We start from the raw sequence: 56,889 nt of genomic DNA on the forward strand, positions 1-56,889 counted from the left end.
CTTCGCGCTGGAAGACCAGAAGGAAGGCATGGCCGCCTTTGCCGAAAAGCGCAAACCGACTTTCAAGAACCGCTGAGGCCCGCATGTACGAAACTCTGGAAATTGAACGGGCCGGCAAGGTCGCGACCATCTGGATGAGCCGTCCGGCCGTCTTCAATGCCTTCGATGAGCAATTGATCGCCGAACTGGCGGCCGCCTGCAAGGAACTCGATGCCGACAGCAGCGTACGCGTCGTCGTGCTCGGCGGGCGTGGCAAGCATTTTTCGGCAGGTGCCGATCTCAACTGGATGAAGCGTGCGTCGCAATTCACCCACGAACAGAATGTCGAGGATGCCCGCAAGTTTGCCGGCATGCTGCGCACCCTGGCCCAGATGAGCAAACCGACCATCGCCCGCGTCCAGGGCGCCGCCCTGGGGGGCGGCACCGGACTGACCGCCGCCTGCGACATGGCGGTGGCCAGCGACGATGCGGCGTTCTCCACGTCCGAGGTCAAGTTCGGCATCATCCCCTCGGCCATCAGCCCCTACGTGCTGCGCGCCATCGGGCCTCGCCATGCCTTGCGCTATTTCCAGAGCGCCGAGCGCATCAGCGCCCAGCGCGCGCTGGCCATCGGGCTGGTCGGTGATGTGGTGCCCCGCGACGCGCTGGATGCCTGCGTCGGCGCCTTGGTCGATGCCTTGCTCCAGTGCGGCCCGCAAGCGCAGAAGGCTGCCAAGGACCTGATCGCAGCCGTTCACGGACAGCCGATCGACGAGGTCATCAGTGAGGAAACGGCGCAGCGCATTGCCCGCCAGCGGGCAACCGACGAAGCGAAGGACGGCATTGCCGCCTTCCTCGACAAGCGGGCGCCGGCCTGGCTGTAGGAGCGTAGGCGGCAGTCGCCGCTTGCCTTCGCTCGACACGCCCGACGATTGGACCGAAAATCGGGGTTCTCCGTCCGGAAAACTACCGATGGTCCGTCGTCTCCTGATTTTTTTGCTTGCTTGTTTTGCTCTGGCAAACCTCGCGTTTGCCCAGTCGCCGGTCTATCGTTTTTCTCCGGTCAATCAGTGGGACATCAACAAAACAGCCGCCTACTGGAATCCGATCATCCGCTACGTCAGCGAAAAGAGCGGCGTGCGTCTTGAATTGAAGATCGGTCGTACCTCGGCCGATACGACGGCCTATGTGTTGGCCCAGGAGGTGGAGTTCGTGTTCTCCAATCACCTGTTCAGCCCGGAGCGCGATCAATTGGGCTGGAAGGTGTTCGGGCGGCGCTGGACGCCGCCGTTGCAGGGACAGATCGCAGTGCCGGCCGATTCATCGATTACCCGCATCGAGGACTTGAAGGGGCAGGAGGTCGTCTTCGCCGGACCGGAGGCCTTTATCGGCTACAAGGTGCCACACGCTCATCTCCAGGCGAAGGGGATCGACGTCAAGGTGGTCTTCGCCGGCAACCAGAATGCGGCATTCGCCCAGTTGTTCGCGGGCAAGGCCAAGGCTGTCGGTAGCAACTCGGCCCTGATCGACGGGTACGCGATGCGCGAAGGACGCAAATTCCGGGTGCTGTGGACCTCGGATAGTTTTCACGATCTGGCGCTGATGGCTTCCGGCAAGGTTCCCGAGAAGGACGTCAAGGCAGTCGCCTCGGCGTTCATCAACATGCACCGCGATCCGGTTGGCAAGACCATTCTGGTCAAGGCGTCGGAAGAGGTCGGCCTTGATCGCCAGGCTTACTTCCTGCCGGCCACGGGGGCCGACTACGCCGCCTACCGACGCTTCTTCCAGGCGGTTCCGGCGGCATCGCGCCAGGAGCGCTAGGGTGTTGCGGTTACTCGACCAGTTGTTGCCTGCATCGCTGATCGGACGCGTTTATACGCTGTACTCGACCGTGCTGCTGCTTTTCGTCACCAGCAGCCTCGGATTGTTCTATCAGTATCAATATGTTCAGGTGGTCGAGGAAGTCCAGGATTCGGCGGCCATGCTGATCGAACTGGCGGCGCAGACCGTGGCCGACAGCGCGGTGATCGGCGACTACGACACCATCAAGCGCACCCTGGATACCTCGATCCTGCGCTCGCAGTTTGCCTCAGCCATGTACATCGATCTCTCGGGGGGGATGATCAAGAGCCAGAGCGCGCCGACAGCCAAGCCGAATGCGCCGGAGTGGCTGCTCAACAGCGTCGCCGGGCATCTTTACGATGTGAATCGCAACATTTCCGCGGGGGGCAAGGACTATGGCGTGTTGCGCCTGACCTTCGCGGTCAATGCGATCGCTGCCGGACTCTGGGAGTTGCTGCGCACGGCCATTTGGCTGGCGGTGATTTGCCTGGCCGGTGGCCTGATGATGATCTGGATACCTCTTCGCCGCTGGCTGGGAACGCTGGATCGGGTGCGCGAGTTCGATACTGCGCAGGTACAGCCCTCGATTACCGCCGAGATGGTTGATCCCGTGGATATCCCTCTGGAATTTCGCCCGGCTTTCGACGTCCTGCAGCGGACGGCCGACAGCTTGCGCAAGGAGTTGGAGTCCCGGGAGCAGACCTTGGGTTCCCTGCGGGAAATTGCCGCCAGCCTGCTGTCGAGCAGCGACTTGCAAAGCGATGATGCGGACGATATCGCCGGCTTGTCGAAACTGGTCGCCAAACTCGTGGCCGAGCGCGAGGCCGGCCGTATCGAACTGCAACTCGCCAAGGAAACGGCCGAGTCGGCCAGTCGCGCCAAGAGCGAGTTTCTCGCCAACATGAGCCACGAAATCCGTACGCCGATGAACGGCATCATCGGCATGACCGAGGTGGTGCTCGGCACGCCGATCAATACCGAGCAGCGAGAGTACGTCGGCATCATCAAGTCTTCGGCGGAATCCCTGGTCGGCATCATCAACGACATCCTCGACTTTTCGAAAATCGAGGCCGGCATGCTGACGGTCGAGATGCTGCCCTGTGACTTGCGGCAGATCATCAGCGATGCGATCACGCCTTTCGCGGTACTCGCCAGCGACAAACACCTGCAACTGGGGCAGGTCGTTGCGGCGGACGTGCCCCTCCTGATAGCCAGCGATCCCGTCCGGGTGCGGCAGATACTCGTCAACCTGATCGGCAATGCGATCAAGTTCACCGAGCGGGGCGCTGTCCAGGTCGAGGTGGCCATGCGGATGGAGCTGGGTGCGCAAGGCATGGTGCAGGTCAGCGTGCGGGATAGCGGTATCGGTATTCCGGCCGAGAAGCTCGACCTGATCTTCAATGCCTTTTCGCAGGCTGACGGCTCGACAACGCGGCAATACGGGGGAACCGGCCTCGGCTTGTCGATCACGCGACGACTGGTCGAACTGTTGGGCGGCTCCCTGTGGGTGGAGAGCGTCGTCGGTCAGGGAAGTGCTTTCCATTTCGCCCTGCCGCTGCTCAACACGGCCGCGTCCGAGGTCGCTGACCAGTCGGCCAAGGTTGCGAATGCGGCCCCGGAGTCCGGGCTCCGCGTCGATATCGAGCTGCCGGTCCTGCTGGTGGAAGACAATCAGGTCAACCAGAAAGTCGCGCTCAAATTGCTCGAGCGCCGCGGCTATCACGCACACCTGGCCGAGAATGGCGAGGTTGCCCTGGCCACTGTGGCGCGGGAGCGGTTTGCAGTCATCCTGATGGACATGCAGATGCCGGTCATGGACGGCATCGAGGCGACGCGGGCCATTCGCAGTCTGGAAGCCAGGGAAGGCCTGCCGCGTACGCCGATCATCGCGATGACGGCCAATGCCATGGAGGGCGACAGGGAGCGTTGCCTGGAGGCCGGCATGGACGATTACATCTCCAAGCCGATTCGGGCCGATCAGCTCTATGCGCACCTGGCGCAATGGACCGGGCGCCAGGCGCGGGGAGTAAGCTAGGTCGGTTGCTTCGGCTCGCCGTGCGCGCCCAGTCGCTCCGACAAGGCAGCTGCGTGGCGCTTCAGGCTGGTCACCACCTCGCCGTCCGGGCTGATGTCGAACATCCCCTGAACGCCGACCACGAGGACGGACATGGTGATCTCGTTCTTGAAATTGAAGACCGGCGCCGCCACGGCCTCGACACCCGGAACCTTGTGCTGACCCCTGGTGGCGGCGAAGCCGAGTGCGCGCACCTCGGCCAGCATGGCCTCGACTCCGGCCCTGGTGCCGAGTTCCGGCGGCAGCTTGGCGTGCTTGAGTTCGTCGGCAATCATCGGCGCGATGGTTTTTCGCGGCATCCACGCGGCGAAGACGCGGCCGGTCGCCGAGGACAACAAGTCGAGCACCGTCCCGGTAATCACATTGACCGTAATGGGGCGGCGTGGCCGTTCCCAGCGGACGATGACCGGGCCTTTGTCGCCCCACACGGCGAGCGCCGTGGTCTGGTTGATTTCATCGCGCATCTCGGCGATGGCGTTGAGCCCGAGGCGGACGCGATCGAGGCGGTCGAGGGCGACGAGACCGATGTTCATGGCGAACGCTCCGAGGTCGTAGCGCGATGACATCGGGTCCTGCTCGACCAGTCCGGCGCGGATCAGGCTGACCAGGTAACGGTGTGCCTTGGAGGCCGGCATGTCCGCCGCCGCGGCAATTTCCTTGAGCATCATCGAGCGTTGGCCATTGACCATCGCGCGCAGGATGCCCATGCCGATTTCCAGCGACTGTACGCCATGCTTGCCATCGATGTCGTCGGTCATGACGCCTCCCGAAGTTCTGTTATTTAAAATCGGTTCTATAATACAGCATAGCCATTCTGCGGAGCGTATTCCTGTGCCAGCCTTGAGAGTCTATGCCATCGATGGCATCGTTCCGGTCGTCGATCCGACCGCCTATGTCCATCCCAGTGCCGTGCTGATCGGCGACGTCATCGTCGGTCCCGGTTGTTATGTCGGGCCTTGCGCCAGCCTGCGCGGCGATTTCGGGCGTCTGATCCTGGAGGCCGGCGCCAATCTGCAGGATACCTGCGTGATGCACGGCTTTCCCGGGACCGACACGGTGGTCGAGGAAAATGGACACATCGGGCATGGGGCCGTGCTGCATGGCTGCCGTGTCGGACGCAATGCCCTGATCGGCATGAATGCGGTGATCATGGACAACGCCGTGATCGGTGAGGCGAGCATCGTGGCCGCTTCGGCCTTCATCAAGGCCGGCCAGGAAATCCCGGCGCGTACCTTGGTGGCGGGGATGCCGGCCAAGATCATCCGGCCGCTGAGCGATGAGGAAATCGCCTGGAAGTCGGACGGCACGCGGACATATCAGGATTTGACCCGCCGTTGCCTGGCCAGCATGGTTGAAACGGACCCGCTGACCGAGGTCGAGGCGGGGCGCAAGCGCATCGAGATGCCGGATGTGATCCCGCTGGCGGAGTTGAAAAAGCGGGGAGGCTGATCCGCGCTTTGCCAAGCTTCAGACCTTCAGCGGGTCGTATTGCGAAAAGCGCCCGGCGAGCGAAATGTCGACGACCGGAACGCTGCCGTCGGCGAGGCAGAGCAGATCGTCAAGATGCCGGTTGGACGGCAATTCCAGGCGCTTGTAGAGTTCCTTGCACAGCAGTCGTGCCTGTTGGCCCGGCCAGTCGGCCGGTAGCAGCACTTCGGGCAGTTCCGGGTCGCGCAGCAGCAGGCGGCGATAATCGTGGATGAGCAGGATGCGCAGCAGGAAGGCATCCTGGTCGGTTATGGCCGCCAGATGGTCGCGCCGGAGTTCGTCGACGATGGGCTGGTAGGTGGCGACGAACCGGCTGTAGTCATCGGCCAGCGCGTTGAGGTTCCAGGCGCGGCTGACGAGATCGGCGTCGCTTGCCGACTGGGCGGAGCGGGAGTCGGCCGCGAAAAGCGGCAGCAAGGCACCCAGCGAGGATGACAGGCCTTCGGCGATCAGGGCATCGAGCACGCTCGGCAGTTCGGCGCTCGGGTGGACGAAGCAGTCGGCGCCGAGCGCGCCGAAGCCTTGCCAGAAGAGTGCGCCGCGGACGTGTTCACGCGTTTTCGGGTCGAGTTCGCCGACTACCAGGATCAGGCGCCAGCGACGGTCCCACAAGGGGGCGTGGGCGGCGTAGATGTGCCGGGATGCTTCCTCGAAGCGGCGCCGGCCGGATGGCGTCAAGACGTAATCGGCACGGCGGCCTATCGTTTCCGTTCTCAGCCATTCCTCCTTGGCCAGGCGGAAGACGGAGGTGCGAATCAGGCGTTCGTTAAGTTCCAGGGGCTCGAGCAGGCGGATCAGGCTGCCCAGCCAGATGCGTCCGCCGCGCGGCAGGATGGCGTCGCCGAACACGGTAATGATCAGCGAACCGGCTTGAACCCGGCGTTGTTGACGGAAGGTGTCGAGGCGTTGCTGGACGAGAGAACTCACGATATATGGGGGCGATTAAACGAGGGCGATCGATGGGCTCCCGGCGAGCCATCTACGTATTGGGTGCGATTATACTGTAATTGAGTATCACTTTCCGCCATGGGTTTTCGAATGAAATTGGGCATTTTCCATTGATTTTCGTTGTTGTTGATACATTATTATTTGTACGTTTCTATTTGCTGTATCGTTTTGTCGCTTTGCAGCGATACCGGCCGGCTTCGCTTGCCTATGGACGCAGGCGGCCGAATAGCCTCAGTGGCGTAGCCCCGCTCCGGATGGAACGGGGAAGTGTGGTAGATTCATTGGCGCTCTTGGTGGCTTGTCTTTTGGCAAGCGTTTGAATTTAATGGAACTTTTTGGCCGGGGTCGTTCCCGGTGGCGAGGTTGTTGCAAGCCGTTCCGGTTGCCCCCGCAAGAGGCTCCTGTCAGCGGGGCGACGGGTGGGTGGTTTGCAGCAAAGTGGGATAAGCGATGAAATATCTGTTGTTGCTCGGGTTGGTTGCAGTGATCTGGTGGGTTTGGAGCAAGCGCAAGGCGGCGGCTGATGCGCCACGCGTACGGCCGACATCGCCGGATCCGGAAAAAATGGTCAGCTGCGCGCACTGCGGGGTTTACCTGCCGGAAAGCGACAGCGTTTCCGATGGCGGGCTGACGTATTGCTGCGAGGCGCATCGGGCTCTGGGTTCTTCGGCCGATCGCCGATGACCGAGTGGCTGTCGTCGACCTGGGAGGCGAGTTGGCGCTCCTTCCAGTATTTCAACCTGTATCGGCTGGTGCTCGCCCTGCTGTTCTGCCTGGCGCTCCTTTTTCCCAACGAGTGGACTGCCCGTCTGAACCTCCTGCCGACGACACCGATCCTGGTGCTGACGGCTGTCTATCTGTCGGCAACCCTGGGCGGCCTGCTGCTGGCGACGCACTGGCATCGCCATTTCAACAAGCAGCTGTCGGTGCAGGTGATGATCGACATCGCCGCCGTCACGGCATTGATGCTGCAGGCGCGCGGCGTGGGCAGCGGTCTGGGCATCCTCCTGCTGGTCTCGCTGGCGGCGGCCAGCCTGGTCGGGCGCGGACGCCTTGTCGTGTTCTATGCGGCGGTCGCTACCCTGGCGGTCCTGTTGATGCAGTCTTACGGCATTCTCGCCGAACAGTTCGAACCGACGACCATCGTCCAGGCAGGCCTGATTTCCGCCGGCTTTTTCGCGACGGCGATCCTGGCACGCCTGCTTGGTCAGCGCGTCATGATCAACGAAGATTTGGCACGGCGAAGGGGGGTGGCCCTGGAGAACCAGATATTGATCAGCCAGCGGGTGGTCGAGCGCGTACAGCTCGGCGTGGCGATCGTCGGCCGCGAGGGGGAAGTGATTCGCTGCAACCCGGTTGCCCAGGAGATGCTTGGCCTGCCGGATGCCGGCACGCCGTCCCCGCTGGCCGCGTGTTCCGGCGCGCTGGCTGATGCCCTGGCCGCCTGGCAGCGGAGCGCTAAAGGGGAGCAGTCGAGTTTTTCCGGGGCCGGCGGGCGCGACCTGCAGGCGCGCTTTGAGTCGACCAGCAGTTCGGATGGCGAAATCCTGATCTTTCTGGAAGACCTCGGGCGGATCAAGGAACAGGCACAGCAGCTCAAGCTGGCCTCGCTGGGACGCTTGACGGCCAGCATCGCCCATGAAATCCGCAATCCGCTGTCGGCCATCGGCCATGCCGGCGAGCTCTTGCGCGAAGAGCGGCGCGGCGAAATGCAGGAGCGCCTGTTGCGGATTCTCAACGACAACGTGATCCGTCTCGATCGCATCGTCAAGGATGTTCTGGAGCTCGGCCGCCAGAACCGGGCCGAACCTGAAATGCTGCGGGCTGAGGCTTTTTGCGTGGCCTTCCTGGAAGAACTGGCGGGGAGCGAAAGTTTTCCGGAGGGCGTGGTCAGGCTGGAGGTACGCGACGATTTCCCGATTTGCTTTGATCGCTCGCATTTGCACCAGGTGCTTTGGAATCTGGTCAGCAATGGCGTCCGTCATTCGACGGGCGGGCCGGGTGCGGTTCGGGTGGTCCTGCAGAACGGTGCACTTCCCGGGCGGGTAGAATTGCATGTGATCGATGACGGTCAGGGTATTCCGGAGTCCGTGCGCGAGCAGATTTTCGAGCCCTTCTTCACGACGCATACGCAAGGGACCGGCCTCGGGCTATTCATCGCCCGGGAGTTGTGCGCCACCAACGGCGCCAGCCTTGAACTCGTGGCCTCAAGCCGGGGGGCGCATTTTATTGTTGCAGGGAGAAACGACACGTGTCAGCTGCCAAATCCGAACGACGCCCCCGTGGCGAAATGAGCCGGGTGCTCGTCGTTGACGACGAGGCCGACATTCGCGAACTGATCGATCTGACGCTCGCCCGGATGGGGCTGGCCACCGAGTGCGCGGGATCGGTCGCCGAGGCGCGGGCCGCACTGGAGGCCGAGGATTTCCAGTTGTGCCTGACCGACATGCGCCTGCCGGATGGCGATGGGCTGGAGATCGTCCGCTACATCACCGAGCATTGTCCGCAGACGCCGGTTGCCGTGATCACCGCGTTCGGCAGCGCCGGCAACGCGGTCGCCGCGCTGAAGGCCGGCGCTTTCGACTATCTGGCCAAGCCGGTCGGGCTGGAGCAGTTGCGGGCACTGATCAAGTCGGCACTGCGCCTGCCCGGCGGCAGCCAGGACGAGGCCAATCCCTTGCAGGCGCTGATCGGTGATTCGCCGGCCATGCAGCAGGTCCGCACGATGATCGAGAAGTTGGCCCGCAGCCAGGCGCCGATCTACATTTCCGGCGAATCGGGTAGCGGCAAGGAGCTGGCTGCCCGCCTGATCCACGGGCGCAGCGCCCGTGCTGCCAGCCCCTTTGTCCCGGTCAATTGCGGGGCCATCCCGGAAAACCTGATGGAAAGCGAGTTTTTCGGCTACCGCAAAGGGGCCTTCACCGGCGCCCAGGACGACCGCGAGGGTTTCTTCCAGGCGGCCAGCGGCGGCACCCTGTTCCTCGACGAAGTGGCAGACCTGCCGCTGGCCATGCAGGTCAAGCTGCTGCGTGCAATCCAGGAAAAGCGCGTGCGCAAGGTGGGCAGCGTGACCGAGGAGCCGGTCGATGTCCGCATCATCTGCGCGACGCACAAGAACCTGCGCGATCTGGTCGACAAGGGAGCCTTCCGGCAGGATTTGTACTACCGCCTGAACGTCATCGAGTTGCGCATGCCGCCCCTCCGTGAGCGCCTTGAGGACATCCCGCCGCTGGTCGACGCCATCCTGCATCGCGTTTTTGGCGACAAGCCACCGCGCTTGTCGAGTGGTGCGCTGAAGGCACTGCAGTTCTATGCCTTCCCGGGGAATGTCCGCGAGCTGGAGAATATTCTGGAGCGGGCGACGGCCCTGTGTTCCGGCGACAGCATCGAGGTGGACGACTTGCACCTCGGGCCGGAGGAAATCCACGAGGACGAAATCGAGGGGCGGGGTAGTGAAACCCTGGATGAATACCTCAACCGTCTGGAGCGCCAGGCCATTCTCGAAGCCTTGCAGAAAGCCGAAGGCAACCGCACAGCGGCGGCCCGGCTGCTGGGTGTGACCTTCCGCTCGATGCGCTATCGCCTTGAGCGGCTGGGTATCGAGTGATGTCGTGGCAGGATGATGGCTGGCTGGCGGGGGTGACGTGGCTGCCCTCGCCGAATTTCGGCGAGCGTCCGGCTGATGCGGCGGTATCGCTGGTCGTGATCCATAACATCAGCCTGCCGCCGGATCAGTTCGGCGGCGAATGGGTCGAGGATTTTTTCCTGAATCGTCTCGATCCGACCGCGCATCCCTATTTTGCGACCATTGCCGATGTGCAGGTGTCGTCGCATTTCTATGTCAGGCGCGATGGCCGGATCATACAGTTCGTCGGTTGTGACAAGCGGGCCTGGCATGCGGGTCAGTCGTGCTGGTGCGATCGAGACAACTGCAACGACTATTCAGTCGGTATCGAGCTCGAAGGCTCGGATACCCGAGGATTTTCCGGCGAACAGTACGTAGCCTTGTGGCGACTGCTGGATGCCTTGCGTGTCCGCTATCCGCTGGCTGCCATTGCCGGGCACAGCCACGTCGCGCCGGGGCGCAAGACGGACCCCGGCCCGTATTTCGACTGGCCTGAGGTCGCGCTGCGTTACCCGGCCCTGGCCTTACCGCCCGAAGTAGCGCGCTAGGCGTTCGGTCGCCTCGGCCAGGCGTTCCACCCCGGTCGTGTAAGCGAAACGGATGTGCTTTTCCGGTGCGTTGCTGCCGAAATCGAGCCCCGGCGTTGCCGCGACGCCCGATTTTTCGAGCAGGTCGCGCGCCAGCGAGAAGCTGTCGTCGGTCAATTGCGAGCAGTCGCAATACAGATAGAACGCACCTTCCGGGCGGGCCGTGATGCGGAAACCGATAGCCTCCAGCCGGGGGGCGAGGAAGTCGCGGCGGCGACGGAATTCCGCCCGGCGCTCTTCCAGAAGGGCAATCGTCTCTGGCTCGAAGGCCGCCAGCGCGGCATGCTGGGCTGGCGTCGAAGGACACAGTACGAGGTTCTGGGCCAATTTTTCGACATCGCGTACATAAGCCTCGGGGATCACCATCCAGCCCAGACGCCAGCCGGTCATCTGGAAATATTTCGAGAAGCTGTTGATGACCCAGATGTCGTCGCCAGCGGCACACGCGGTAGGCGCATCCGTTTCATACGTCAGCCCGTGATAGATCTCGTCGACCATGAAATGCCCTTGTCGCCGGCGGCAAACCTCGGCCAAGGCGGCAATCTCCTCGCCGGTGAGCAGCGTGCCGGTCGGGTTCGCCGGCGAGGCAACCAGCAGGCCCGAGGTGCGTTCGATCCATGCAGCATCGACTTGGGCGGCGGTCGGCTGGAAGTTGCTTTCCGGTCCGACAGGGAGGGCAACCGGTGTTCCCTCGTAGGTGCGCAGAATGTGGCGGTTGCAGGGGTAGCCTGGGTCGGCCAGCAGCCATTCATCGCCCGGATTGGCGAGCGCGGCAAAGGCAAGGTTCAGGGCGCCGGAAGCACCGTTGGTAATGGCGATGCGGCTGGCCGGAACGGCCACGCCGTAACGTTCCCGGTAGAAAACGGAGATTGCAGCACGCAATTCGGGTAGCCCGAGGGCTTGGGTATATAGCGTCCTGCCCTGGTTGATCGCCGCCACGGCTGCCCGGGCAATCGGCTCCGGTGTCGGAAAGTCCGGCTCCCCGACCTCCATGTGAATGATGTCGCGTCCCTCGGCTTCGAGTTGGCGGGCGCGGGTCAGCAACTCGACGACGTGGAAGGGCTCGATGTCAGCCAGGCGGGCAGCGGGACGGTAGGTCATGGCAATCCTCAAATAAAAACGGCCACCCGGAGGTGGCCGTTGCATTATCGCTCAGGGACGAATCAGGCGGCGTCCTTGAAGATGCCCATTTCGAACAGTTCGCGCTTGAGCACGAGTTCGCGCGGCATCTTTTCGCCCATCTTGTCGAACCACTCCTTGTGGCCGGCCAGTTCGGACTTCCAGGCGTCGGCGTCGATGGTGGTCAGTGCCTCGAACTCGTCCTTGTTGATTTCCAGGCCGGTCCAGTCGATGTCTTCGAACTTCGGCATCCAGCCGAGGACGGTTTCCTTGGCGGCGACGGTGCCCTTGCAGCGCTGGACGATCCACTTCAGGACGCGCATGTTGTCGCCGAAGCCCGGCCACATGAATTCGCCCTTCTCGTTCATGCGGAACCAGTTCACACAGAAGATCTTCGGGGTGGCGTCGACGGTCTTGCCCATCTTCAGCCAGTGATTGAAGTAGTCACCCATGTGGTAGCCGCAGAACGGCAGCATGGCGAACGGGTCGCGGCGGACAACGCCCTGCTGGCCGAAGGCGGCAGCGGTGGTTTCGGAGCCCAGCGTGGCGGCCATGTAGACGCCGTAGTTCCAGTTGAAGGCCTGGTAGACCAGCGGCACGGTGGTGGCACGACGGCCGCCGAAGATGAAGGCAGAAATCGGCACGCCGGCGGGATCTTCCCAAGCAGCATCGACGGACGGGCACTGGCCGGCCGGGGCAGTGAAGCGGGAGTTGGCGTGGGCGGCCTTCTTGCCGGCCTTGCCGTCTTCCGGCGTCCAGTCGTTGCCTTGCCAGTCGATCAGGTGATCCGGCGCCTGCTTGGTCAGGCCTTCCCACCACACGTCGCCATCGTCGGTCAGCGCGACGTTGGTGAAGATGATGTTTTCCTTCAGGGTAGCCAGGGCGTTGAAGTTGGTCTTCTCGCTGGTGCCCGGGGCGACGCCGAAGAAACCGGCTTCCGGATTGATGGCGTAGAAGCGGGTGACGCCGTCCTTGTCGACGCGCGGCTTGATCCAGGCGATGTCGTCGCCGATGGTGGTGATCTTCCAGCCATCGAGGGTCTTCGGCGGGATCAGCATGGCGAAGTTGGTCTTGCCGCAAGCCGACGGGAAGGCGGCAGCGACGTAGGACTTTTCACCTTCCGGCGATTCGACGCCGAGGATGAGCATGTGTTCGGCCAGCCAACCCTGATCGCGGGCCATGGTGGAGGCGATGCGCAGGGCGAAGCACTTCTTGCCGAGCAGTGCGTTGCCGCCGTAGCCGGAGCCGTAGGACCAGATTTCGCGGGTTTCCGGGTAATGGACGATGTACTTGACGGTCGGGTTGCACGGCCACTTGGCATCCTGCTGGCCCGGCTCGAGCGGGGCGCCGACGGTATGCACGCAGGGCACGAATTCGCCATCGGTGCCGAGCACGTCATGAACGGCCTTGCCCATGCGGGTCATGGTGCGCATGTTGACGACGACGTAGGCGGAATCGGAAATCTCGACGCCGATATGGGCGATCGGCGAACCGAGCGGGCCCATCGAGAATGGGATGACGTACATGGTGCGGCCCTTCATGCAGCCCTTGAACAGGCCGTTGAGGGTCTCGCGCATCTTGGCGGGCTCTTCCCAGTTGTTGGTCGGGCCGGCGTCTTCCTTCTTCTCGGAGCAGATGTAGGTGCGGTCTTCGACGCGGGCAACATCGGACGGGTCGGAGAAGGCGAGGTAGGAGTTCGGGCGCTTGGCTTCGTTGAGCTTGATCAGGGTGCCGGCCTTGACCATTTCGGCGCACAGCCGGTCGTATTCTTCCTGCGTACCGTCGGCCCAGTGGATATGGTCAGGTTGGGTCAGGGCGGCAATGTCGGCGACCCATTTCTTCAGGCCTTCGTGTTTGACGTAATCGGGCGCGTTCAGCGGTGCGGTCATGGCGATATGTCTCTCTCTAAGTTGCTGATAAAGCTAGGTTTCACGCCAGTCGCCGGGAACTGCCACCAAGACTTCGAGCGGCTGGAGGCCGTCGGCTGGGAAGCGCGTAATTATGCATCAAATTAGGGTAAACATCTACTTGACTTGGCGGGCTACGTGATATCCGATGGTGTGATATTTCACGGGCAGCATGCTATTATCTTTCCGCAATTCGAAATCGCATTTCACGATATAAAACGGAGACAAGGAAATGGACCCTCGACAGCTACGCGAAGCCGCCCTCTATTATCACCGCCAGCCCAAGCCGGGCAAGATTGCAGTCACGCCGATCAAGCAGCTGACCAATCAGTACGATCTGTCGCTGGCCTACTCGCCGGGTGTGGCCTACGCCTGCGAAGAGATCGTTGCCGATCCTTCCGAGGCCAGTACCCTGACTTCGCGCGCCAACCTGGTCGGCGTCATCACGAATGGCACCGCGGTTCTCGGTCTCGGTCCCATCGGTCCGCTCGCCGCCAAGCCAGTCATGGAAGGCAAGGGCGTGCTGTTCAAGAAATTTGCCAACATCGACGTCTTCGACCTTGAAATCGAGGAGCGCGACCCGGACAAGCTGATCGACACCATTGCCTCGCTCGAGCCGACCTTCGGCGGTATCAACCTCGAAGACATCAAGGCGCCGGAGTGCTTCTACATCGAGAAGAAGCTGCGCGAGCGCATGAAGATTCCCGTCTTCCACGATGACCAGCACGGGACGGCCATCGTCGTCGGCGCCGCGATCCTCAACGGCCTGCATCTGATCGGCAAGGATCTGTCCAAGGTCAAAATCGTCACCTCGGGCGCCGGCGCCGCCGCGCTCGCCTGTCTGGATCTCCTTGTCATGCTCGGCGCTCCCGTCGAGAACATCTGGGTCACCGACATCAAGGGCGTGGTCTACGAAGGTCGCGTCGAGGAAATGGACGAGATCAAGGCCCGCTACGCCAAGAAGACCGATGCCCGTACGCTGGGCGAGGTGATCGAGGGCGCCGACGTCTTCCTCGGTCTTTCCGCCGGTGGCGTCCTCAAGCAGGACATGGTGGCCAAGATGGCCCCGACCCCAGTCATCATGGCGCTGGCCAACCCGACGCCGGAAATTTCCCCGGAACTGGTCAAGGCTGTCCGCGACGATGCGATCATCTGTACCGGTCGTTCCGACTACCCGAACCAGGTCAACAACGTCCTCTGCTTCCCCTTCATCTTCCGTGGCGCGCTGGACGTCGGTGCGACGATCATCACCGAGGAAATGAAAATGGCGGCGGTCAAGGCGATCGCCGAACTGGCCCGCGCCGAGCAATCGGAAGTCGTGGCGTCGGCCTATGGCGAGAAGATCTCCGGCTTCGGTCCGGAATACCTGATTCCCAAGCCATTCGACCATCGCCTGATCGTCAAGATCGCGCCGGCTGTGGCCAAGGCCGGCATGGACTCCGGTGTCGCCACCCGCCCGATCCAGGATTGGGATGCCTATATCCAGAGCCTGAACGAATTCGTCTACCACTCCGGCATGATCATGAAGCCGGTGTTCTCGCAGGCCAAGCTGGCACCCAAGCGCATTGTCTTTGCCGAGGGCGAGGATGAGCGCGTGCTGCGTGCCGTGCAGGTGGTGCGTGACGAAGGCATCGCCTGGCCGGTGCTGATCGGCCGTCATGCCGAAATCAACCGCCGTATCGAGGAAGCCGGCCTGCGCATTCGCGAAGGCGAGGACTTCGAGGTTGTACACTCCGAGAACTGCGCTTTCTTCGATGCGCATTACGAAGAGTTCTGCACGACCTATCACCGCCTGATGGAGCGCAAGGGCGTTTCGCCCGAGTTCGCCCGTCGCGAAGTGCGCCGCCGCAATACGCTCTACGGTTCGCTGATGGTGCATCTGGGCTACGCCGACGGCCTGATCTGCGGCACCTTCGGTCGCCACGAGACGCACCGCGAGTATGTGCAAAGCGTGATCGGCATGCGGGCCAGTCATGACCGCTACTACGCGATGAACCTGTTGATGCTGCCGGAGCGCACCGTATTCATTGGCGACACGTACGTGAACTACGACCCGAGCGCCGATCAGCTGGCCGAGATGACCTTGCTGGCTGCCGAGGAGATCCGCAATTTCGGTATCACGCCGAAAGTGGCGCTGCTGTCGCATTCGACCTTCGGGACCGAGGACACGCCGACGTCCTTGAAGATGCGCGAGGTGCTGTCGCACCTCAATCAGCGGGCGCCTGAACTGGAAGTCGAAGGCGAAATGCACGGCGATGCGGCGCTCGACGAACAGATCCGCCTGAAGGCCTTTCCGAACTCCCGCCTGAAGGGGCAGGCCAACCTGCTGGTCATGCCAACGCTCGATGCCGCGAACATCTCGTTCAACCTGTTGAAGGTCGCTGCCGGCGACAATCTGACGGTCGGCCCCATCCTGCTCGGTGCCGCAAAACCGGTGAACATCCTGACGCCAACGGCGACGGTGCGTCGCATTGTCAATATGACGGCGCTTACCGTGGTTGATGCGGGCTAAGTTGTTGCTTTAATTTGTTTTTGTATCTGCTTATTTTTATTGAAAATTCTTCGTCTCCTGCTAAACTGCGGTAAAATTGCCGCAATTGGCGGGAGATGTTGAATGATGCAGAAATTGAAGTCTGCCTTGCTGGTCGGCGCGGTTCTGGGGTTGTGCGTACAAACTCCCGTTCTTGCGGCGCAGACCAAGAAGGTTGAGCAGGGCGCCCAGAAAAAAGCGGCCAAGAAGGCGCCGGCCGCAGCCAATTCAGCCAGCAAACCGGCCGGTAAATCGCTCGCCGGTTCGGCAGGCAAGGCATCGCGGAGCAAGACGGCTGCCGCCGGCGCATCGACCAGGCAGGCCGTTGCCGGCACAGCGAAATCTTCGGGCAAGTCGGCGTCGGTCGCCTCCAAATCCCAAGCCAAGCCGGTTCGCCATGTGGCGATGTCCGATCTGGATACCGATCCGCGCCGCCTGGCACTGTATTCCGCTTCCGCCTTGGTCATCGATCAGAGCAGCGGTCAGCCCCTGCTCGAAAAACAGCCCGATGCCGTGGTTCCCATCGCCTCGATTTCCAAGCTGATGACCGCCATGGTCGTGCTGGACGCCAAGCTTGACCTGCAGGAAGTCATCTCCATCAACGAGGAAGATGTCGATGGCCTGAAAGGTACGCGTTCGCGGCTGCCGGTGGGAACGACCATGACCCGCGAAGCGGCCATGCTGCTGGCCCTGATGTCCTCTGAAAATCGTGCCGCCAATGCGCTCGGGCGCCACTATCCGGGTGGCTTGCCGGCCTTCGTGCAGGCCATGAACAAGAAGTCGCAAGCCCTGGGCATGTACCACTCGCGTTTCGAGGAGCCGACCGGGTTGTCGAGCAATAATGTGTCGACGGCGCATGACCTGGCTCGCATGGTTGCCGCTGCCGCACGCTATCCCGAGATTCGCCAGTATTCGACCACAGCCGAGGCCAAGGTCGAGTTGAATGGCCGTATTCGCGACTTCCACAACACCAATGCCTTGGTGCGCAGCGACAACTGGGAAATCGGCGTTTCGAAGACCGGCTACATTTCCGAAGCCGGTCGCTGCCTGGTCATGCAGGCACGTGTTGCCGACAAGCCGGTCGTCATCGTGCTGCTCGATTCGGTCGGTAAAATGACCCGGGTCGGCGATGCGCAACGGATCAAGCGCTGGATGGAAAGCGCATCGCTGGGGGCGGACCGTCGCAAGGCGTGACGCGACTCGTTCAGCAAAAAGGCCGCTTGCGAGCGGCCTTTTTTTATTTCTGTCCCGAGAAGGGCGGTTACTTGCGCGGGCCGGTGTAGCCGAGGGCCTGCGATACGGCGTCGGCGCTCTTCTTGACCTGCAGTGCCCAGTCCGGATCGTGCCGGTCGGCCGGAGCGGAAACCGAGAGGGCGGCCACAATGACGCCTTCGTCGTCGTGGATCGGCGCAGCAACGCACTTCAGGCCGAGTTCGGCCTCTTCGTCGTCGTAGGCGATGCCATGGCGGCGGACCTTGTCGAGTTCCTTTTCCAGCACGGCCAGCGAGGTCAGTGAATGCGGCGTCTTGCCGGGCAGGCCGGTGCGCTTGGCGTAGTCGCGAACCCTCTGGGGCGTGTCGGTGGCGAGGAACAACTTGCCCAGCGAGGTCAGGTGCAGCGGCGCGCGGCCGCCGACGAGATAGACCACGCGTACCAGGGCACGGCCCGACGAGGTACGTTCAAGGTAGACGATTTCGTCGTCGTGGCGGGTGCCAAGGTTGATTGCCTCGCCGATGCGCTCATGCAATTCCTGCATGAAAGGCAGGGCGACTTCACGAACGTTGATGCGCGACTTGACGATGTTGCCCAGTTCGAGAAGACGGATACCGAGGCGGTAAGTGCCGCTGTCTTGACGCTCGACAAAGCGGGCGGCGCTCATGGCGGCCAGAATGCGGTGCGCTGTCGACGGATGGAGTTCGGTAGCGAGTGCCAAATGTTTCAGGCTGGCGGCATCGGGTGATGCGGCGAGCGCGTCGAGCAACGACATCATACGCTCGATGACCTGGATGGATCCGGGGGCTTTGCCGGATCCGCTGGCTGCTTCGGACAACTGGATTCCTTTATTGGTGTGGTTTGAGTAGCATTAGCCACTTCACTTTTCTTGTGCGCCGCAATATTAGCATGCGCTTAGCTCTCTACGTCACCTGTCTGGTCGACCTGATGCGACCGTCGGTCGGATTCGCCGCCTTGCGCCTGCTTGAAGAAGCGGGCTGCGAAGTGATTGTTCCTGAAGGACAAACCTGCTGCGGGCAGCCGGCCTGGAGTGCCGGCGAGCGCGGCCTGGCCGCAGACCTGGCGAAAAAAGCGATCGCCGAACTGGAAGCTTTCGATCATGTGGTGATTCCCTCCGGTTCGTGCGCCGATCAGGTGCGCAACATTTATCCGCAGTTGTTCGCCAATGATCCTGACTGGGGGCCGAGGGCGCGGAGCCTTGCCGGGCGGACGTATGAGCTGACGAGCTTTCTGGTCGATGTTCTCAAGATTTCGGCTGTGCCCGGCGCTTTCGAAGGGAGCGTGACGTACCACGATTCGTGCAAGGGCTTGCGTGGCCTTGGCATCAAGCGGCAACCGCGCGACTTGTTGAGCCGGGTGCCTGGCCTGGCACTGAAGGAAATGGGCGAGTGCGAGGAATGCTGCGGTTTCGGGGGCGCTTTCTCGGTGAAGTTCGGCGATGTATCAACACGGATCGTCGACCGCAAGTGCGAGTCGATTGCCGCCGCGGCGGCGGACGCCGTTGTCGGTGGCGACCTCGGTTGCCTGATGAATATCGAAGGCCGGCTGCGCCGGCGCGGCGACGAAACGACGCGTGTCCTGCACATTGCCGAAGTGCTGGCCGGGGGCGATGCGTGACGGCCGCCGCGAAGCACTCGCAAGCCATGCATTTCCAGGCACGGGCCGGCGAGAAGGTGCGCAACCCCGTCCTGCAGCGGGCGTTGCAGAAGGCCAAGCCGCTGTTCGTCGGCAAGCGGGCCAAGGGGATGGCCGCGCTGGCCGACGATGCTCTCGATTTCGAGACCCTGCGTACCGCCTGCGAGGCCATCCGCAACCGGACGCTGGCCGATCTCGATGTCTGGCTGGATATTTTCGAGGAACGGGCCAAGGCGACCGGTGCCGAAGTGCTGTGGGCGCGCGACGGTGAGGAAGTCGGCCGTCTGGTCGTCGAGATCGCCCGTCGCCATGGCGTGACCAAGGCAACCAAGTCGAAGTCGATGCTTTCCGAAGAGGCGCATCTCAACGAGGCGCTGGCCGAGGCCGGCATCCGGCCGGTGGAAACCGATCTGGGCGAGTACATCGTTCAGTTGGCCGGCGAAGCGCCGTCGCACATCATCGCGCCGGCGGTGCACAAGACCATCGAGGAGGTTGAGGCGTTGTTTGCCAGGGAGCACGGTCGCCCCATCGAGACACGGACCTCGGCCGATATTCCCGACATGACCCGCGAGGCACGCGAGGTGCTGCGTCAGCACTTCCTGACCGCAGAAATGGGCATTTCCGGCGCCAATTTCCTGATCGCCGAGACCGGCACGGCGGCACTGGTCACCAACGAAGGCAACGGCCGCATGGTGACGACCCTGCCCAAAGTACACGTCGTGGTCACCGGGATCGAGAAGATCGTGCCGACGTTCGAGGACTTCGCGACCCTGATGCGCATGCTGCCGCGCTCGGCAACCGGACAGAGCATTTCCAACTATGTGTCGCTGCTGACAGGAACGAAGCGGGAAGGCGATCACGATGGCCCGGAAAAAACGGTGTTCATCCTGGTCGACAACGGCCGGGCCGGTCTGCTCGGCTCGCCCTATCAGGACATGCTGCGCTGCATCCGTTGCGGCGCCTGCATGAATCACTGCCCGGTGTATTTCTCGCTTGGCGGTCACGCCTACGGCTGGGTCTATCCAGGCCCGATGGGCTCGGTGCTGACGCCGCTCTATACGGGGATCGAGAACGCCCTGGACCTGCCGCATGCTTCCACCGGGTGCAACCAGTGCGGCAGCGTCTGCCCGGTGCGCATCCCGCTGCCCAGACTGATGCACCGCTTGCGCGAGGAGCAGGTCGAGCGCGGCCTGCGCCCGTGGTCGGAGCGTTTGGCGCTCAAAGCCTGGGCATGGCTGGCCGGCCGCCCGGCACTCTACCGCTGGATGACCCGTCGGGCGGTGCGCTATCTGAACTGGCTGGCCGACGACGACGGTCGTATCCGCATCCTCGGCATGGCGCCGGGCTGGACTGCCGGGCGCGACCTGCCGGTGGCATCCGGTCGCACATTCAACGAACTCTACAAAGCAAGAAAGCGAGCTTGAGCATGGAATTTACGCCCGACGGCCCGATGGCCATCCCCATGTGGGTGAACGGTCACGCCTTTTTGACGGTGACTCCGGATTTCTTTACCGTCACCAACCCGGCGACCGGCGAAGCCTTGCGTCGGGTGCCGCTCTGTGGCGCCGATGAAGCCGTGGAGGCGGTGAAGGCCGCCCAAGCCGCGCAACCGGAGTGGGCGATGATGGGCGTGCCGGCCCGGCGCGTCTGCCTGGAGCGACTCGCGCAGGGGCTCGAACGCTATGCCGGGCATTTTGCCAAGTTGCTGATCCAGGAGTGCGGCTTCGACGAAGCGCGGGCCACGGCCGAAGTCGCCGAAGCGGCTGCCGCTTTGCGCGACAACCTGGTCGGGCAGACCGGCGTGCTGGGTATCGTGCTCGACGCCACCCGCCCGCTGGCCGGCTTTGCGGAAACCATGGCACCCGCCTTGATGGCCGGCGCCAGCTTGGTCGTCAAGCCGAGTCCCAAGGCGCCGTCGGCGGTATTCGCGCTGTGCGAACTGACCGCTCGCGAAGAGTGGCCGGCCGGCGTGGTAAACCTGTTGCAGGGAGACGCTGCAGCCATCGAAGGCTTGTGCGCCAGTGCCGTTGATCGCCTGCTCTATTACGGCAACGCCGCCCTGGGAGCGCAGGTGGGCGCGATGGCCGAGGCCGCCGACAAATCATTCGACATGAAGGCGCCTTGATCGTGCGCATTGTCCAGCTTGAGGGCGATTTCGTCATTCCCGGCATGCGCCGTCCGGCCTTTGCCCACGAATGGGTCGAGTATGGCAGGACGCGGCCGGAAGAGATCGTCGGACGCCTGGCCGGGGCCACGGTGGCCCTCATCAACAAGGTGACGATCGATGCCGCGACACTGGCCCGTTTGCCCGATCTGAAAATGATCGCTGTTGCGGCCACGGGAACCAATTGTGTAGACCTCGCGGCGTGCAAGGCGCGCGGTATTGTCGTTTCCAACATTCGCGGCTATGCCGTGCATACCGTGCCCGAGCACGTCATGTCGCTGCTGCTGGCACTGACGCGCAGCCTCGCGGCCTGGCGTGAAACCGTGATCGCCGGAGGCTGGCAGAAGTCGGGGCAGTGGTGCTTGTTCGACCATCCGATCCGTGACCTGCATGGAGCAACGCTCGGCCTGATCGGCTCCGGCACGCTCGGCAATGGTGTCGCGCATCTCGCCGAGGCATTCGGGATGCGTGTCCTGCGGGCGGAGCGCAAGGGGGCGAGCAGCGTGCGAGCCGGCTACACGGCCTTCGAGGAGGTGCTGGCGCAGGCCGATGCGATCAGCCTGCATTGCCCGCTGACGCCTGAAACACAAGGGCTGATCGGTGAAGCCGAGTTGCGGGCGATGCGGCCCGGGGGGCTGCTGATCAATACGGCGCGCGGCGGTATCGTCGACGAAGCAGCCTTGGCGCGGGCGCTGCGGGAGGGCTGGATAGGCGGAGCCGGATTCGATGTGCTCACCGCCGAGCCGCCGACCGACGCTCATCCGCTGCTCCATCCGGACCTGCTGGCCTTGCCGAACTTCCTGCTGACGCCGCATGTGGCGTGGTCTAGCCGGCCGGCCATGCAAACCCTGGCCGATCAGCTCATCGACAACATCGAAGCCTTCGCGGCCGGAAAGCCAAGGAACCGGGTGGCATGACGGCCAGGGACACTATTCTTGGCCGTGTCCGGCAAGGGGTTGGCAAGGACGATTTCGCACAGCGCAAGGCTGCCGCGCAGGGATTGCTGGCGGCACGTTCGCGCGGGCCGCAGCCTGTCCTGTCGGGGGGCTTGGTCGACCGTTTCCGGGTCAAGGCGGAAAGTCTCTCCAGTACCGTCGAAGCGGTGCCTGACTTGCGGGCGGCCCCGGCTGCCGTGGCGCGTTATGTCGCTGCACAGCATCTACCCCCGGAAATCGTCATGACGCCGGATGTTGCCAGCCTGGAGTGGGCGGCCAGCGGCGTGCGCGGTGTCGCCCGTGCCGCACACGACGTTGACCGCGTCGGTGTGACGGCCTGTTTTTGCGCGGTGGCCGAAACCGGGACGCTGATGCTGCTCTCCGGGCCGGATTCGCCGGCCACGGTCAGCCTGCTGCCGGAAACGCACATCGCGTTGGTCGATACCGCGTGCATCGTCGCCACGATGGAAGATGCCTTCGCCCTGCTGCGTGCCGAGCGGGGCGAAATCCCGCGTGCCATCAATTTCATTTCCGGCCCGTCGCGGACCGGCGATATCGAACAAACCATTGTCCTCGGCGCCCACGGGCCTTGCCGCGTACATCTGATCCTGATCGGAGCCCCGTCATGACCATCCGCTTTGCCGTGCGCGGCGAATTCATCCAGCTCGATCAACTGCTCAAGGCCACCGGTTTGTGCGAATCCGGCGGCGCAGCCCATGCGGCCATCGCCGAAGGGCGGGTCAAGGTGGACGGCGCGGTCGATACGCGCAAGCGGGCCAAGTTGCGACCGGGGCAGGCGGTGCAGTTTGCCGGTGAGGTGGTGGAGATCGCCGCCGAATAGGCGTTAATCGAGCCAGCAAACCGGCGAGGCCAGTTCGGGGTGTTTGCCTGTGCGGTCGGCGTAATGCCGGGCAAGCGTGGCGATGTCGGTGGCGGGGTCGCCGCTGAGGGTGACGTAGGCGAGTATGCCGGCCTCGCGCCTTGCGTAGTCGACGAAACCGAGGGCGACCGGCAGCTTGGCGGTCAGCGCGATCCGGTAAAAACCGCTTTTCCAGCCTTCGGTCCGGCAGCGGGTTCCTTCCGGTGCCATGATCAGCACGCAATGCGCATTGTTGGCAAAGCGTTCGATCATCTGTTCGACAAAGCCGGTGCGCTGCCGGCGATTGACGGGAATGCCGCCGAGCTTTTTCAGAATGGCGCCCAAGGGCCAGCGGAACAGGCTGTCCTTGGCTGCCCAGTTGGCGCGTAGCTCGAGGGCAAGGCCGGTGAGCAGGGCGTACAGCGCATCCCAATTGGAGGTGTGCGGGTAGGCGACGATCAGCATCCTGTCCGGGCGCTCTGCCGGTTCGACAAGACGCCAGCCGCGCGCTTTCAGGATCAGCCTGGCGAGTGTTTGCAGCATGGGTGGGGTTTCAGCGGCGGGCTTTGCCGAGTATCTCGGCGGCGATTTCATGTGTCTCGGACGTTTGTGGTGCGGCGGATTTTTCCGAACCGAAATAGTTTTGCCATTCGGCTTCCGTCATGTCGGTTTCCTCGACGGACGGAATGCGTCGCTCGGCGGTGCGCCGACGTTCCTTCCAGCCGCTGGGCGGCCCGCAATCATCGTCGCGACGGTCGTGTGCCGCGCGTGCCTTTTGTTCTTTGTCCATGCCCGAATACCCCGGTTTTTCTTCTCTGTGGCCGCTATTGTAGGGGAGCTTCCACGCCTTTCGGCGTGTTCCTTTTAACAGTTGTCAGCACATCTTGACGACGATGTCGTGCAAGGTATTGGCGCAGTTGGCCATGCGGTCGGCGGCGTTGGAAAGGTGGCGGTAGATTTCGCGGCGCTTGAACATATGGATGTAGTCATCGCCCACAAACAGTTCGGCGATGGCGCGGCGATAGTTCTTTTCCACCCGGCGCTCGGCCTTGCGTGCGGTGTCGGCGTCGGCTGCCGCAGCCTGGGGGTTCTTCGCCAGGCGGGAATAGCCCTGGACCAGGGCATCGGTGCCCAGCTTGATGTGCATTGCCATTTCCAGACAGTGCTTGTCGGGCGCGAGGCCGAGTACTTCCATTTCGCTGACCGTGCTCTTGCAGTAGTTCACGATTTCGTCGAGGTCGACGATGGCGCGATAGATGTCTTCGCGATCGATCGGCGTCGAGAATGCCTCGTTCAGGGTGTGCAGGTTGCGTATCTTGATCCGGTCGGCATCGTGTTCATCCTGGCGGATACAGTGGCCGACGGCCGGGTCGCCGCTTTCCATGAATTCGACCAGGCGTCCGGCTGTCTGGGCAACGTTCTGGCACTGCTCGGCGAGCAGGCTGAAAAAGTCGGGCATTTTCGGAAACACCCGCTCGAACAGGCGGCCGACTATCGATTGGCGTTTTTCATCGCTCATGGCGTGCCTCCGAGAAAGAGATGGACCAGCGCGTAAGCCTGGATGGCGACAAGGGCGGCGCCGGGAATGGTGATCAGCCAGGTGGTGGCAATATCCTTGGCCTTGGCCCAGCGGACGGCGCGCGGGCGTTCCGAGGCGCCGATCCCCATGATCGACGTGGCGACCACGTGGGTGGTCGATACCGGAGCCCCCGCGACCGAGGCGGCCATGATGACGGCGGCCGAGGTCAGTTGCGAGCCGAGTGCATGGATGGGGCGAACGCGGTAAATGGCGAAGCCCAGTGTGCGGACGATGCGCCAGCCGCCGGAGAGGATGCCGAGCGTGATGGCCGAGGCGCAGGCGAGCATCACCCAGAAGGGGACTTCGAACGACGGGATGAAGCCGCCGAGCAGGAGTACCAGGGTCAGGATACCCATGCTCTTCTGGGCGTCGTTGGCGCCGTGCGAGAAAGCCAGGCCGGCTGCGGTGACGAACTGCAAGCCGCGCAGGCGGGCGTTGGCGGCCGGGTTGGCCGCCATGAGCAGGGCATGGAGCAGGCGATGGATGAGGAAGCCGACCCAGAAGCCGATCAGCGGCGACAGGATCAGGGCGGCGAGTACCTTGACGATGCCGGTCAGGTGCCCCGAGGCCAGTTGGCCAAAGCCCCAGAGCACGTGGTCGGCTCCGACCGAAACGACTATGGCGCCGATCAGCCCGCCGACCAGTGCATGCGACGACGATGACGGAATGCCGAAGTACCAGGTCGCGAGATTCCAGGCGATGGCACCGATCAGCCCGCACAATAGAATGGACAGCGACAGGATGGGGAGAACGCCGTCGAGGACAACGAACTTGCCGATGGTGTTGGCGACGGCGGTACCGCCCAGCAAGGGGCCGAGAAATTCGAAGACGCCGACGACGATCACGGCCTGGGCCGGCGTCATCGCACGCGATGCGATGACCGTGGCGACGATGTTGGCGGCATCGTGAAAGCCGTTGGTGTAGTCGAACACCAGCACGACGACGACTGTGGCGACGGCGAGCAGGAAGAGCGTGTCCATGCGCATCGACCCCCGGCGAGGGAGGGTGTCTCCTTCTTGTTGGATTTTTTCCAGTATATCGCCGATGCAAGCCTTGTGCTGCGGCTATCACGGCGGGCCTGCCCGGGCCGCGAAAGGCAAAAAAAGGGCGGGAGACATGCTCCCGCCCAAGCGGAGTCTGCCTGGATGCTACTGAGGCAGGAGGAAAGCAGCTTTCTCCCTGACCTTGATGTCAGGATTGTCGATAGCGACGATATCGAAGTGAATGGGGTTGGATCCGACCTTGCCGGCATCGGGCGGCACGCGGACGATGGTGTTGTGGGAGGTCAGCCCCGCAGCGGCGGCGTCTACTTCCGGGCTGCCGGCTATTTCGGCGCCGGGCAGGCCGTCGACACTGATGCGGTAACGATGGGGGCGTTCCTCGGTATTCATGATCTGCAGCATGTAGACATTTTCGATCCGGCCGTCGTCGGCTTCGCGGGCCAGTATCGAGCGGTCGCGGATGATGTCCACCTTGAGCGGAATGCGGTTTGCCAGGAACCAGGCGCAGGCGCCGAGAATGATCGCCAGGATGGCCGTGTACAGCAGGATGCGCGGGCGGATGACGTGGGCTACGATGGCTTTGCGATCAAGGTGCTGCGACATGGCGTTTTCGGTTGAATAGCGCACCAGTCCGCGCGGCAGCCCGGTTTTGTCCATCACCTGGTCGCAAACGTCGATGCACGCGGCACAACCGATGCACTCGTACTGCAGGCCGTTACGGATGTCGATGCCGGTCGGGCAGACTTGGACGCACAGGCCGCAGTCCACGCAGTCCCCCAGCCCTGCCGCTTTGGCATCGACTCCCTTCTTGCGTGCCCCGCGTGTTTCGCCCCGCTCCGGGTCGTAGGTGACGATCAGCGTATCAGGGTCGAACATCACGCTCTGGAAGCGGGCGTAGGGGCACATGTATTTGCAGACCTGTTCGCGCATGAAGCCGGCCATCAGGTAGGTAAACCCCCCGTAGAAGAAAATCCAGAAGGTTTCCCACGGTCCGAGGTTGCCGGTCCGCACGTTGTTGATGAGTTCGCTGACCGGCGTGAAGTAGCCAACCAGCGTGAAACCCGTCCACAGCGAGAGCAGCAGCCAGAGCAGGTGCTTGATTGCCCTGAGTCGCAGCTTGCGGGCGTTGAACGGGCCTTTGTCCAGCTTGATGCGTGCGTTGCGATCGCCCTCGATCCAGTTTTCGATCCACATGAACAGCTCGGTGTAGACCGTTTGCGGGCAGGCGTACCCACAGAACAGCCGTCCAGCAATGGCGGTGACGAGAAACAGCGCGTAGGCCGACACGATCAGGAGTGCGGCAAGGTAGATGACGTCCTGCGGCCAGAAGACCACCCCGAAGATGTAGAACTTGCGTTCGACCAGATGGAGCAGGATGGCCTGGCGGCCGTTCCATTCGAGCCACAGGCCGCCGTAGAAGACAATCTGGGTGAACAGGACGAGAGCGATCCGCCAGTTGTCGAAGGTGCCGCGGATGCCCTTGGCGTAGATCTTCTTGCGCTTTTCGTAAAAGGAGACTTTGACAGCGGTCTCCGCTTGCGTGCTGGCTTCTGGCTGGCTCATTGGTCCTCGTGCAGGTTGTGATCGGGTTGGAAACCGGGATGGGGCGACGCCGGCGCTGGCTGGCCGCATAAAGCTTGCCTGCGGGGCGAACTAAGGGGGATATGCCGCCAGCCAGTTTTCCGGAGTGGTCCATGGCCACCCTGACGTGTGGTGAGAAGCGCGTCAAGGAGGTCTTTTCGCCGGTTTCCGCGTGGCTTCTTATCAAGATGCATGCCTGTTGCCGTTTGGCTAAATAAGATCATGCAAATCAATGTGTTGTCTTTGCTTGGAGCGAATGGACTTGTGTCGGATGGGGTGTGTGTGCCAATAATGTCGGCATTTAATGGCGTAGGTGACATTTTTGGTATGGCTGCCCAGGCACTAAGCGAACTCATTTCCTTTCTCGACGGGCTGCCGGAGCCGCGTATCGTGATGGGCACCGATTACCGCATCGTTGCCGCGAATGCTGCCTACATGCGCGAATTCGGTGCCGGCAAGCCGCTGTCCGGGCATTTCTGCTACGAGGTGTCGCACCGCTTCGATGTGCCGTGCGATCAGGCCGGAGAGTCCTGTCCGTTGCGCTTGAGTCTGGAAAGCGGCGATCCGCAGCGCGTCCTGCATTTGCATCACACGCCGCGCGGCGAGGAGCATGTCGCCGTCGAGACGACACCGATCCGCGACGATCTCGGGCGGATCGTCTATTTCGTCGAAACCATGCGTGTTGTGCGCCAGGCCAGCAGCCGGGCCGCTGCGCAGGGCCTGGTCGGGCGCTCGCCGGCTTTTGTCGGGATGCTGGAAAAGATCCTGCGGGTCGCCAATTCGAATGCGGCGGTCTTGCTGCTGGGCGAAACGGGGACCGGCAAGGAGTTGGTGGCACGTGCCGTTCACGAGGCCAGTGCGCGCGATGAGGGGCCGTTCGTGGCGGTCGATTGTGCTGGCATGACGGAAACGCTGTTCGAGAGCGAGTTGTTCGGCTACGAGAAGGGGGCTTTCACTGGCGCGATGACGCGGAAGCAAGGGCTGGTCGAGGCGGCGTCCGGCGGCACCCTGTTTCTCGACGAGATCGGCGAATTGCCGCTGCCGCTGCAGGTCAAACTCCTGCGGTTGCTGGAAACGGGGACTTATCGTCGGGTAGGCGGTGTGGACTGGCTGCCGGTGGATTTTCGTTTGGTGACGGCTACTCACCGCGACCTGCGGGCCATGGTGCAGACGGAAACCTTTCGCCGCGACCTGTATTTCCGGATCAACACCTTTCCGATTCGTGCGCCCGCATTGCACGAGCGAAGGGATGATATTCCGCTGCTTGCGGAATCCCTGCTTGAGCGCGTCGACAGAAAGTCCGGGCGGCGCATGTCGGCGGAAGCCCTGGCCTGGCTGTCGGGGCGGCAATTTTCCGGCAACATCCGTGAACTGCGGAACCTGATCGAACGCGCAAGCTTGCTGGCCGACGGCGAGGTAATCGACCGCGCCCATCTGATGGAGCTGGCCGATGACCTGCCGCCACCAGCTGCACCGGTCGACGGCGACTTCGTGGTCAGCGAGCCGATTGCCCTGGACGAGCTGGAGCGTCGCTATCTGGAATGGGTCAGGTCACGGCCGGATCGCGATGCGACGCCACTGGCCGAGCGCCTGGGGATCAGCCAGCGGACGCTGTATAGGAAAGTCAGGGCGCTTCGCCCGGAATGATTGCGGGGCCAGCACCGATCGAGTCGGCTGGCTGACGAATTGCTGACCTAGCCGCGCCCGAGGTGTGCGTTTCGAGGGGAACCGCGCTATGGTTTTTGAGCGTTTGCTCGGGAAACCGGCCTGGGTGCAAGAGCATGTCGTGGGCGATGTTTTTCTCGCCAGGCGACAGTTTTCGAGCGCCGGGCTTGCCCATGAACCGGGTATTGGCATCCCTGATATGGTGTTGATCGCTGCACCTTTACGTAGCGGAAGGGCAATGCCTGTGACGATGATTGCGCTCCGGGTCTCGCGACTGCCCGGCTCGCGTTTGTTGTTAATGGCGGAGAAGTTTCGAGCAATCATGTGAAAAAATTATGTTTTCAATTTTCTTTAATATTCACTTGCTATGTATTTATATGTTTTTATTCAATGGCCTAGTTTTGTGATGTGACTTATTTGTTCACTTGTTTTGTGGCTTATTTTGATTAATTCGCCAGTTTTTCCCCTTTGGCTGAAATTTGGCATGAATGACGCACAATCCGTTATCTTTGAGAATGGTGCGACAAATCGCATTTCTCCCATCTGGTGCGACTCCTTGCCGGTGCCTAGAGGGTGGATGGCTAAAAATATGGGCCGTTGCGTGATTTATTTCTCGGTTGGTTTTACGAATTCTTACAATCACATAGCACGTGCTACCTATAATTGCGGGCATCAAGTTCGCGTGGCGATCGCTTTAAGGTCATTTTTTTCCTGGTCGGTTGTGCCACGCCAGCCTCAATTTTCTGGTTGCCTCCAATGAACAACAAAGCCATTGCCGCCCTTTGTATGCTTTCCGCCATGCCGGCGATCGCCCAAGTGTCTTCTTCGTCAGCGCCGGCGCAGGCGACGCTGAAGGATGTGGCTCAGCGCGCAGTCATCAATAGTCCGGAGGTGACTTCCAAGTGGCACAACTATCGGGCTGCCGAAGAGGAAATCGGCGTGGCTCGCGGCGGCTATTTCCCGCGCATCGATCTGACAGCCGGTTCGGGGCGCGAGGGCCTGCGTACGCCATCGGCCGCCGAGCGAGACTATAACCGTACCGGATACGTACTCAGCCTGAACCAGATGCTGTTCGACGGGTTCGCGACACGCAGCGAGGTGCGTCGCCTCGACAAGGCCAGGCTGGTTCGCTACTACGAGCTGCTCGATGCCTCGGAGAATGTGGCGCTCGAAGCCTCTCGCGCCTACGTCGACGTGCTCCGCTATCGGCATCTCGTCGATCTTGCCAAGGACAACTATGTCCAGCACAAGGCGACCCATGATCAGATTCAGCGCCGTGTACAAAGCGGCGTCGGGCGTCGTGTGGACCTTGAGCAGGCGGGCAGCCGTCTGGCCCTGGCCGAAATCAATCTGGTTACCGAGAACGCCAATCTGCACGATGTTTCGGCGCGCTATCAGCGTCTCGTCGGCGCTCAGCCCGTCGGTGCTATCGTTGCCCCGACGCAGGTCAACGGAGCCTTCCCGACGCAGGCCAAGGCTGCACTCGATACCTTGCATCGCAATAACCCGGCCTTGCTGGCGGCCAGCGAAAATATCGAAGCCAGTCAGCATGAAATCGATGCGCGCCGCGCCGCCTATTCGCCCAAGCTCGATTTCCGGGCGCGCACCGACCAGACTCGAAACTATCTCGGCGATACCGGTCAGCGCGACTACAACGTGGCCGAGCTGGTGGTCAGCTGGAATTTGTTCAATGGCGGTTCCGACCGCGCCCGCGAAAGGCAGACCATCGAAAAGAAGAACCTGGCGTTCGACATGCGCGAGAAGGCTTGCCGCGATACCCGGCAGACGCTCCTCATCGCTTATAACGACGTGCTGCGCCTGAAGGAACAGTCGGCCCATCATGCGCGTCAGGTTTCCATGCTCGAGAAGACCCGCGATGCCTATCGCGATCAGTTCAATGTCGGGCAGCGTACCCTGCTGGACCTGCTCGATACCGAAAACGAATTGCTGTCGGCGCGCCGCTCGGCCGTCAATGCCGACAGCGATCTGACCCTGGCCTATTTGCGGACCTATGCCGGCATGGGTACGCTGCTTCAGTATCTGGGCCTGCAACGTCTCGAGGCCAGGACGCCGGAAGCGGGCGAGCTGGCCGAAGTCGATCCCGCGCAACTCTGCCCGACGGATCCGATTGCGCTGGATGTGACCGATCGTGAAGCGCTCGACGCCAGGGCGGCCGCGATGAATGCGACGCGCCCGCAGTTTGTTTCCGCGCCGGCTCCGGTCGTGGTTGCCGGTCCGGACGCCGAGATCGAAGGCCGTGTCAAATCCTGGGCTGCCGCGTGGTCGACGCGCGATTATTCGGCCTACTCTGGCTTCTACGCACCGAGTTTCACGCCGGATGGCGGTTTGTCTCGCGAGGATTGGGCGCAGTTGCGGCGTAGCCGGATTTCCACCCGTGCCGACATCAGCGTCGAGATTCAGGATCTCAAGGTCCGCATGGATGGCAATGATCGTGCCTTCGCCGAGTTCCGCCAGATCTATAGTTCGAATGCTTTCCGCGATACGACCCAGAAGTCTTTGGAGATGATCCGTGTCGGAGGAAAGTGGCTGATCAACCGGGAAAGCTCGGTGCCTTGCGTCGGCAATACGGTCGGCGGCTGCAAGCCAGTGCGCTGACGAGCAGCAGGGCCGCCGGCAGTCGGTGGGCGCCCCGAAAGCAAAAAAGGCCATGCGTTTGCGCATGGCCTTTTGCATTCCAGACGAGCCTTATTTCGCCAGCTGCGGATTCAGCGTGTAGGTGCCGGTCAGGCTGGCTTCGGCAAGGATGTGCCCCTGCATGGCGGCGCGCACTTCCGGGCCGCCGAACCGGCCATCGACGGGGAGTTTTTCCATGTCCAGGGCGAAGACGGTAAAGACGTAGCGGTGGACGATTTCGTCGTTCCACGGTGGGCACGGGCCGTCGTAACCGTAGTAGTCGCCGCGCATGTCGTTGTCGCCGGCAAACCAGTCGGTGTAGTTGTTGATCCCCTGGCGGGCGCCGTGGGCCGCCAGAGGGCCTGGTTTGCCGCGCGGGCTGACCTCGTTGCTGAACTCGCCTTCCTTCAACGAGGTGACGGCGGCGGGAAGGTCGACAAGAACCCAGTGAAAGAAATCGACGCGCGGCAACGAAGCCGGGACGGTGCGCCCTTCCTGGTTCACGTCGTCGCCCTTGCTCGGGACGTCGGGGTCGTGGCAGATCACCACATACGATCGGGTGCCGGCCGGCGGGTCGTTCCAGGTCAATTGCGGGTTGGCATTGCGGCCAAGGCAGACGTGGTGTGCCGGGTCGGGCGTACAGAAGGCAAAGTCGCCCGGGATTTTTTGGCCATCTGAAAAACTGGTGCTGCTCAGTTTCATCGTCAAAGTCTCCTGATTAGACGGCCGTGCGTCCTTTGAAGTCGCGAAGCCGGAAGCCGAGAAGCCATAGTGTAGCGAAATAAGCGCCGCCGCCAAGCGGTACCAGCCATGCAAGATGGATGCCCCGTGCCATGAAGGTGGCCTCCAGCCAGCCGGCTTCGCTGCCCATGGCAAACCAGAGCGCGCCGGCCATGACGGCCAGCGCAACCGTCAGTTTGAGCAGAAAGCCCGTCCATCCCGGTTGGGGGCGGTAAATATCCAGCCGGCGCAAGCCGCGGTAGAGCATGCCGGCATTGAGGCAGGCGGCCAGCCCGATGGACAGGGCCAGTCCGGCGTGCCCGATCCAGCCGATGAAGGCGAGATTCATGATTTGGGTGGCGGCGAGCGAGATCAGCGCGATGCGTACCGGGGTCTTGACGTTTTGCTGGGCATAAAAGCCAGGGGCCAGGACCTTGACCAGGATCAGTCCGGTCAGGCCGACGGTGTAGGCGACCAGGGCTTCGCGGGTTCGGAATACGTCCTCAGCAGAGAATGCACCGTGAAAAAACAGGGTTGCGATCAGGGGGACGGCCAGGATGGCCAGCCCGACGGCGGCCGGGGCGGCCAGCAGCAGGGTGAGGCGCAATCCCCAGTCGAGCAGGCGGGAGTATTCCGCATGGTTGCCGCTGGCATGGCAACGAGACAGTGAAGGCAGCAGAATCGTGCCGAGAGCGGCGCCCAACATGCCGGAGGGAAACTCCATCAGGCGGTCGGCGTAATAAAGCCACGAAACGCTGCCCGTCTTCAAGAAGGAGGCGAAGACCGTATTGATCAGCAGGCTGATCTGGGACACCGAAACCCCGATCAGCGCCGGACCCATCAGCATGGCGATGCGCCGTACGCCGGGGTCGGCCCAGGCGGCGCGCCAGTTGAGCGTCGGCCGTGGCAGCATGGCGATCTTTTTCAGTGCGGGAATCTGGATTGCCATCTGCAACAGACCGCCGATGAAGACGGCCCAGGCCAGCGCCAGAACGGGCGGATCGAAGTAGGGCGCGGCAAACAGGGCCATGGCAATGAACGAGATGTTCAGCAGCACAGGAGTGAAGGCGGGCAGGGCGAAGCGGCTCCAGCTGTTGAGCAGCCCGCCCGCCAGGGCCACGAGCGACATGAAGAAGATGTAGGGGAAGGTGATGCGGGTCAGCGTGACGGTCAGTTCGAATTTGCCGGCGTCGGCACTGAATCCGGGAGCGGATATCCAGACCAGCAGCGGCGCGGCGGCAATGCCGACGGCGGTGATGGCGAACAGCAGCATCGACAGCAGGCTGGCGACATGGTCGACCAGCGTGCGCGTGTCCTCCTGACTCCGCTTGTTCTTGTATTCCCCCAGTATGGGGACGAACGCCTGGGAGAATGCGCCTTCGGCGAACATGCGGCGGAGCAGGTTGGGCAACTTGAAGGCAACGAAAAACGCGTCGGTTGCCAGTCCGGCGCCAAATGCGCGAGCGATGACGAAATCGCGAACAAAGCCGAGAATTCTTGATAACAGGGTCATTCCGCTGACCGTGGCCAGTGCGCGAAGCAGATTCATTGGTTAGTGACGTTGCCTGAACGTGGGCGAAAAAGCTATAATTCTACGCTCTGCTTTTTCGGAAGCGGCGAAAGCTTGATGTTTCGAGGCTTTCGGCAAGCGTGCCGTTGTAGCTCAGTTGGTAGAGCAACTGATTCGTAATCAGTAGGTCGAGTGTTCGATTCACTTCAACGGCACCAGTAATTCCATGCGCTTGGGCTAACTCCTGCGGAGTTGGCCTTTTTGCGTTCATCTGCGTGGTTCCGCTGTTTCCGGCGTGGTTGGCCGGAAAAGCCTTCTTCCGTATAGGACGTGGGGCGGCGCCATGCAACAAACGAAGTAAAGGATTGGCCATGACTACTCCCAAGGTTCTTGATCACTTGAAAAAGCACGGGCAGTTGCTCGACCTCGAAATCGCAAATGCTATCAAGATTCCCCTTGAGGAAGTGCGTGCCGCACTCTCCGAGCTTTCCGCCCAGCAGGAAATCTCCATGTGCAGCGTGACCAGCTTCAAGAACGGAAAGCCTGTCGAGGCTATCCAGTGCCGTATTTTCGGCTACTTCCCCAAGCCGGCCCCGGGGCGCAAGCCGGCCAGCAAGCCGGCCGAATAGTCGTTTCGGTTTTTTTGGGGGTGCTTCCCCCATTGAGGGATGCGGGTCAGTTGCAACAGACCGGATCGCTGTTGATCTCGACCCTGTTTCTTCCGGCGCGTTTTGCCGCGTACAGCCCTGCGTCGGCAAAACGCAGGAGTTGCTGCGGGGCTTTGTCGGCGCGCGGGTGGATGCTGGCGACACCAAAGCTGCAGGATAGCTGGCCGCCAATGCCGCGTTCGTGTGGAATGCAAAGCTCACGGGCCGATTGCCGCATGCGCTCGGCTACCGCATAAGCGCCGTCGGCATCCGTTCCGGGCAGGATGGCGACAAATTCCTCTCCTCCGTATCGGGCAACGCTGTCTTCCACACGGAAAAGCGATTCGCTCAGCGTGCTGGCAACAGCCTTGAGGCACGCGTCCCCGGCCTGGTGCCCATAAATGTCGTTGAATTGCTTGAAGAAGTCGACATCGCTGAGCACGATGCTGAGCGGCGTTTCGGTGCGCAGGCAACGCTTCCATTCGACAGCCAGTGTGTCGTCGAAATAACGTCGATTGGGAATTCCGGTCAGGCTGTCCAAGGTCGCGATATCCTTGAGTTGGCGATGGACATCGCATATTTCCCGCTGGCGGGCAGCGATGCGCAGCATGGCGCGAACCTTGGCGAGAAGCACGACTTCCGAGACCGGCTTGCAGATGAAATCGTCGCCGCCCGCCAGAATTCCCTGTGCCAGCAGATTTTCATCATTCACCGAGGAGAGAAATATGATCGGTGTCCACGGGGTGTAGGCTGCGTTGCTACAGCTCTGTTCCCAACTGCGAATGGCGCGCGTCAGCGAGATTCCGTCGATTCCTTTTTGCGCACTGTCGAGCAAAATCATGCTGGGATAGGCCTCGCGCACGATTTGCAGTGCCTGCTCGGCTTCTCCCGCGGCGATGACTTTGATGTCCGGTAGTTGATTCAGGCATTCGCAAATTTGCGCACGATCGGCCAGCGACGGATCGATGACCAGTAGGGTGGCGTGGCTGGCGCGTGCGAAGTGGCGATCAGGCATGTTCGGAAGGCGGACTGCAGGTGGTCACTTGTTTATCATAGCACCGGACCTGATACGGGGATTTTTCTTTCGCCCATCCCGGAGTAATATGTCCGTTTTTACCATACGGTACCGTCTGGAATGGCGGCCGATAACTCAGAGGAGAGCGGCAAATGCAGATCAAGGACAAGGTTTTCCTGGTAACCGGCGGCGGTTCGGGTTTGGGGGCGGCGACAGCGGCAGCGCTGATTGAGGCGGGGGCCAAAGTCGTGCTGGCCGATCTCAACCGCGAGGCTGGTGAAAAACTGGCCGGCGAGCTGGGAGCCAATGCGTTGTTTGTCGAGACCGACGTGGCCAGCGAACCTTCTGCGGTCAATGCCGTGAATTCCGCAGTGGCCAGCTTTGGTGCCTTGCATGGCCTGGTGAACTGTGCCGGCGTGGCTCCGGCCGAAAAAGTGGTCGGCAAGGAAGGTCCGCACAAGCTGGAGAGCTTTGCGCGCACCATCAATATCAATCTGGTGGGAACCTTCAACATGCTCCGCCTTGCCGCCGAAGCGATGCTCAAGAATGAGCCGGACGCGGGCGCAGAGCGCGGTGTGATCATCAATACGGCCTCCGTGGCTGCCTTCGAGGGGCAGCTCGGCCAGGCTGCCTATGCCGCCTCCAAGGGCGGGATTGTCGCCTTGACGCTGCCGGTGGCGCGCGAACTGGCGCGCAGTGGTATCCGCTGTCTGACCATCGCCCCGGGCATTATGGAAACGCCGATGCTGCTTGGCATGCCGGCAGAGGTGCAGGATGCGCTGAACAAGATGGTTCCATTCCCGACCCGTATGGGGAAGCCCGCAGAGTACGCTGCGCTGGTCAAGCACATTGCCGAAAATGCTTATCTCAATGGCGAGGTCATTCGCCTGGATGGCGCCATCCGGATGGGTGCCAAATAATCTATACTTCGGCTCCGCCCTTGATTCAAAAGGCACTTCGGTGCCTTTTTGGTTTTTATGTCCCCGAGTTCGTGCTACCACTGCGGTCTACCCATTCCCGATGACATCGATCTGTCCGTCAAGATAACGGGAGAGACGCGAGCAGTCTGTTGTTATGGTTGCCAGGCGGTGGCGCAGTCGATCGTCGACAACGGCCTGGAGGACTACTATCGCAGTCGCGATGCGCTTCCGGAGTCGCCGCGCGAGGCGATGCCCGCTGTTCTGGATCAATTGGCCTTGTACGATCATGCCGAGTTCCAGAAGAGTTTCGTCAAGGAGCTTGCCAAGGGGGAGCGTGAAGCATCGCTGTTGCTTGAGGGGATTACCTGTGCTGCCTGCATCTGGTTGAACGAGCAGCATGTCGGTCGATTGCAGGGCGTGATTGCCGTCGACATCAATTATGCGACGCGGCGTGCGCGGGTGCGCTGGGACGATTCACGCATCAAACTTTCCGATATTCTCGCTGCGGTTGCCGCCATCGGTTACCGTGCGTATCCCTACGATGCCGCGAAGAATGAGGAAATATCCCGCAAGGAGCGTCGCGATGCCCTGTGGCGCCTGTGGGTCGCCGGTTTCGGGATGATGCAGGTGATGATGTATGCCTATCCGGTGTATATCGCCGATGGCGACATGGCGCCCGATATCGAGAGCTTGATGCGTTGGGCCAGTTTGTTGCTGACGCTGCCTGTCATCTTTTATTCATCGGCGCCTTTCTTCCGGAACGCCTGGAGGGATATCAAGCTGCGCCGGGTCGGGATGGATGTGCCGGTGGCGTTCGGTGTGGGGGCGGCCTTTCTGGCAAGTTGCTGGGCAACCTTTGTCCAGGGGGGGGAAGTCTATTTCGACTCGGTCACCATGTTCGTGTTCTTCCTGCTTGGTGGGCGCTTTCTGGAGATGGCGGCGCGCCAGAAAGCGGTTGGCGTGACCGAGGCATTGGCCAAACTGTTGCCTGCCTTTGCGCAAAAGATGCAGTGCTTCCCGGCGGATCGTTCGGTTGAGCAGTGTGTGGTTGCCGATTTGAAGACGGGTGACCATGTGCTGGTACGGGCCGGTGACATCGTGCCCGCCGATGGGAGGGTGATCGAAGGGCAGAGTTGCGCCAATGAGTCGCTGCTGACCGGCGAGAGCAAGCCGGTAACGAAAATGCCCGGCGATCTGGTGACTGGCGGTTCGATCAACGCCGAAAGTCCCTTGGTGGTAAGGGTCGAACAGGTTGGCGAGGGGACTCGTCTTTCCGCCATCATCCAGCTGATGGAGCGCGCGGCTGCGGAAAAGCCAAAAATAGTGGAGATGGCGGATCGTGTAGCCAGTTATTTCGTTGCTGCGCTGTTGGCTGTCGCCATACTGGTGGCAATTGCCTGGTATGTGATTGATCCGTCGCGTGCGTTGTGGATCACCGTTTCGGTGCTGGTTGTGACATGCCCCTGTGCCTTGTCGCTGGCGACGCCGATTGCGCTGACGGTCGCTGCCGGGGCGCTGGCCAAGGATGGCTTGCTGGTGACGCGCGGGCATGCCATCGAAACGCTGGCCCGGGCGACTCACTTTGTATTCGACAAAACGGGGACGCTGACGACCGGCAGGATGCATCTGATGGACGTTTTGCCGACGGCGGAGCTTGGGCGGGAGGAGTGCTTGGCATTGGCTGCGGCACTTGAGCATGCCTCGGAGCATCCGCTGGCGGCTGCGCTGAAATGTGCTTCGGGGGCGGCGCCAAAGACGACGTTAAATGCCCGTAGCGAGCCGGGCCAGGGTATGGAGGCCGAGGTGGATGGCCGGCGTTACAGGATCGGGCGACCAGATTTCGCTTTGGCGCTGTCAGGTGCCCATTTGCCCGATACGGCTGGCGATTGGTTGCAGAGTGGCGACACTGTCGTTGTCCTCGGTGGCGAGATGGGATGTCTCGCCTTGTTCCGCATCGGCGACGAATTGCGTCCGGAGTCGGTGCGCCTGGTTGCCGAGTTGCGCGGGCTTGGCAAGCATATCGTTCTGCTGACCGGGGATGCGCAAAGCGTGGCGCTCCGTGTAGCGGCTGTGTTGGGGATCGATGACGTGCGTGCCGGTGTGACGCCGCAAGGCAAGCATGATTGCGTCAAGGCCTTGCAGGCGCAGGGTGCCGTGGTGGCGATGGTTGGCGATGGTGTGAATGACGCCCCGGTGCTTGCGCAGGCGCAGGTTTCGGTGGCCATGGGCGGGGGGGCTCAATTGGCGCGTACCCAGTCGGATTTCGTTCTGCTGTCGGAAAATCTTGATCACCTGCGCCACGGTTTGCGGCGTGCGCAGCGCAGTCTTACTATTATTCGGCAGAACCTCTGGTGGTCATTCGCGTACAATTTCGTGGCCTTGCCCTTGGCCATAGCCGGATATGTCACCCCCTGGCTGGCGGGTATCGGCATGTCGGCCAGCTCCCTGCTGGTCGTTCTCAATTCTTTGCGCATTCAGCGCCAGGAGGCTGACGACTGATGGAGAGCGTTTATCTGTTGATTCCGGTGTCGGTGCTTCTCGTTTTCGGGATTGCGCTTGCTTTCTGGTGGTCGGTGCGTAGTGGCCAGTTCGATGATCTGGAAGGGCCTGGCTTCAGAGTCCTGATGGATGACAATCCGCCGCAACCCTCCGTTGAAAAGACGAAAACGGAGAAAGCAGAGAAAGTTTGACCTGTGTCAACGTGCATTTTGTCTCAAAAGCCATAATGCGGTCATTGCGGAGCTGATGTTTCGCAGCAATTCTCTGTTGGGGTTGGGGTGCGTTACGACGCACCCTTTTTTTGTCCACGATTGCCCCGGATTGCAGTGTCTGTCTAGGTAATTAGGACTAATTTGACTTAGATAATCGGTAGGTTGATCTAGGTCAAAACACCTCCACTCAACTAGAATACCATCCGTTTCTATGTGCCCCCTTGGTCTCAGGGAGGTGGGCATCCCGTTTTTTATTAACGAGAGGTGGGTTCATGTCTGGAACGCAAACCACATATAACGATAAGGTCGTACGGCAATTTGCCGTCATGACTGTCATTTGGGGCATCGTCGGTATGCTTGTCGGTGTCATCATCGCGGCTCAGCTAGTCTGGCCGGAACTTAACTTCGGGCCTTGGCTGCACTTCGGTCGCCTGCGTCCGTTGCATACCAACGCGGTCATTTTCGCGTTTGGTGGCTGCGCTTTGTTTGCAACGTCTTACTGGTGCGTTCAGCGCACCAGCCATGCCCGCCTCTGGGGTGGCCCGCTGATTCCGTTCACCTTCTGGGGTTGGCAGCTGATTATCGTCCTGGCCGCAGTCACCCTGCCGCTTGGTATCACCAGCGGCAAGGAATATGCTGAGCTGGAATGGCCGATTGACCTGCTGATTACCGCTGTCTGGGTGTCTTATGCGCTGGTCTTCTTCGGTACCATTGCTGTCCGCAAGGTTTCCCATATTTACGTGGCCAACTGGTTCTTCGGCGCCTTCATCATCGCTGTCGCGCTGCTGCACATCGTCAATAGCATGGCCATGCCGGTTACCCTGACCAAGTCCTACTCCATGTACTCGGGTGTGCAGGATGCGATGATCCAGTGGTGGTACGGTCACAATGCCGTGGGCTTCTTCCTGACTGCCGGCTTCCTGGGGATGATGTACTACTTCGTGCCGAAGCAGGCTGGTCGTCCGGTTTATTCCTACCGTCTGTCCGTCGTTCACTTCTGGGCGCTGATCTTCACCTACATGTGGGCGGGTCCGCACCATCTGCACTACACCGCTCTTCCGGACTGGACCCAGTCTGTAGGCATGCTGTTCTCCCTGATTCTGCTGGCTCCGTCCTGGGGTGGCATGATCAACGGCATCATGACCTTGTCCGGCGCATGGCACAAGCTGCGCGACGATCCCGTCCTGAAGTTCCTGATCACCTCGTTGTCCTTCTACGGTATGTCTACCTTTGAAGGTCCGATGATGTCGATCAAGACTGTCAATGCCCTGTCGCATTACACCGACTGGACTGTCGGCCACGTACACTCCGGCGCCCTGGGCTGGGTGGCCATGGTTTCCATCGGCTCCATCTACTACCTGCTGCCGCGTCTGTTCGGCAAGTCCGAGATGTACAGCACCAAGCTGGTGACTGCCCACTTCTGGATTGCCACCATCGGTACCGTTCTGTACATCGCTTCCATGTGGATTGCCGGTGTGATGCAAGGTCTGATGTGGCGTGCTGTCAACGCCGACGGTACGCTGGCTTACAGCTTCGTCGAATCCGTCAAGGGGTCCTACCCGTTCTGGGCGATTCGTTGGCTGGGTGGTGTCCTGTTCCTGTCCGGCATGCTGATCATGGCTTACAACATGTTCAAGACCATGGCTGGCGGCAAGACCCAGGATATGCCGGTAATTGCTCCGGCTGGTCATCACGCCTGATTAGGGAGAGATAACAATGCTTAAGCATGAGCAAATTGAAAAGAGCGTAGCCCTGCTGGTTGTGCTGACGCTGCTCACCGTGATTTGGGGCGGCTTGCTCGAAATCGTTCCGCTGTTCTTCCAGAAGTCGACCACGACGCCGGTCGAAGGGGTCAAGCCGTATGACGCCGTTCGTCTGGCCGGTCGTGACATCTACATCCGCGAAGGCTGCTTCCTGTGCCACTCGCAGATGATTCGTCCGTTCCGCGCCGAAACCGAGCGTTATGGCCATTACTCCGTCGCAGGCGAATACGTCTATGACCATCCGTTCCAGTGGGGTTCCAAGCGTACCGGTCCCGACTTGGCGCGTGTTGGTGCTCGCTATTCCGACGAATGGCAGCGTGCTCACCTGATGAATCCGCGCGACGTGGTGCCTGAGTCCAACATGCCTGCTTTTGCCTTCCTGGCTGCTACCAAGGCCAAGGATTCGGTTGGCGCCGACATTGAGAAGAAGATGGAAATCATGCGTGGCTACGCCAAGGTACGCGGTATTCCGACTTATTCCGATGAGGAAATCAAGGGTGCCAAGGCTGCTATCGGCGACAAGACCGAAATGGATGTTCTGATTGCCTACCTGCAGGGCTTGGGTCTGGCGCTGAAGAACGTCAAGTAATAGCCATGGACATCAACGATCTCCGATCCATCGTCACTGTCGTCGGCCTGCTCTGCTTCCTGGCGATTGTGGTTTGGGCCTACGGCCGTAGCAGCCAGAAGGGGTTTGACGAGGCTGCAAGCCTGCCGTTCTCCGGAGATGATGATCACGGTGCGTCGTCGAAAACGACGCACCTGCGCTGAAAAAAGGAAAGCAAATGAGCGATTTCGTTAGCGATTTTTGGAACCTGTACGTAGTGGCAATTGTGCTGGGGAGTATTCTCTTCTGCGTGATTCTGCTGGTAGTCCAGGGCAAGGCGACTTTCACGCCGGGCAAGACCATGGGTCATGTCTGGGATGAAACTCTCGAGGAATACAACAACCCGATGCCGAAGTGGTGGAGCTGGATGTTCATCATTACGGTCGTCTTTGCCTTCGTCTATTTGGCACTCTACCCGGGTCTGGGTAACTTCAAGGGCATGCTGGGCTGGACTTCGGCCGGTGAGCACAAGCGGGAAGTTGAAAAGATGGACGCGGCTGTCAAGCCGTTGTTCGACAAGTACATGGCCATGGACCTGAAGGCTGTTGCTGCTGACAAGACGGCCATGGAAATGGGCAAGCGCCTGTACCTGACCTACTGCATGCAGTGTCACGGTGCCGATGCGCGTGGTGCCAAGGGCTTCCCGAATCTGACCGACGCCGATTGGCTGTATGGCGGCGAGCCGGAGCAGATCAAGGAAACCATCGCCAATGGCCGTATGGGCGTCATGCCGCCGCATGCACAATTGGGTGGCGATACCATCAAGGATGTGGCCAACTTTGTTCGTTCCCTTTCGGGGCTGCCGAACGATGCAACGCGTGCCGCCAAAGGCAAGGAAGCCTTTACCTCTGCCGGTTGCGTTGGCTGCCACGGTCCGGAAGGCAAGGGCATGCATGCAGTTGGCGCGCCTAACCTGACCGACAAGGTCTGGTTGTATGGTTCTTCCGAGGCTGTCATCACCGAAACCATTACCAACGGGCGTCAGAACCAGATGCCGGCTTGGAAGGAGTTCCTGGGCGATGCCAAGGTTCACCTGCTGTCTGCCTACGTGCTCAGCCTGAGCCAGGGCAAGTAAAAGCCTTCAAACGGGGCGGCAATGCCGCCCCGTTTATTTCCGTATCAGTGATGCCTGATCTGTATCAAAATTGCGTTCGTAGTACCCCCGAACTGTTAACGCGTAGCGTAATTTCGATACGGATATAGCCCCGATGGACTCAAAAGAAAATACAACACAGTCGATACAGACTCCCGCACCGGTTTCTTTCTACGAGAAACATAAAAAGATATATATCCGGGATGTAAAAGGCTGGTGGAATACTTGGCGATGGGTTCTCGTCTGGTTAACGCAGATTCTTTTCTATGGTGCTCCCTGGCTTGAGTGGAACGGCCGCCAGGCAGTCCTGTTTCATCTGGTTGAGCGCAAGTTCTATCTCTTTGGCCTGGTTTTGTGGCCACAGGATGTTTTCTATCTCGCACTGTTGCTGATTGTTTCGGCTTACGCGCTATTTCTGTTTACCGCCATTGCCGGCCGGTTGTTCTGTGGATACGCGTGTCCGCAGACGGTCTATACAGAAATATTCATGTGGGTGGAGAACCGGATCGAGGGCGATCGTTCGGCAAGAATGAAACTCGACAAGGGGCCGCTGACATCGCGAAAGTTCGCCCTCAAGGCACTCAAGCACACGTTGTGGCTGCTGATCTCAATCTGGACGGGATTCACGCTGGTTGCCTACTTCACGCCCGTTGACGAATTGCTGGCGGCTTTGCCTTACAATTTTTCCGGTTGGGAACTGTTCTGGATATTTTTCTATGGCGGGTTCTGCTATATGCAGGCTGGTTTCTTGCGCGAGCAGGTGTGCAAGTACATGTGCCCGTACGCTCGTTTCCAGGGCGTGATGTTCGATCCCGATACACTGGTCATTACCTATGATCCGGAACGGGGCGAGCCGAGAGGAGCGCGCAAGAAGGGGGGCGATGCGAAGGCGTTGGGCGACTGCGTGGATTGTGGCCTTTGCGTGGCGGTTTGCCCGACGGGGATCGATATACGCAAGGGAATCCAGTACGAATGCATTGGCTGTGGCGCCTGCATTGATGCATGCGATCCTGTGATGGATAAGGTCGGTAAACCACGAGGCCTCATTCGTTATACAACCGAGAATGCGCTGGAAAGGCATTTTTCTCCGAAGGAGATCGTCGGGCACATCATGCGCCCGCGTATCCTTTTGTACACGGCGATTCTCGTTGCAATTACCGTGGCTTCGATCTGGTCGTTGGCCACGCGAGTTCCGCTCAAAGTCGATGTCATCCGCGATAGATCCATACTGGCTCGCGAGGCCGATGATGGGCGTATCGAAAATGTCTACAACCTCAAGATCATGAATACGACGGAGGAGCCCAAGCGCTACGCCCTTTCGGTCGAAGGGATTGAAGGGATGGAAATCGTTGGCGATCGTATCGTTGAAGTCGCCAGCGCCGAGAACCACGAGGTAACCGTCGTGGTGCGCGTACCCGCCGAATCCGGCAAGGCGGGGGCCAATACGATCTATTTTGATATCAAGGCCATGAACCATGATGGAGTCGCGGTTCATGAAAAAGCCACTTTCTTGATGCCGTGATATGAGTAATGCGATGACCTTACGTAGTGACAATCAGCCTTGGTATAAACAACGTTGGCCTTGGCTGCTCATGATCGGGCCCGGCTTGGTCGTCATCGCCGGTGTGATTACGGTGTGGCTGGCTGTGATCAGCAATGACGGCTTGGTAACCGACGATTATTACAAACAAGGTCTTGCGGTGAATCAGGCGCTGGAGAGGGATCATCGCGCGGGTAGCCTGGGTTTGCAGGCCGATATCATGCGGGCGGGTAGCGGTATTCGTCTGTTCATCAGGAGCAACAACGATGTTGCGCTTCCTTCGGCAATTGATCTCAAACTGGCACACCCAACTCGTGCCGGTCAGGATCAGACAGTCGTCATGGCATCGGAAGGTCAGGGCTTCTACGGTGGAAAGATCGCCGGAGAGGTCGTGGGGCGTTGGCTTGTTTCTATCGAAGATCCCGCTGGGCAGTGGCGGCTTCATGGGGAGTGGCAGGCTGACTCGGTGGAGCCACTGCGTCTCACGGCGCAAGCGGGGAAGTAGTTTTTTTGTTACTGGGAGGTGACTTTATGGCATGGGAACTTTTGTTTAGTAGCGATATCGGTTTGATGAGCCTCGTCGTCATCGTCGGTGTTCTGGTTATCGGCGCCGTGATGGGCAAGATGTATTCAAACAAGATCGACGAAGAGTCTCGCAAGCTCGGCAACAAGTAATCCGTCTCGCGATCGCCTGTCTCGGGCGAGAGAAAGACAAGGCCCCTGTTCCGTTAGTTCGGGCAGGGGTTTGTTTTTCTGGCGGTAATATATGCGGCATGCATCGCGCATTTTTCATATCGATTCTTGCTCACATACTGGTGTTTGTGAGCCTTTTCGATTTTCGGCCGCTACCTGCCTATTCACCTTCCGTGGCTAAGGGGCGGTCGCTGACTGTCGATTTCGTCCGTTTAAAACCTCCGGCGGTTGTCGGGTCGAATCCCCAGCAAAATATGTCCACTATCGCCTCGGTGGCCGAGCGGCATTTGGAGAAGCGCGTGCTGCCTGCCGCGAGCGGCGAACGCCAATCCTTCGGCATGCGGACGCAGGCTGTTGGCGAGCTTGAAAGCCTGAGTCTTCCTCCGGTTGCGACTGAAACGGGCTCGGTTGGCTTGCCGGCCGAGCTTGAAAGTGAGTACCGCCTCAACATTGCACGTGAATTGCGTCGAGCCAGATCCATGTCGCAAGTTACCGATGAGTTGCGGCCTGAGGGTAGTGTCCGCCTCATCATTTCGTACTGGGCTGGACTGCATTTGCCGGTGGTGTCGCTTGATCGATCTAGCGGCTATTCCGAGCTCGATGAGATGGCCATGGCCAGTCTGAATAGCGCCGTAGCACGGGTGCGCCTACCCGGGACGGCGGGAGGCTTCAGAGTGTCATTTGTGGTCGAATATCGCCGGGAGCGTTAGGTTGGTTGCAGCGGTGCCAGAACCGCCTCGTGAAAGGCATAGCGCCGGCTTTCACGGTCGACGAGATAGCGTTCCAGGCAAAGGCTGACACTGCGGAATGCCAGATCGTGCCATGGGATTTCGTTGGGGGGGATCAGCCGTACTTCGAGGCTCTCTTCTCCTGCCAGAATCTCGGGAGTCCGCAGCTTTCCGCGATAGAAGAGGTGGACCTGATTGATATGGGGAATGTTGACCATGGCGAATGGCGCATCCACCGCGACGTCCGCTCCCGCTTCCTCTAGCGTTTCGCGACAGGCGGCCTGGGCCGTGGTTTCACCGTTTTCCATGAAGCCGCCAGGCAGTGTCCAGTAACCATGACGTGGTTCGATGGCACGTCGGCACATCAGAATGCTGCCTTGCCATTCGGCCACGCAGCAGACGACGAGGCGCGGGTTTTCATAGTGAATGTGGCCGCATGTGCCGCAGACGTGTCGGGGAAGGCTGTCGCCGACGGGTACGACGAGCGAGACGCTGGAGCCACATCGAACACAAAATTGAATCACAACAATTCCAGAGCATTTTACGGTCGATCGAGTTTATCACCTTGCACCCCCAGTGCCCGGAATTGCCCTCGTGACGGGCATTTCTTTCTTTGCACTCCGGCAATCCATGTGGCTACAATAGCGGGAACCATTGCTGGGATGGATTCGCGCCGGTTTGTTTGCCGGTGCACGGGGGGATTGAATGTTTTTGATCGTCGGGTATGTCATTATTTTGGCTTCGGCTCTGGGGACCTATGCGATCCACGGGAGTCTGCTCGCTCTTTGGGTTCCGACCGAGTACGTTGCCATCATCGGCTTGACGATTGGTTATTTTGTCGCAGCCAACAACATCACGGTCATCAAGGCTACTGTCGGAGCGGTTCCTGGAATCCTGAAAGGCTCGAAGTTCAACAAGGCCTTCTATATTGACGCCTTGGCAATGCTGTTCGAAGTGCTCGCCAAGGTTCGTAAAGAAGGATTGATGTCCATCGAAGGCGACATCGAGAACCCTGAAGCAAGCCCGATCTTTTCCAAATATCCGAATCTGGTTCATGACCACCACATCATGGAGTTCGTCACCGATTATCTGCGGATGATGGTGGGGGGTAACCTGAATACGGTCGAAATCGAGAGCCTGATGGATGTCGAGCTGGAGACGCATCATCACGAGGCCGCAGAGCCAGGGCATGTCGTGTCGGCAGTGGCGGGCGCTGTGCCCGCGTTCGGTATCGTCGTCGCGGTGATGGGCGTGGTGAACGTGATGGGATCGGTTGGTTCGCCTCCCGCAGTTCTTGGAAAAATGATCGGTGGTGCCCTTGTCGGTACCTTCCTCGGTATTTTGATTTCCTACGGCTTTGTCGAGCCGGTTGCCAAGCTGCTCGAGCAGAAAGCTGCGGAAGAAGGAACCATCTACAAGTGCATCAAGATGGTGCTGCTGGCCTCGATGTCTGGCTATGCGCCCCAAGTGGCGATCGAGTTCGGGCGCAAGACACTCGATTCCCATTCGCGCCCCAGCTTCCGTGAGCTGGAAGATGAGTTGAAGGCCCGCAAGGGCAAGTAAGCTTGCCTAACCACTGAGCCGATTCGATGAGCGATGATTCCACACGCCCTATAGTCATCAAGCGCAAGAAGGTTGTCGCCGGAGGCGGGCATGGGGGCGCCTGGAAGATCGCCTATGCCGACTTCGTGACGGCGATGATGGCTTTCTTCCTGTTGATGTGGTTGCTGGGGTCTACAGCGAAAGGCGATCTGCAGGGGATTGCCGAGTTTTTCCAGAACCCGCTGAAGGTTTCCCAGCAGGGCGGCAGCGGGTCGGGGGATGCAACCAGCGTGCTTCAGGGCGGCGGCAAGGATTTGACGCGCCAGGCGGGGCAGGTCAAGCGAGGTGAGATAGAGGCTAAAAAATCCACTTCGTTCTCCAAGGAGGCGCAAGCCGAGTTTCGTCGCCAGGAACAGGAGCGCCTTGAAGCCTTGAAGGCCGATATCGAGAAAATGATCGAGAAAAGCCCGCAATTGGCGCAATTCAAGAAGCAGATGTTGCTTGACATCACCTCGGAAGGTTTGCGCATCCAGATCGTCGATGAGCAGAACAGGCCGATGTTTGACTCGAGTAGCGCCGATCTCAAGCCGTATACAAGGGATATCCTTCGCCAGATTGGCAAGGCCTTGAATGGGGTGCAAAACCGGATCAGCCTTGCCGGGCATACCGATGCGTCGCAGTTTGCAGGCGGCGAAAAGGGATTTTCCAATTGGGAGCTGTCATCCAATCGAGCCAACGCATCGCGACGCGAGCTGGTACTGGGCGGCATGGATGACAGCAAGGTATTGCGGGTGGTTGGTTTGGCTTCAACGGTTCTGTTCGACAAAAACGATCCGCTGAGTTCGATCAATCGTCGTATCAGTATTGTCGTGCTCAACAAAAAAACGGAGCAGGCCATCCTCCACGAAGAGGGGCCTGAATCCGAGGTGGGCGGGGAAGAGTCGTTGCCCGAAGGGCTTAAATTGCCGGGTATCGGCAAGGGTACTGCTGGCTGACTCGCCGACGCTTGCCGAATCATTGGGAGAGGGAATGGCCTCAAATGGCAAAGCGGTGTGGATGGCTGTAGTGGCCTCTTTGGTGCTGATTGGCGGGTTGCTTGCGTGGGAGCCGGCTGCCCGTTCTCCTGCCATCATCGGTGTCTATATCTTGTTGGTTTTCGGCTGGGTGGTAGTTGTCTTGCATTCGGGAAAGGCAATGACGGCCGGCTTGGCGGCGAGCGGCGCGGCCAGTACTCACCGGGAAATCGTCGAGCGAAGCGGCGAGGCAATCCGGCATGTATCAGCAGAGGCCTCCCGGCAGGTCGCTGAAATGCGCAATGAAATCCAGCGGACGCAGGGAATTTTGGGTGAGGCGATTGAGAAGCTGGTGGCTAGCTTTCATGGCATGAATGCCCAACTCCAGCGCCAGCAGTCATTGGGAATGCTGGTCATCAGCGGTGGGGGCGAAGAGGGGGCGGTCAGCGAATTTCAGAATTTTGCGGCCAAGACATCGGCTACGCTGCGTCAATTCGTTGATAGTGTCGTTGAGAACTCCAGGCTAGCCATGTCGCTGGTTGAAATGACCGATCGCATCATCCAGCAGATGAGCGAAGTCCGGGGCATGCTGGGAGAAATCGAGGGCATTGCCAAACAGACCAACCTGCTGGCGCTTAATGCCGCAATCGAGGCGGCTCGTGCCGGTGAGGCGGGGCGGGGGTTTGCGGTCGTGGCGGACGAGGTCAGGGATCTGTCCGGCCGGACCAATCATTTCAGCCAGCAAATTAGGGATTCTCTGGGCAAGATGCAGACAACCATCGAGGCTACAGAAAAAGCCATCAACCAGATGGCGGCCCAGGATATGACGTTTGCGCTCACCTCGAAGAGCGATGTCGAGCTTGCGATGGTCGGCATTACTGAGATGAATCGGCGCACAGAGGGGAGTGTGGCCGAGTTGAACACCATCGCGGATCAGGTTGAGAAATCACTCAATCAGGCCATCATGTCGCTACAGTTTCAGGATATGGTGACTCAGTTGTTGGGGCATGCCGGGTGCCGTCTGGATGTGTTGGATGAAATTCTGGTCGATGAGCAACGTATGGCAGGCATCATGAACGATACCGCCAATCCGGGGGCTGCATTGGCTGCACTGTCAGAAATATGCCTTCACGTTGACCAGATTTCGCAAAAAATGAGTGTGATTTCTCAAAAGGTGGATAATAATCCGGTTAATCAAACAGGCTTTGCCAGTGGCGAAGTTGAGTTGTTCTGAATATATCGAGAGGTAACGATGGCAAAAACCGTTCTAGCAGTTGATGATTCCGCCTCCATTCGCCAGATGGTTTCATTTACCTTGAAAAGCGCTGGTTACGACGTGGTCGAGGCAGTGGACGGGATGGATGGCTTGGATAAAGCCAAAACCAAAAGCATCAATTTGGTTCTGACGGATCAGAACATGCCGCGCATGGACGGGCTGACGCTGATCAAGAGCCTGCGCAGCATGCCTCAGTACGCAAAGACACCAATCCTGATGCTGACGACAGAATCTTCCGATGCCATGAAGGCACAGGGGAGGGCGGCGGGAGCGACAGGATGGCTGGTCAAGCCCTTCGACCCCCAAAAACTGATTGAAGTCGTGCGCAAAGTCATCGGCTAACTAGCGGCCGATCTACCTGCCAAAGGCAGGTCGTTTGCATACCAATATCGGCCGCCAAGGGGTGGCGGTTGTGCTCGGGGGGTAGCATGGCTATCGACATGAGTCAGTTTTATCAGGTGTTCTTCGACGAGTCGGCGGAACATCTGGCGGCAATGGAAGGGTTGCTGCTCGATCTGGATATCGAGAATCCGGATCCGGAGCAGTTGAACGCCATATTCCGTGCTGCGCACTCCATCAAGGGGAGCGCGGGGACATTCGGGTTCACCGATCTCGCGGAAACGACACATATCCTTGAAAACTTGCTGGATCGCATCCGCAAACAGGAACTTGGTTTGCGGGCCGAAATGGTGGATGCATTTCTGGAGAGCGGTGATCTCCTGCGTGACATGCTGGAGGCGCATCAAGGTCGCGGTGAAGTCGACGGTGCCGCAGTCGAAGCGATCTGCGCTCGTCTACGCCAGCTGTCCACTGACATGAAGGTTGCCGCGCCAGCGGCCGTAGAAGATGCATCTCTTTCGGCAGCAGTGCGGGTATTCGACATTCAGTTCGTGCCGACTGAGGTTTCGGCAAAAGGCGAGGGGGTCAAGAACCTGCTGGCCGAGCTGCGCTCACTGGGCGAGCTGGAAATTCTGAGCCAGCCGGATGACGGCGAGCACAACGTTGGTTACTGGCAGTTGCGCCTGACTGGCGATTGTGGCCAGGAAGCATTTGCCGACCAGATCGATTTTGTCGCGGACAACGGTGCCTGGCGCGTACTTGAGAGCCGCCCTGCTGGCGAAGCGGAAGATGGAGCCTTCGGCTTCTTTGATGATTCGCCAGGGGCGCCCGAGGAGGATGCTGCCTACGGATTCTTTGCGCCCCTCGACGTGCAGGCCGAGCAGAATCCGACTGCTGCGAACACTCAGGACGATGGTTATGGCTTTTTCGAGCCGCTGCCGGTGGCCGAGAAGTCGGGTGATGTGGCAGTGAGTGCGGAAGAGGGGGATGGCTACGGTTTTTTCGAACCACTGCACGCTACCCCAAGCGCGCAGCCGGTTGTGGCCGAGGAGGGCGACGGGTTTGGTTTCTTCGAGCCCCTGCCCGACGCGGCGCCGTTGGCACCCCCGTCAGCGGACGCGCCTATAGAGCGGATTGCCGAGCCCGCCGCCCCGGTGGCCGTTGTGGCACCGGAAAAGCCGGCGGCGGAGCCGAGAGCGCGCGCAGCCAAGGCAGCATCGGCCGCCGCCGCAGGGGGCGATTCCTCCATCCGGGTCAGTGTTGAAAAGGTCGATCAGCTGATCAATCTGGTTGGCGAACTGGTGATTACCCAGGCCATGCTGCTGCAGACGGCCGCCCAGATGCAGGAAAACGCGCCGGACCGCCTGGTCAATGGATTGGCCCAGCTGGAACGCAATACGCGCGATCTGCAGGAGTCGGTCATGTCGATCCGCATGCTGCCGATTTCCTTTGTGTTTTCCCGCTTCCCGCGGGTGGTTCGCGATCTATCCGGCAAGCTCGGCAAACAGGTCGAGCTCAAGACATCCGGGGAAACGACGGAACTGGACAAGGGGTTGATCGAGCGTATCGCGGACCCATTGACGCACCTCATCCGCAACAGTCTGGACCACGGCATCGAACTCCCGGAGAAGCGCATTGCTGCGGGCAAGAGTCCGGTTGGGACGATTACCCTGAAGGCCTATCATCAAGGCGGGAACATCGTGATCGAGGTCGGCGATGACGGTGGCGGCTTGCCGCGCAACAAGATACTGGCCAAGGCTCGCGAGCGTGGTCTGCAGGTTTCCGATCAGATGACCGATCAGGAGGTCTTCAACCTGATCTTCGAGGCGGGATTTTCGACCGCTGAGCAGGTGACCGATGTTTCCGGCCGAGGAGTCGGGATGGACGTGGTCCGCCGCAACATCCAATCCATGGGCGGGCGCGTCGAGATCGATTCCATGCTCGGGGTCGGTACGCGGATGACGGTGCGACTCCCGCTGACGCTGGCGATCTTGGATGGCATGTCGATTGCCGTCGGTGACCAGACCTATATTTTGCCGTTGTCGTACGTGATCGAGTCGTTCCAGCCACAGACCGGCGATATCAAGACACTCTCCAACCAGGCACGGGTCATCCAGGTCAGGGGCGAGTACCTGCCGGTTGTCGCCTTGCATGAGGTGTTCAACATCAGACCGCGCGCTGGCGATTTCACGCAGGGCATCATGGTCGTGATCGACGCCGATGGCATCAAGGCGGCGCTCTATGTTGACGCACTGGTGGGGCAACACCAGGTCGTGATCAAGAGCCTGGAGGCGAATTATCGGCGGGTGCAGGGAATTTCAGGCGCCACCATCATGGGTGATGGTCATGTGGCGTTGATTCTGGATGTGTCGGCAATCGCCGGCATGGCCAAGAGCAGTGTTCAGAAAGCCGGCTGACGGCTGAATTGGGGAGCATGAGATGGAAGCGATGACGCAGAGCGGAAGCGCGGCAGGCGAAGAGGATCTGGTTGCCAGTGAATATCTGACCTTTACACTGGGCGGCGAGGAGTACGCGATCGATATCCTCAAGGTTCAGGAAATTCGGGGCTATGAACCGCCTACCTTGATTGCCAATGCGCCTGCCTTCATCAAGGGGGTGATCAACCTGCGGGGAACGATCGTCCCCATCGTCGATCTGCGCATCAAGTTCAATCTTGGCAAGATCGAATACACCCCTTTTACCGTCGTCGTCATTCTCAATGTTGCCGGCAGGGTGATCGGTGCCGTCGTCGATAGCGTTTCCGACGTCATTTCACTGACTCGTTCGCAGATTCGTCCTGCACCGGACTTCTCTGCAACTTTCGATACCAAGTACATCCTCGGCCTGGCGACCGTGGATAGCCGGATGATGATCGTGACCGATATCGAGCGTCTGATGACCAGCGCCGATATGGAACTGATTGACAGCGCGGCGGCATGACGCGATCAACGAAACGGACCACACTCCTAGAAACGTATCCGGAACGGGAAATATTTCGATGAAATCCGAAAAGCTGGCAAATAAATTCATAGGATTGGGCTTGCTGACGGCCATTGCCGTTGCCGTGCCCATGGTGCCTCTGGTCGGTGGCTTGAATGAACAGGTACGTCTGGTGGATAAGGAGCGTGCCGGTGTGGCAGTCCACAAGGAGTTACGCTTTGTGCTGCAGGATACGCAGCGACATCGGGGTGCAACGACGTCGTTGCTGCTCGGCAAACAGGAATTCAAGGAGCGCGCCGACGCGGCCAGATCGGGGACCGATGCGGCCATCGCGAAGGCCGATGCACAGATTGCCACCAATGAATCGGAACTCGGTAGCCTGGCCGACTGGAACGAGTTCAAATCGAGCTGGCAAAGCCTGAAAGGGGAGTTTTCAACGCTTGCGCCACAGGAGAATTCGAAGCGCCATACCGAATTGATTGCCAGGCTTATGGGGATCATGGACAAGGTGGCCGAGCAGTCAAAACTGGTGCTTGATCCGGAAGCTGTCACTTATTTCACGATAGACCTGACCATTCTGCAATTGCCCCATGTCACCGAGCGCATGGGGCAGGCGCGTGCCATGGGTTCGGTCGTGCTGTCGGAGAAGGCGATCAATCAACTCCAGCGTGACGCCTTGATCGGCGGTTTTGCCGAAGTCTCTCTCCGCCAGAAGCAGATGGTGGCTGATGGCGACAAGGTGCTGGCAGAGGATCCGGCGGCGCGGGAGCAACTGGCGGGCGCCTTCGACGCAGCAAAGGTCGGCATCGATACCTTCATGGCCAATATTCAGCGCAACATCCTGCGTGCGGAGGTCTTGAGCTACGAACCGGCGCGTTATTTCGATGAGACCACGCAAGGCATCAATGCCTTGTTCAAGCTCTATGACAGCGCAGACCAGTATCTCGACCAGGCGCTGGAAAGGCGCAGCGAACGAGTCCATACGCAGCGCCTGCTGGTGTTGTCCCTCGCCGGTGCATTGATTGCGCTGGTGGCCGGGGCTGGTTTCGTTATCCTGCGTCGTGTCAATCGCTCGGTTCTGGACGTTTCCCAGGCGCTCGATCAAATTGCCGGCGGGCGCCTCGATGTTCCGCTGGTCGCTTCCAGCAACGATGAAATCGGACACATGATCCAGCGCCTCGAGGAGATGCAGAGCCAGTTGCGCAACCGGCTGACTGCGGAACGCGATGCGGCCAATGCGACCTTGCGGATCAAGGTCGCATTGGATGTGAGCTCGAATAGTGTCATGGTGGCCGACCCGGAAGGGAAGATTATCTATTGCAACACGGCGGTGTTGACGATGATGCGTGCTGCCGAAAGCGACATCCGTTCCCAGTTGCCGAGCTTCCGGGCCGATGCCATTCTCGGGTCGAATTTCGATATCTATCACCGGCAGCCAAGCCATCAGCGCAATTTGCTGGCCGCGCTGAAAGGAACACATCGCGCATCCTTGAATATCGGTGGCAGGCACTTCAGCCTGATCGCAACACCCATCCGGAATGCCGATGGCGAGCGATTGGGAACCGTGGTCGAATGGCTTGATCGAACCGCCGAGGTCCTCGTCGAACAGGAGGTGGCGAGCATCATCAGTGCGGCGGCCAGCGGAGACTTCAGTCGACGCCTGGATAGCGCCAAGATGAGTGGATTCTTCCGCCAGATATCCGACGGGATCAATGCGCTCCTGGAGGCCAATACACGCGCCTTGGGCGATGTCGGCGCCATGTTTGCACGCTTGGCGCAGGGCAATCTGACGCAGAAAATCGATGCGGACTATCAAGGGATGCTCGGTACGTTGAAGGATGATGCCAACGCGACCGTGGACAATCTTGAACAGATCATCGCCTCGATCAAGGATGCCGCCGGCGCCATCAACACGGCGGCCAAGGAAATTGCGTCGGGTAACCAGGACCTGTCGGGCCGGACGGAGGAACAGGCGAGCAGCCTTGAAGAGACGGCCTCGAGCATGGAGCAGCTGACGGGTACGGTGAAGCAGAATGCCGACAATGCCCGGCAGGCCAACGAACTGGCTGGCACGGCCCAGCAGGTGGCGGTCAAGGGAGGCGAGGTGGTCAGTCAGGTAGTCGACACCATGAGCGCCATCCACCAATCGAGCAGCAAGATCGCGGACATCATCGGCGTGATCGACGGCATAGCCTTCCAGACCAATATCCTGGCGCTCAACGCGGCGGTCGAAGCGGCCCGTGCCGGCGAACAAGGTCGTGGTTTTGCGGTGGTAGCGACCGAGGTGCGCAACCTGGCCCAGCGCAGCGCGGCGGCAGCCAAGGAAATCAAGGGCCTGATCTCCGACTCGGTCGAGAAGGTCGAAACCGGGAACCGGCTGGTCGATCAGGCGGGGCGGACGATGGACGAAGTCGTCACCAGCATCAAGCGGGTGGCGAAGATCATGGCCGATATCTCGGATGCCAGCCGCGAGCAAAGTTCGGGCATCGAGCAGGTCAGCCGTGCGGTCAGCCAGATGGATGAAGTGACGCAGCAGAACGCGGCGCTGGTGGAAGAGGCAGCCGCCGCCGCCGAGAGTCTGGAAGAGCAGGCGCACAATCTGGCGCAGGCTGTCGCCGTTTTCGCGCTGCGGCAAGGGGGAAGCGTTCCGCAGTTGTCGGCGCCCCGTCAGCAGTTACAGCAAGGCAGGGGCGAAGCACGTCCGGCATTGCAGCACAAGGAGCCTGTTCGCCTGACCTCCGCAGCCAGCAAATCCACTACGCCATCCATCCCGGATGACGACGAGTGGGCGGAATTCTGACCAGCATATCGATACCGAAAAAAAGATCGAGGACGCAATAATGAGAAGCAACTTACCCGTTACCGACAAAGAGGTCGTGCTTCGGCCTGACTCGTTGATCGTTTCGAAAACCGATCTTAAGGGTCGTATTACCTACATCAACCATGATTTCATTGAAATCAGCGGTTTCCCCGAGGCCGAGCTGATCGGCGAGCCTCACAATCTGGTTCGCCATCCCGACATGCCGGCCGAGGCATTTGAGGATTTGTGGCGGGACCTCAAGGCGGGGCGCCCATGGACCGGGATGGTCAAGAACCGCTGCAAGAATGGCGACTTCTACTGGGTTATCGCCACGGCAACGCCGACGCAGGACGCGAACGGCAATATTGACGGCTACATGTCGGTGCGCCGCAAGCCTTCTGCTGAGCAGATCCAGGCGGCTGATCAGGCGTATCGCCTGTTCCGGGAAAAGCGTGCCGGCAACCTGCGTATTCAGCACGGCGCAGTCGTCAAGGGAGGGAAGGGGCTGCTGGCCGGTTTGAGTTTGAAAGTCAGAATGATGGCTGGCTTCGGTGCGATGTTGTTGGCGTTGATCGCGGTTGCCATCCTCGGATTGAGGGGGATGGCCGCCACGGAAGAGAAAGTGGAGGAGCTTTACGCTCGTCGCTTCATTCCACTTCAGGAGCTTGCTGCAATTGGCAAGCTGATGGCCGACAACAGAGCACAGATGTTGGCGGCGCTACAGCACGATCCAGCCAATCCCTTTAGCAAGCTGCATGATCACGGCATCGATTCCCACTTGTCGGTTATCGACAAGAACATTGAGGCGGTCTCGGAACACTGGGCCAACTATCGCAAATACGTGCTTTTACCCGAGCATATCAAACGGGCTGATGCTTTCGAAGCAGCGCGGAAGCGGTTCGTTTCCGAGGGCCTAGTGCCGGCGCGTGCGGCATTGGCAGAGGGGCGTTTCAGCGAAGCCAACGATATCCGGCGCCTGAAGGCCGATGCAGCCTATGTCGACGCCTCGAAGGAAATTGAAAACCTGTTCAAATATCTGAATGAAGGGGGCGGGAGCATGCTGGAAAAAGCCCGCGACAACTTCTCTACGGCGCGTCTCTGGATGATAGTCGCCGGCGTGGCCGCGTTGATCGTTGGCATCCTGATTGCCCGCGCCCTGATTCTCGCGGTGACCAGGCCGATTGGCGAGGTTGTTGCAACCTTCCAGTCGCTGGCCCATGGCGACTACACCCGCAACGTCGATACCTCCCGCAATGACGAAATGGGGCAGGTGTTGCAGAGGCTGCAATCCATGCAGATTCAGCAGGGTTTCAACGTGGCGGAGGCCAAGCGTGTATCGGACGAGAACCTGCGTATCAAGATCGGTCTCGACTGCGTGAGCAGCCCGGTGCGTATTGCCGATTCGGATGGACGGATCATCTATGCCAACAAGGCGCTTCTGAAGGCGGTAGCCGACATGGAGGATGTCCTGCGTGATTACATTCCGGGGTTCAGTGCCGACAAGCTGGTGGGTAGCGATGTCGGTGTGTTCTACCGCGAGGAGCGCGAGGAGGCCATCGCCAGGCTGAAGGCGTTGGCCGACACGCGCCGCGCCGAAATGAGCATCGGCAACCGGGTGTATCTGGTGACGACCAATCCCATCATCAA

The 56,889-nt window shown here is 60.5% G+C and carries 53 protein-coding genes and 1 tRNA gene (1 of these 54 only partly in view); 40 read left to right on the forward strand and 14 right to left on the reverse strand.

The annotated features are described in order from the left end of the window. The first annotated feature begins 83 nt into the window (after positions 1–83). From F1002_RS18010 to F1002_RS18020, 3 genes are all read left to right on the forward strand, one after another. Complete coding sequence (locus F1002_RS18010; protein ID WP_150430435.1) at positions 84–863, forward strand: enoyl-CoA hydratase/isomerase family protein; 780 nt, start codon at positions 84–86, stop codon at positions 861–863. A gap of 88 nt (positions 864–951) precedes the next feature. Beyond that, a complete protein-coding gene (locus F1002_RS18015) occupies positions 952–1,800 on the forward strand; it encodes a phosphate/phosphite/phosphonate ABC transporter substrate-binding protein (RefSeq protein WP_150430436.1) in 849 nt (282 codons plus the stop codon). Position 1,801: 1 nt separating this feature from the next. Next, positions 1,802–3,856 (forward strand): ATP-binding protein, encoded by a 2,055-nt coding sequence (locus F1002_RS18020; protein ID WP_150430437.1) that lies wholly within the window; start codon positions 1,802–1,804, stop codon positions 3,854–3,856. Here F1002_RS18020 and F1002_RS18025 read toward each other — a convergent pair. Further along, positions 3,853–4,653 carry an IclR family transcriptional regulator gene (locus F1002_RS18025; protein ID WP_150430438.1) on the reverse strand — a complete coding sequence of 267 codons (801 nt, stop codon included), beginning with the start codon at positions 4,651–4,653 and terminating at the stop codon, positions 3,853–3,855. The genes F1002_RS18020 and F1002_RS18025 overlap by 4 nt on opposite strands. 73 nt (positions 4,654–4,726) lie before the next feature. Between F1002_RS18025 and paaY the strand changes: the two genes are divergently transcribed. Then, positions 4,727–5,344 carry a phenylacetic acid degradation protein PaaY gene (gene paaY / locus F1002_RS18030; RefSeq protein WP_370452186.1) on the forward strand — a complete coding sequence of 206 codons (618 nt, stop codon included), beginning with the start codon at positions 4,727–4,729 and terminating at the stop codon, positions 5,342–5,344. 18 nt (positions 5,345–5,362) lie between these two features. Here paaY and paaX read toward each other — a convergent pair whose 3' ends face one another. Next, positions 5,363–6,310 carry a phenylacetic acid degradation operon negative regulatory protein PaaX gene (paaX, locus tag F1002_RS18035; RefSeq protein WP_150430439.1) on the reverse strand — a complete coding sequence of 316 codons (948 nt, stop codon included), beginning with the start codon at positions 6,308–6,310 and terminating at the stop codon, positions 5,363–5,365. A 471-nt stretch (positions 6,311–6,781) separates the two neighbouring features. On the opposite strand from paaX, the gene F1002_RS18040 reads away from it, so the two are divergent. From F1002_RS18040 to ampD, 4 genes are read left to right on the forward strand one after another with little or no spacing between them, the layout of a single operon-like run. Further along, positions 6,782–7,015, forward strand: coding sequence for a PP0621 family protein (locus F1002_RS18040; RefSeq protein WP_150430440.1), 234 nt, complete (start codon positions 6,782–6,784; stop codon positions 7,013–7,015). Beyond that, positions 7,012–8,625, forward strand: a complete 1,614-nt coding sequence (locus F1002_RS18045; RefSeq protein WP_150430441.1) for a PAS domain-containing sensor histidine kinase — start codon at positions 7,012–7,014, stop codon at positions 8,623–8,625. Before F1002_RS18040 ends, F1002_RS18045 begins: the two co-directional genes overlap by 4 nt. Continuing rightward, positions 8,622–9,938 (forward strand): sigma-54 dependent transcriptional regulator, encoded by a 1,317-nt coding sequence (locus F1002_RS18050; RefSeq protein ID WP_150430545.1) that lies wholly within the window; start codon positions 8,622–8,624, stop codon positions 9,936–9,938. The genes F1002_RS18045 and F1002_RS18050 overlap by 4 nt, the downstream gene beginning before the upstream one ends. Beyond that, a complete protein-coding gene (gene ampD / locus F1002_RS18055; protein WP_150430442.1) occupies positions 9,938–10,504 on the forward strand; it encodes a 1,6-anhydro-N-acetylmuramyl-L-alanine amidase AmpD in 567 nt (188 codons plus the stop codon). Before F1002_RS18050 ends, ampD begins: the two co-directional genes overlap by 1 nt. Here ampD and F1002_RS18060 read toward each other — a convergent pair. Together F1002_RS18060 and F1002_RS18065 are read right to left on the reverse strand one after the other, a co-directional pair. Then, a complete protein-coding gene (locus tag F1002_RS18060) occupies positions 10,481–11,644 on the reverse strand; it encodes a pyridoxal phosphate-dependent aminotransferase (RefSeq protein ID WP_150430443.1) in 1,164 nt (387 codons plus the stop codon). The genes ampD and F1002_RS18060 overlap by 24 nt on opposite strands. A gap of 62 nt (positions 11,645–11,706) precedes the next feature. Further along, on the reverse strand, positions 11,707–13,551 hold the full coding sequence (locus F1002_RS18065; RefSeq protein WP_150430444.1) for a phosphoenolpyruvate carboxykinase (GTP): 1,845 nt from the start codon (positions 13,549–13,551) through the stop codon (positions 11,707–11,709). A gap of 250 nt (positions 13,552–13,801) precedes the next feature. On the opposite strand from F1002_RS18065, the gene F1002_RS18070 reads away from it, so the two are divergent. Both F1002_RS18070 and pbpG read left to right on the forward strand, forming a co-directional pair. Further along, a complete protein-coding gene (locus tag F1002_RS18070) occupies positions 13,802–16,081 on the forward strand; it encodes an NADP-dependent malic enzyme (RefSeq protein WP_150430445.1) in 2,280 nt (759 codons plus the stop codon). Between the two features lie 102 nt (positions 16,082–16,183). Further along, the gene (gene pbpG, locus F1002_RS18075; RefSeq protein WP_150430446.1) at positions 16,184–17,293 is read left to right on the forward strand and encodes a D-alanyl-D-alanine endopeptidase; all 1,110 of its coding nucleotides are present in this window, start codon (positions 16,184–16,186) and stop codon (positions 17,291–17,293) included. A 67-nt stretch (positions 17,294–17,360) separates the two neighbouring features. Here the strand turns inward: pbpG and F1002_RS18080 are convergent, their stop codons facing one another. Beyond that, the gene (locus tag F1002_RS18080) at positions 17,361–18,089 is read right to left on the reverse strand and encodes an IclR family transcriptional regulator (RefSeq protein WP_150430546.1); all 729 of its coding nucleotides are present in this window, start codon (positions 18,087–18,089) and stop codon (positions 17,361–17,363) included. A 131-nt stretch (positions 18,090–18,220) separates the two neighbouring features. Between F1002_RS18080 and F1002_RS18085 the strand changes: the two genes are divergently transcribed. From F1002_RS18085 to F1002_RS18110, 6 genes are read left to right on the forward strand one after another with little or no spacing between them, the layout of a single operon-like run. Then, positions 18,221–18,949, forward strand: a complete 729-nt coding sequence (locus F1002_RS18085) for a (Fe-S)-binding protein (protein ID WP_150430447.1) — start codon at positions 18,221–18,223, stop codon at positions 18,947–18,949. Then, positions 18,946–20,391, forward strand: a complete 1,446-nt coding sequence (locus F1002_RS18090) for a LutB/LldF family L-lactate oxidation iron-sulfur protein (protein WP_370452187.1) — start codon at positions 18,946–18,948, stop codon at positions 20,389–20,391. Before F1002_RS18085 ends, F1002_RS18090 begins: the two co-directional genes overlap by 4 nt. 2 nt (positions 20,392–20,393) lie before the next feature. Then, positions 20,394–21,092 carry an aldehyde dehydrogenase family protein gene (locus F1002_RS18095; protein ID WP_150430448.1) on the forward strand — a complete coding sequence of 233 codons (699 nt, stop codon included), beginning with the start codon at positions 20,394–20,396 and terminating at the stop codon, positions 21,090–21,092. After that, a complete protein-coding gene (locus tag F1002_RS18100; RefSeq protein WP_150430548.1) occupies positions 21,092–22,048 on the forward strand; it encodes a D-2-hydroxyacid dehydrogenase in 957 nt (318 codons plus the stop codon). Before F1002_RS18095 ends, F1002_RS18100 begins: the two co-directional genes overlap by 1 nt. After that, a complete protein-coding gene (locus F1002_RS18105) occupies positions 22,045–22,695 on the forward strand; it encodes a lactate utilization protein C (RefSeq protein ID WP_150430449.1) in 651 nt (216 codons plus the stop codon). The genes F1002_RS18100 and F1002_RS18105 overlap by 4 nt, the downstream gene beginning before the upstream one ends. Beyond that, entirely contained in the window at positions 22,692–22,907 is a 216-nt protein-coding gene (locus F1002_RS18110; RefSeq protein WP_150430450.1) for an RNA-binding S4 domain-containing protein, read from the forward strand. Before F1002_RS18105 ends, F1002_RS18110 begins: the two co-directional genes overlap by 4 nt. A 3-nt stretch (positions 22,908–22,910) precedes the next feature. Here the strand turns inward: F1002_RS18110 and F1002_RS18115 are convergent, their stop codons facing one another. The 5 genes from F1002_RS18115 to ccoG (F1002_RS18135) form a co-directional block, all read right to left on the reverse strand. Beyond that, positions 22,911–23,468, reverse strand: coding sequence for a 1-acyl-sn-glycerol-3-phosphate acyltransferase (locus tag F1002_RS18115; protein ID WP_150430451.1), 558 nt, complete (start codon positions 23,466–23,468; stop codon positions 22,911–22,913). Positions 23,469–23,478: 10 nt separating this feature from the next. Continuing rightward, the gene (locus F1002_RS18120; RefSeq protein WP_150430452.1) at positions 23,479–23,715 is read right to left on the reverse strand and encodes a hypothetical protein; all 237 of its coding nucleotides are present in this window, start codon (positions 23,713–23,715) and stop codon (positions 23,479–23,481) included. 84 nt (positions 23,716–23,799) lie between these two features. Next, on the reverse strand, positions 23,800–24,444 hold the full coding sequence (locus F1002_RS18125) for a DUF47 domain-containing protein (protein ID WP_150430453.1): 645 nt from the start codon (positions 24,442–24,444) through the stop codon (positions 23,800–23,802). Continuing rightward, entirely contained in the window at positions 24,441–25,484 is a 1,044-nt protein-coding gene (locus F1002_RS18130) for an inorganic phosphate transporter (RefSeq protein WP_150430454.1), read from the reverse strand. The genes F1002_RS18125 and F1002_RS18130 overlap by 4 nt, the downstream gene beginning before the upstream one ends. 168 nt (positions 25,485–25,652) lie before the next feature. Continuing rightward, positions 25,653–27,068 (reverse strand): cytochrome c oxidase accessory protein CcoG, encoded by a 1,416-nt coding sequence (gene ccoG / locus F1002_RS18135; RefSeq protein ID WP_150430455.1) that lies wholly within the window; start codon positions 27,066–27,068, stop codon positions 25,653–25,655. A 345-nt stretch (positions 27,069–27,413) separates the two neighbouring features. Between ccoG (F1002_RS18135) and F1002_RS18140 the strand changes: the two genes are divergently transcribed. From F1002_RS18140 to F1002_RS18150, 3 genes are all read left to right on the forward strand, one after another. Then, the gene (locus F1002_RS18140) at positions 27,414–28,733 is read left to right on the forward strand and encodes a sigma-54-dependent Fis family transcriptional regulator (RefSeq protein ID WP_150430456.1); all 1,320 of its coding nucleotides are present in this window, start codon (positions 27,414–27,416) and stop codon (positions 28,731–28,733) included. A gap of 88 nt (positions 28,734–28,821) precedes the next feature. Then, positions 28,822–29,079 (forward strand): hypothetical protein, encoded by a 258-nt coding sequence (locus F1002_RS18145; protein WP_150430457.1) that lies wholly within the window; start codon positions 28,822–28,824, stop codon positions 29,077–29,079. Positions 29,080–29,507: 428 nt separating this feature from the next. Beyond that, the gene (locus F1002_RS18150) at positions 29,508–31,367 is read left to right on the forward strand and encodes a TolC family outer membrane protein (protein ID WP_150430458.1); all 1,860 of its coding nucleotides are present in this window, start codon (positions 29,508–29,510) and stop codon (positions 31,365–31,367) included. A 90-nt stretch (positions 31,368–31,457) separates the two neighbouring features. On the opposite strand, the gene F1002_RS18155 is transcribed toward F1002_RS18150, so the two are convergent. Next, positions 31,458–32,087, reverse strand: coding sequence for a YbhB/YbcL family Raf kinase inhibitor-like protein (locus tag F1002_RS18155; RefSeq protein ID WP_150430459.1), 630 nt, complete (start codon positions 32,085–32,087; stop codon positions 31,458–31,460). 16 nt (positions 32,088–32,103) lie between these two features. Continuing rightward, entirely contained in the window at positions 32,104–33,654 is a 1,551-nt protein-coding gene (gene murJ / locus F1002_RS18160) for a murein biosynthesis integral membrane protein MurJ (RefSeq protein ID WP_150430460.1), read from the reverse strand. A gap of 103 nt (positions 33,655–33,757) precedes the next feature. On the opposite strand from murJ, the gene F1002_RS18165 reads away from it, so the two are divergent. Together F1002_RS18165 and F1002_RS18170 are read left to right on the forward strand one after the other, a co-directional pair. Continuing rightward, positions 33,758–33,833 (forward strand) — tRNA-Thr (locus F1002_RS18165). Positions 33,834–33,986: 153 nt separating this feature from the next. Continuing rightward, positions 33,987–34,244, forward strand: a complete 258-nt coding sequence (locus F1002_RS18170; protein ID WP_150430461.1) for a transcriptional regulator — start codon at positions 33,987–33,989, stop codon at positions 34,242–34,244. 46 nt (positions 34,245–34,290) lie between these two features. Here F1002_RS18170 and F1002_RS18175 read toward each other — a convergent pair whose 3' ends face one another. Further along, the gene (locus F1002_RS18175) at positions 34,291–35,277 is read right to left on the reverse strand and encodes a diguanylate cyclase (protein WP_150430462.1); all 987 of its coding nucleotides are present in this window, start codon (positions 35,275–35,277) and stop codon (positions 34,291–34,293) included. A gap of 152 nt (positions 35,278–35,429) precedes the next feature. Between F1002_RS18175 and F1002_RS18180 the strand changes: the two genes are divergently transcribed. From F1002_RS18180 to F1002_RS18230, 11 genes are all read left to right on the forward strand, one after another. Beyond that, positions 35,430–36,197, forward strand: a complete 768-nt coding sequence (locus F1002_RS18180; protein WP_150430463.1) for an SDR family NAD(P)-dependent oxidoreductase — start codon at positions 35,430–35,432, stop codon at positions 36,195–36,197. Between the two features lie 57 nt (positions 36,198–36,254). Then, a complete protein-coding gene (locus tag F1002_RS18185; protein WP_150430464.1) occupies positions 36,255–38,696 on the forward strand; it encodes a heavy metal translocating P-type ATPase in 2,442 nt (813 codons plus the stop codon). Beyond that, positions 38,696–38,887, forward strand: coding sequence for a cbb3-type cytochrome oxidase assembly protein CcoS (gene ccoS / locus F1002_RS18190; RefSeq protein ID WP_150430465.1), 192 nt, complete (start codon positions 38,696–38,698; stop codon positions 38,885–38,887). Before F1002_RS18185 ends, ccoS begins: the two co-directional genes overlap by 1 nt. 293 nt (positions 38,888–39,180) lie before the next feature. Then, entirely contained in the window at positions 39,181–40,608 is a 1,428-nt protein-coding gene (ccoN, locus tag F1002_RS18195; protein WP_150430466.1) for a cytochrome-c oxidase, cbb3-type subunit I, read from the forward strand. Positions 40,609–40,624: 16 nt separating this feature from the next. Further along, on the forward strand, positions 40,625–41,260 hold the full coding sequence (gene ccoO, locus F1002_RS18200) for a cytochrome-c oxidase, cbb3-type subunit II (protein ID WP_370452189.1): 636 nt from the start codon (positions 40,625–40,627) through the stop codon (positions 41,258–41,260). A 5-nt stretch (positions 41,261–41,265) separates the two neighbouring features. Next, complete coding sequence (locus tag F1002_RS18205) at positions 41,266–41,442, forward strand: cbb3-type cytochrome c oxidase subunit 3 (protein WP_150430468.1); 177 nt, start codon at positions 41,266–41,268, stop codon at positions 41,440–41,442. Between the two features lie 14 nt (positions 41,443–41,456). Next, positions 41,457–42,353 carry a cytochrome-c oxidase, cbb3-type subunit III gene (ccoP, locus tag F1002_RS18210; RefSeq protein ID WP_150430469.1) on the forward strand — a complete coding sequence of 299 codons (897 nt, stop codon included), beginning with the start codon at positions 41,457–41,459 and terminating at the stop codon, positions 42,351–42,353. Between the two features lie 133 nt (positions 42,354–42,486). Further along, entirely contained in the window at positions 42,487–43,893 is a 1,407-nt protein-coding gene (gene ccoG, locus F1002_RS18215) for a cytochrome c oxidase accessory protein CcoG (RefSeq protein ID WP_150430470.1), read from the forward strand. Between the two features lie 13 nt (positions 43,894–43,906). Then, positions 43,907–44,416 (forward strand): FixH family protein, encoded by a 510-nt coding sequence (locus F1002_RS18220; protein ID WP_223879670.1) that lies wholly within the window; start codon positions 43,907–43,909, stop codon positions 44,414–44,416. A 65-nt stretch (positions 44,417–44,481) separates the two neighbouring features. Continuing rightward, complete coding sequence (locus tag F1002_RS18225; RefSeq protein WP_370452190.1) at positions 44,482–44,586, forward strand: DUF3149 domain-containing protein; 105 nt, start codon at positions 44,482–44,484, stop codon at positions 44,584–44,586. 272 nt (positions 44,587–44,858) lie between these two features. Then, positions 44,859–45,314, forward strand: a complete 456-nt coding sequence (locus tag F1002_RS18230) for a hypothetical protein (RefSeq protein ID WP_150430473.1) — start codon at positions 44,859–44,861, stop codon at positions 45,312–45,314. On the opposite strand, the gene F1002_RS18235 is transcribed toward F1002_RS18230, so the two are convergent. Further along, positions 45,311–45,856, reverse strand: coding sequence for an NUDIX hydrolase (locus tag F1002_RS18235; protein ID WP_370452191.1), 546 nt, complete (start codon positions 45,854–45,856; stop codon positions 45,311–45,313). The two genes, F1002_RS18230 and F1002_RS18235, sit on opposite strands and share 4 nt — an antisense overlap. 181 nt (positions 45,857–46,037) lie before the next feature. Between F1002_RS18235 and motA the strand changes: the two genes are divergently transcribed. The 8 genes from motA to F1002_RS21455 all read left to right on the forward strand — a co-directional run. Further along, the gene (motA, locus tag F1002_RS18240; protein WP_150430474.1) at positions 46,038–46,895 is read left to right on the forward strand and encodes a flagellar motor stator protein MotA; all 858 of its coding nucleotides are present in this window, start codon (positions 46,038–46,040) and stop codon (positions 46,893–46,895) included. Between the two features lie 26 nt (positions 46,896–46,921). Then, on the forward strand, positions 46,922–47,869 hold the full coding sequence (motB, locus tag F1002_RS18245; RefSeq protein WP_150430475.1) for a flagellar motor protein MotB: 948 nt from the start codon (positions 46,922–46,924) through the stop codon (positions 47,867–47,869). A 34-nt stretch (positions 47,870–47,903) separates the two neighbouring features. Continuing rightward, entirely contained in the window at positions 47,904–49,121 is a 1,218-nt protein-coding gene (locus F1002_RS21450) for a methyl-accepting chemotaxis protein (RefSeq protein WP_191090466.1), read from the forward strand. 18 nt (positions 49,122–49,139) lie between these two features. After that, the gene (locus F1002_RS18255) at positions 49,140–49,505 is read left to right on the forward strand and encodes a response regulator (protein WP_150430476.1); all 366 of its coding nucleotides are present in this window, start codon (positions 49,140–49,142) and stop codon (positions 49,503–49,505) included. A gap of 98 nt (positions 49,506–49,603) precedes the next feature. Next, the gene (locus tag F1002_RS18260; RefSeq protein ID WP_223879671.1) at positions 49,604–51,919 is read left to right on the forward strand and encodes a chemotaxis protein CheW; all 2,316 of its coding nucleotides are present in this window, start codon (positions 49,604–49,606) and stop codon (positions 51,917–51,919) included. A 22-nt stretch (positions 51,920–51,941) separates the two neighbouring features. Next, complete coding sequence (locus F1002_RS18265; protein WP_150430478.1) at positions 51,942–52,442, forward strand: chemotaxis protein CheW; 501 nt, start codon at positions 51,942–51,944, stop codon at positions 52,440–52,442. A gap of 58 nt (positions 52,443–52,500) precedes the next feature. Beyond that, positions 52,501–55,242 (forward strand): methyl-accepting chemotaxis protein, encoded by a 2,742-nt coding sequence (locus F1002_RS21530; protein WP_370452192.1) that lies wholly within the window; start codon positions 52,501–52,503, stop codon positions 55,240–55,242. Positions 55,243–55,282: 40 nt separating this feature from the next. Continuing rightward, positions 55,283–56,889, forward strand: the 5' portion of a protein-coding gene (locus F1002_RS21455; RefSeq protein ID WP_150430479.1) for a methyl-accepting chemotaxis protein. Its footprint extends 1,237 nt past the window's final position; the window shows 1,607 of its 2,844 coding nt (coding positions 1–1,607); it begins with the start codon at positions 55,283–55,285; its stop codon lies off the right edge, out of view.

Source organism: Dechloromonas sp. CZR5 (assembly GCF_008711155.1).
Classification (GTDB): Bacteria; Pseudomonadota; Gammaproteobacteria; order Burkholderiales; family Rhodocyclaceae; genus Azonexus.

Excerpts from the sequence above, each read along its gene's own strand:
- F1002_RS18085 (WP_150430447.1), top strand. The coding sequence starts at position 18,221 with ATGCGCTTAGCTCTCTACGTCACCTGTCTGGTCGACCTGATGCGACCG.
- murJ (WP_150430460.1), bottom strand. The coding sequence starts at position 33,654 with ATGAATCTGCTTCGCGCACTGGCCACGGTCAGCGGAATGACCCTGTTA.
- ccoG (WP_150430470.1), top strand. The coding sequence starts at position 42,487 with ATGGACTCAAAAGAAAATACAACACAGTCGATACAGACTCCCGCACCG.
- F1002_RS18115 (WP_150430451.1), bottom strand. The coding sequence starts at position 23,468 with ATGCTGCAAACACTCGCCAGGCTGATCCTGAAAGCGCGCGGCTGGCGT.
- ccoN (WP_150430466.1), top strand. The coding sequence starts at position 39,181 with ATGTCTGGAACGCAAACCACATATAACGATAAGGTCGTACGGCAATTT.
- F1002_RS18050 (WP_150430545.1), top strand. The coding sequence starts at position 8,622 with ATGAGCCGGGTGCTCGTCGTTGACGACGAGGCCGACATTCGCGAACTG.
- F1002_RS18095 (WP_150430448.1), top strand. The coding sequence starts at position 20,394 with ATGGAATTTACGCCCGACGGCCCGATGGCCATCCCCATGTGGGTGAAC.
- ampD (WP_150430442.1), top strand. The coding sequence starts at position 9,938 with ATGTCGTGGCAGGATGATGGCTGGCTGGCGGGGGTGACGTGGCTGCCC.
- F1002_RS18080 (WP_150430546.1), bottom strand. The coding sequence starts at position 18,089 with ATGATGTCGTTGCTCGACGCGCTCGCCGCATCACCCGATGCCGCCAGC.
- F1002_RS18110 (WP_150430450.1), top strand. The coding sequence starts at position 22,692 with ATGACCATCCGCTTTGCCGTGCGCGGCGAATTCATCCAGCTCGATCAA.
- F1002_RS18125 (WP_150430453.1), bottom strand. The coding sequence starts at position 24,444 with ATGAGCGATGAAAAACGCCAATCGATAGTCGGCCGCCTGTTCGAGCGG.
- F1002_RS18105 (WP_150430449.1), top strand. The coding sequence starts at position 22,045 with ATGACGGCCAGGGACACTATTCTTGGCCGTGTCCGGCAAGGGGTTGGC.
- F1002_RS18230 (WP_150430473.1), top strand. The coding sequence starts at position 44,859 with ATGTCCACTATCGCCTCGGTGGCCGAGCGGCATTTGGAGAAGCGCGTG.
- F1002_RS18140 (WP_150430456.1), top strand. The coding sequence starts at position 27,414 with ATGGCTGCCCAGGCACTAAGCGAACTCATTTCCTTTCTCGACGGGCTG.
- motB (WP_150430475.1), top strand. The coding sequence starts at position 46,922 with ATGAGCGATGATTCCACACGCCCTATAGTCATCAAGCGCAAGAAGGTT.
- F1002_RS18120 (WP_150430452.1), bottom strand. The coding sequence starts at position 23,715 with ATGGACAAAGAACAAAAGGCACGCGCGGCACACGACCGTCGCGACGAT.
- F1002_RS18060 (WP_150430443.1), bottom strand. The coding sequence starts at position 11,644 with ATGACCTACCGTCCCGCTGCCCGCCTGGCTGACATCGAGCCCTTCCAC.
- F1002_RS21450 (WP_191090466.1), top strand. The coding sequence starts at position 47,904 with ATGGCCTCAAATGGCAAAGCGGTGTGGATGGCTGTAGTGGCCTCTTTG.
- F1002_RS18040 (WP_150430440.1), top strand. The coding sequence starts at position 6,782 with ATGAAATATCTGTTGTTGCTCGGGTTGGTTGCAGTGATCTGGTGGGTT.
- F1002_RS18070 (WP_150430445.1), top strand. The coding sequence starts at position 13,802 with ATGGACCCTCGACAGCTACGCGAAGCCGCCCTCTATTATCACCGCCAG.
- F1002_RS18255 (WP_150430476.1), top strand. The coding sequence starts at position 49,140 with ATGGCAAAAACCGTTCTAGCAGTTGATGATTCCGCCTCCATTCGCCAG.
- F1002_RS18045 (WP_150430441.1), top strand. The coding sequence starts at position 7,012 with ATGACCGAGTGGCTGTCGTCGACCTGGGAGGCGAGTTGGCGCTCCTTC.
- ccoG (WP_150430455.1), bottom strand. The coding sequence starts at position 27,068 with ATGAGCCAGCCAGAAGCCAGCACGCAAGCGGAGACCGCTGTCAAAGTC.
- F1002_RS18155 (WP_150430459.1), bottom strand. The coding sequence starts at position 32,087 with ATGAAACTGAGCAGCACCAGTTTTTCAGATGGCCAAAAAATCCCGGGC.
- F1002_RS18065 (WP_150430444.1), bottom strand. The coding sequence starts at position 13,551 with ATGACCGCACCGCTGAACGCGCCCGATTACGTCAAACACGAAGGCCTG.
- F1002_RS18185 (WP_150430464.1), top strand. The coding sequence starts at position 36,255 with ATGTCCCCGAGTTCGTGCTACCACTGCGGTCTACCCATTCCCGATGAC.
- ccoS (WP_150430465.1), top strand. The coding sequence starts at position 38,696 with ATGGAGAGCGTTTATCTGTTGATTCCGGTGTCGGTGCTTCTCGTTTTC.
- pbpG (WP_150430446.1), top strand. The coding sequence starts at position 16,184 with ATGATGCAGAAATTGAAGTCTGCCTTGCTGGTCGGCGCGGTTCTGGGG.
- F1002_RS18025 (WP_150430438.1), bottom strand. The coding sequence starts at position 4,653 with ATGACCGACGACATCGATGGCAAGCATGGCGTACAGTCGCTGGAAATC.
- F1002_RS18220 (WP_223879670.1), top strand. The coding sequence starts at position 43,907 with ATGACCTTACGTAGTGACAATCAGCCTTGGTATAAACAACGTTGGCCT.
- ccoO (WP_370452189.1), top strand. The coding sequence starts at position 40,625 with ATGCTTAAGCATGAGCAAATTGAAAAGAGCGTAGCCCTGCTGGTTGTG.
- F1002_RS18145 (WP_150430457.1), top strand. The coding sequence starts at position 28,822 with ATGGTTTTTGAGCGTTTGCTCGGGAAACCGGCCTGGGTGCAAGAGCAT.
- F1002_RS18130 (WP_150430454.1), bottom strand. The coding sequence starts at position 25,484 with ATGGACACGCTCTTCCTGCTCGCCGTCGCCACAGTCGTCGTCGTGCTG.
- F1002_RS18170 (WP_150430461.1), top strand. The coding sequence starts at position 33,987 with ATGACTACTCCCAAGGTTCTTGATCACTTGAAAAAGCACGGGCAGTTG.
- F1002_RS18015 (WP_150430436.1), top strand. The coding sequence starts at position 952 with ATGGTCCGTCGTCTCCTGATTTTTTTGCTTGCTTGTTTTGCTCTGGCA.
- F1002_RS18225 (WP_370452190.1), top strand. The coding sequence starts at position 44,482 with ATGAGCCTCGTCGTCATCGTCGGTGTTCTGGTTATCGGCGCCGTGATG.
- F1002_RS18265 (WP_150430478.1), top strand. The coding sequence starts at position 51,942 with ATGGAAGCGATGACGCAGAGCGGAAGCGCGGCAGGCGAAGAGGATCTG.
- F1002_RS18205 (WP_150430468.1), top strand. The coding sequence starts at position 41,266 with ATGGACATCAACGATCTCCGATCCATCGTCACTGTCGTCGGCCTGCTC.
- F1002_RS18175 (WP_150430462.1), bottom strand. The coding sequence starts at position 35,277 with ATGCCTGATCGCCACTTCGCACGCGCCAGCCACGCCACCCTACTGGTC.
- F1002_RS18260 (WP_223879671.1), top strand. The coding sequence starts at position 49,604 with ATGAGTCAGTTTTATCAGGTGTTCTTCGACGAGTCGGCGGAACATCTG.
- F1002_RS18150 (WP_150430458.1), top strand. The coding sequence starts at position 29,508 with ATGAACAACAAAGCCATTGCCGCCCTTTGTATGCTTTCCGCCATGCCG.
- F1002_RS18010 (WP_150430435.1), top strand. The coding sequence starts at position 84 with ATGTACGAAACTCTGGAAATTGAACGGGCCGGCAAGGTCGCGACCATC.
- motA (WP_150430474.1), top strand. The coding sequence starts at position 46,038 with ATGTTTTTGATCGTCGGGTATGTCATTATTTTGGCTTCGGCTCTGGGG.
- ccoP (WP_150430469.1), top strand. The coding sequence starts at position 41,457 with ATGAGCGATTTCGTTAGCGATTTTTGGAACCTGTACGTAGTGGCAATT.
- F1002_RS18180 (WP_150430463.1), top strand. The coding sequence starts at position 35,430 with ATGCAGATCAAGGACAAGGTTTTCCTGGTAACCGGCGGCGGTTCGGGT.
- F1002_RS21530 (WP_370452192.1), top strand. The coding sequence starts at position 52,501 with ATGAAATCCGAAAAGCTGGCAAATAAATTCATAGGATTGGGCTTGCTG.